This is a genomic window from Litchfieldia salsa, assembly GCF_900104555.1.
Classification (GTDB): Bacteria; Bacillota; Bacilli; order Bacillales; family Bacillaceae_L; genus Litchfieldia; species Litchfieldia salsa.
In genome coordinates this window covers 115,344-173,014 of record NZ_FNJU01000007.1, presented here as the reverse complement: position 1 = coordinate 173,014, position 57,671 = coordinate 115,344, and the positions used below count along the sequence as shown (strand labels likewise).

66 protein-coding genes, 2 pseudogenes and 1 riboswitch (2 of these 69 cut by a window edge) are annotated in these 57,671 nt (G+C 34.0%); of the genes and pseudogenes, 56 read left to right on the top strand and 12 right to left on the bottom strand.

The genetic code is table 11. The annotated features are described in order from the left end of the window. The 7 genes and pseudogenes from BLQ56_RS14800 to BLQ56_RS14770 form a co-directional block, all read left to right on the top strand. Positions 1-169, top strand: partial view of an SDR family oxidoreductase gene (locus tag BLQ56_RS14800; protein ID WP_090855888.1) — the end only. It extends 698 nt beyond the left edge of the window; only the last 169 of its 867 coding nucleotides appear in the window; the start codon falls outside the window, past its left edge; its stop codon occupies positions 167-169. A 696-nt stretch (positions 170-865) separates the two neighbouring features. Continuing rightward, positions 866-1,070: riboswitch (cobalamin riboswitch) on the top strand. A gap of 163 nt (positions 1,071-1,233) precedes the next feature. Further along, on the top strand, positions 1,234-3,522 hold the full coding sequence (gene metE / locus BLQ56_RS14795) for a 5-methyltetrahydropteroyltriglutamate--homocysteine S-methyltransferase (protein WP_090855885.1): 2,289 nt from the start codon (positions 1,234-1,236) through the stop codon (positions 3,520-3,522). A gap of 698 nt (positions 3,523-4,220) precedes the next feature. Beyond that, positions 4,221-6,116 carry a PrkA family serine protein kinase gene (locus BLQ56_RS14790; protein ID WP_090855882.1) on the top strand — a complete coding sequence of 632 codons (1,896 nt, stop codon included), beginning with the start codon at positions 4,221-4,223 and terminating at the stop codon, positions 6,114-6,116. 99 nt (positions 6,117-6,215) lie between these two features. Continuing rightward, positions 6,216-6,383, top strand: coding sequence for a hypothetical protein (locus BLQ56_RS23590; protein WP_175490317.1), 168 nt, complete (start codon positions 6,216-6,218; stop codon positions 6,381-6,383). 494 nt (positions 6,384-6,877) lie between these two features. Beyond that, entirely contained in the window at positions 6,878-7,699 is an 822-nt protein-coding gene (locus BLQ56_RS14780; RefSeq protein WP_238457275.1) for an alpha/beta fold hydrolase, read from the top strand. Then, positions 7,696-9,144, top strand: a complete 1,449-nt coding sequence (locus BLQ56_RS14775) for a PAS domain-containing sensor histidine kinase (protein WP_090855876.1) — start codon at positions 7,696-7,698, stop codon at positions 9,142-9,144. Before BLQ56_RS14780 ends, BLQ56_RS14775 begins: the two co-directional genes overlap by 4 nt. Before the next feature lie 112 nt (positions 9,145-9,256). Beyond that, positions 9,257-9,610 (top strand): annotated as a pseudogene (locus BLQ56_RS14770) (stage V sporulation protein R); the annotation flags it as partial. A 376-nt stretch (positions 9,611-9,986) separates the two neighbouring features. Here BLQ56_RS14770 and BLQ56_RS14765 read toward each other — a convergent pair. The 3 genes from BLQ56_RS14765 to BLQ56_RS14755 form a co-directional block, all read right to left on the bottom strand. Then, positions 9,987-10,415: a hypothetical protein gene (locus tag BLQ56_RS14765; protein WP_090855874.1), complete on the bottom strand. Its 429-nt coding sequence runs from the start codon at positions 10,413-10,415 to the stop codon at positions 9,987-9,989. A gap of 209 nt (positions 10,416-10,624) precedes the next feature. Beyond that, on the bottom strand, positions 10,625-12,103 hold the full coding sequence (locus tag BLQ56_RS14760) for a gluconokinase (protein WP_139163106.1): 1,479 nt from the start codon (positions 12,101-12,103) through the stop codon (positions 10,625-10,627). A 33-nt stretch (positions 12,104-12,136) separates the two neighbouring features. Continuing rightward, on the bottom strand, positions 12,137-12,991 hold the full coding sequence (locus tag BLQ56_RS14755; RefSeq protein WP_090855871.1) for a MurR/RpiR family transcriptional regulator: 855 nt from the start codon (positions 12,989-12,991) through the stop codon (positions 12,137-12,139). A gap of 235 nt (positions 12,992-13,226) precedes the next feature. Here BLQ56_RS14755 and gnd point away from each other — a divergent pair, with 235 nt between their 5' ends. The 13 genes from gnd (at position 13,227) to BLQ56_RS14690 (ending at position 24,264) form a co-directional block, all read left to right on the top strand. Then, the gene (gnd, locus tag BLQ56_RS14750) at positions 13,227-14,123 is read left to right on the top strand and encodes a phosphogluconate dehydrogenase (NAD(+)-dependent, decarboxylating) (protein WP_090855868.1); all 897 of its coding nucleotides are present in this window, start codon (positions 13,227-13,229) and stop codon (positions 14,121-14,123) included. A gap of 38 nt (positions 14,124-14,161) precedes the next feature. Further along, positions 14,162-15,220 carry a TRAP transporter substrate-binding protein gene (locus tag BLQ56_RS14745; RefSeq protein WP_090855865.1) on the top strand — a complete coding sequence of 353 codons (1,059 nt, stop codon included), beginning with the start codon at positions 14,162-14,164 and terminating at the stop codon, positions 15,218-15,220. A gap of 83 nt (positions 15,221-15,303) precedes the next feature. Then, positions 15,304-15,834: a TRAP transporter small permease gene (locus tag BLQ56_RS14740; protein WP_090855863.1), complete on the top strand. Its 531-nt coding sequence runs from the start codon at positions 15,304-15,306 to the stop codon at positions 15,832-15,834. Between the two features lie 18 nt (positions 15,835-15,852). Further along, on the top strand, positions 15,853-17,133 hold the full coding sequence (locus BLQ56_RS14735; RefSeq protein WP_090855860.1) for a TRAP transporter large permease: 1,281 nt from the start codon (positions 15,853-15,855) through the stop codon (positions 17,131-17,133). 23 nt (positions 17,134-17,156) lie between these two features. Then, a complete protein-coding gene (locus tag BLQ56_RS14730) occupies positions 17,157-18,122 on the top strand; it encodes a sugar kinase (RefSeq protein ID WP_090855857.1) in 966 nt (321 codons plus the stop codon). Between the two features lie 18 nt (positions 18,123-18,140). Continuing rightward, complete coding sequence (locus tag BLQ56_RS14725; RefSeq protein WP_090855854.1) at positions 18,141-18,785, top strand: bifunctional 4-hydroxy-2-oxoglutarate aldolase/2-dehydro-3-deoxy-phosphogluconate aldolase; 645 nt, start codon at positions 18,141-18,143, stop codon at positions 18,783-18,785. Between the two features lie 24 nt (positions 18,786-18,809). Continuing rightward, positions 18,810-19,958 carry a galactonate dehydratase gene (gene dgoD / locus BLQ56_RS14720; protein WP_090855851.1) on the top strand — a complete coding sequence of 383 codons (1,149 nt, stop codon included), beginning with the start codon at positions 18,810-18,812 and terminating at the stop codon, positions 19,956-19,958. Between the two features lie 6 nt (positions 19,959-19,964). Beyond that, positions 19,965-20,861: an AEC family transporter gene (locus BLQ56_RS14715; protein ID WP_090855848.1), complete on the top strand. Its 897-nt coding sequence runs from the start codon at positions 19,965-19,967 to the stop codon at positions 20,859-20,861. An 18-nt stretch (positions 20,862-20,879) separates the two neighbouring features. Beyond that, positions 20,880-21,872: a C-terminal binding protein gene (locus BLQ56_RS14710; RefSeq protein WP_090855844.1), complete on the top strand. Its 993-nt coding sequence runs from the start codon at positions 20,880-20,882 to the stop codon at positions 21,870-21,872. Between the two features lie 71 nt (positions 21,873-21,943). Further along, a complete protein-coding gene (locus BLQ56_RS14705; protein ID WP_090855841.1) occupies positions 21,944-22,204 on the top strand; it encodes an HPr family phosphocarrier protein in 261 nt (86 codons plus the stop codon). 399 nt (positions 22,205-22,603) lie between these two features. Then, positions 22,604-22,873: a hypothetical protein gene (locus tag BLQ56_RS14700; RefSeq protein WP_090855838.1), complete on the top strand. Its 270-nt coding sequence runs from the start codon at positions 22,604-22,606 to the stop codon at positions 22,871-22,873. Between the two features lie 364 nt (positions 22,874-23,237). Beyond that, entirely contained in the window at positions 23,238-23,825 is a 588-nt protein-coding gene (locus tag BLQ56_RS14695; protein WP_175490316.1) for a TetR/AcrR family transcriptional regulator, read from the top strand. A 16-nt stretch (positions 23,826-23,841) separates the two neighbouring features. Next, positions 23,842-24,264: a DUF3995 domain-containing protein gene (locus BLQ56_RS14690; protein WP_090855832.1), complete on the top strand. Its 423-nt coding sequence runs from the start codon at positions 23,842-23,844 to the stop codon at positions 24,262-24,264. Between the two features lie 351 nt (positions 24,265-24,615). On the opposite strand, the gene BLQ56_RS24220 is transcribed toward BLQ56_RS14690, so the two are convergent. Further along, positions 24,616-25,116, bottom strand: coding sequence for a CBO0543 family protein (locus tag BLQ56_RS24220; RefSeq protein WP_090855829.1), 501 nt, complete (start codon positions 25,114-25,116; stop codon positions 24,616-24,618). A 552-nt stretch (positions 25,117-25,668) separates the two neighbouring features. Here BLQ56_RS24220 and yhbH point away from each other — a divergent pair. Continuing rightward, positions 25,669-26,859, top strand: coding sequence for a sporulation protein YhbH (gene yhbH, locus BLQ56_RS14680; protein WP_175490315.1), 1,191 nt, complete (start codon positions 25,669-25,671; stop codon positions 26,857-26,859). A 301-nt stretch (positions 26,860-27,160) separates the two neighbouring features. Here the strand turns inward: yhbH and BLQ56_RS14675 are convergent, their stop codons facing one another. From BLQ56_RS14675 to BLQ56_RS14650, 6 genes are all read right to left on the bottom strand, one after another. Then, a complete protein-coding gene (locus tag BLQ56_RS14675) occupies positions 27,161-28,129 on the bottom strand; it encodes a hypothetical protein (protein ID WP_090855824.1) in 969 nt (322 codons plus the stop codon). A gap of 286 nt (positions 28,130-28,415) precedes the next feature. Then, positions 28,416-29,960: a recombinase family protein gene (locus tag BLQ56_RS14670; protein WP_238457274.1), complete on the bottom strand. Its 1,545-nt coding sequence runs from the start codon at positions 29,958-29,960 to the stop codon at positions 28,416-28,418. A gap of 47 nt (positions 29,961-30,007) precedes the next feature. Next, entirely contained in the window at positions 30,008-30,499 is a 492-nt protein-coding gene (locus BLQ56_RS14665) for an ImmA/IrrE family metallo-endopeptidase (protein WP_238457273.1), read from the bottom strand. Between the two features lie 191 nt (positions 30,500-30,690). Further along, entirely contained in the window at positions 30,691-31,326 is a 636-nt protein-coding gene (locus BLQ56_RS14660) for a hypothetical protein (RefSeq protein ID WP_090855822.1), read from the bottom strand. Continuing rightward, the gene (locus tag BLQ56_RS14655) at positions 31,307-31,969 is read right to left on the bottom strand and encodes a hypothetical protein (protein WP_090855820.1); all 663 of its coding nucleotides are present in this window, start codon (positions 31,967-31,969) and stop codon (positions 31,307-31,309) included. The genes BLQ56_RS14660 and BLQ56_RS14655 overlap by 20 nt, the downstream gene beginning before the upstream one ends. Further along, positions 31,935-33,128: a hypothetical protein gene (locus BLQ56_RS14650; protein ID WP_090855817.1), complete on the bottom strand. Its 1,194-nt coding sequence runs from the start codon at positions 33,126-33,128 to the stop codon at positions 31,935-31,937. Before BLQ56_RS14650 ends, BLQ56_RS14655 begins: the two co-directional genes overlap by 35 nt. 591 nt (positions 33,129-33,719) lie before the next feature. Between BLQ56_RS14650 and BLQ56_RS14645 the strand changes: the two genes are divergently transcribed. Beyond that, complete coding sequence (locus tag BLQ56_RS14645; RefSeq protein WP_090855814.1) at positions 33,720-34,880, top strand: hypothetical protein; 1,161 nt, start codon at positions 33,720-33,722, stop codon at positions 34,878-34,880. A gap of 275 nt (positions 34,881-35,155) precedes the next feature. Here BLQ56_RS14645 and BLQ56_RS14640 read toward each other — a convergent pair whose 3' ends face one another. Then, positions 35,156-35,818 carry a restriction endonuclease gene (locus tag BLQ56_RS14640; protein ID WP_090855811.1) on the bottom strand — a complete coding sequence of 221 codons (663 nt, stop codon included), beginning with the start codon at positions 35,816-35,818 and terminating at the stop codon, positions 35,156-35,158. Further along, positions 35,811-36,143, bottom strand: a complete 333-nt coding sequence (locus BLQ56_RS14635; RefSeq protein WP_090855808.1) for a helix-turn-helix domain-containing protein — start codon at positions 36,141-36,143, stop codon at positions 35,811-35,813. Before BLQ56_RS14635 ends, BLQ56_RS14640 begins: the two co-directional genes overlap by 8 nt. 160 nt (positions 36,144-36,303) lie before the next feature. On the opposite strand from BLQ56_RS14635, the gene BLQ56_RS14630 reads away from it, so the two are divergent. From BLQ56_RS14630 to BLQ56_RS14495, 34 genes and pseudogenes are all read left to right on the top strand, one after another. After that, positions 36,304-36,540: a helix-turn-helix domain-containing protein gene (locus BLQ56_RS14630; protein WP_090855805.1), complete on the top strand. Its 237-nt coding sequence runs from the start codon at positions 36,304-36,306 to the stop codon at positions 36,538-36,540. Between the two features lie 32 nt (positions 36,541-36,572). After that, positions 36,573-36,881: a hypothetical protein gene (locus BLQ56_RS14625; RefSeq protein WP_090855802.1), complete on the top strand. Its 309-nt coding sequence runs from the start codon at positions 36,573-36,575 to the stop codon at positions 36,879-36,881. A 16-nt stretch (positions 36,882-36,897) separates the two neighbouring features. After that, the gene (locus BLQ56_RS14620; RefSeq protein WP_090855799.1) at positions 36,898-37,149 is read left to right on the top strand and encodes a hypothetical protein; all 252 of its coding nucleotides are present in this window, start codon (positions 36,898-36,900) and stop codon (positions 37,147-37,149) included. Positions 37,150-37,189: 40 nt separating this feature from the next. Then, positions 37,190-37,450 carry a hypothetical protein gene (locus BLQ56_RS14615; RefSeq protein ID WP_238457279.1) on the top strand — a complete coding sequence of 87 codons (261 nt, stop codon included), beginning with the start codon at positions 37,190-37,192 and terminating at the stop codon, positions 37,448-37,450. A 205-nt stretch (positions 37,451-37,655) separates the two neighbouring features. Further along, positions 37,656-40,007: a phage/plasmid primase, P4 family gene (locus BLQ56_RS14610; protein ID WP_090855796.1), complete on the top strand. Its 2,352-nt coding sequence runs from the start codon at positions 37,656-37,658 to the stop codon at positions 40,005-40,007. Further along, positions 40,007-40,429 (top strand): TubC N-terminal docking domain-related protein, encoded by a 423-nt coding sequence (locus tag BLQ56_RS14605; RefSeq protein ID WP_090855794.1) that lies wholly within the window; start codon positions 40,007-40,009, stop codon positions 40,427-40,429. Before BLQ56_RS14610 ends, BLQ56_RS14605 begins: the two co-directional genes overlap by 1 nt. Before the next feature lie 4 nt (positions 40,430-40,433). Then, positions 40,434-40,586 (top strand): hypothetical protein, encoded by a 153-nt coding sequence (locus tag BLQ56_RS23585; RefSeq protein ID WP_175490314.1) that lies wholly within the window; start codon positions 40,434-40,436, stop codon positions 40,584-40,586. Positions 40,587-40,599: 13 nt separating this feature from the next. Beyond that, positions 40,600-40,902 carry a hypothetical protein gene (locus tag BLQ56_RS14600; RefSeq protein WP_090855791.1) on the top strand — a complete coding sequence of 101 codons (303 nt, stop codon included), beginning with the start codon at positions 40,600-40,602 and terminating at the stop codon, positions 40,900-40,902. Between the two features lie 221 nt (positions 40,903-41,123). Beyond that, positions 41,124-41,396, top strand: a complete 273-nt coding sequence (locus BLQ56_RS14595; RefSeq protein WP_090855790.1) for a hypothetical protein — start codon at positions 41,124-41,126, stop codon at positions 41,394-41,396. 2 nt (positions 41,397-41,398) lie between these two features. Then, on the top strand, positions 41,399-41,527 hold the full coding sequence (locus BLQ56_RS24095; RefSeq protein WP_274380236.1) for a hypothetical protein: 129 nt from the start codon (positions 41,399-41,401) through the stop codon (positions 41,525-41,527). Continuing rightward, positions 41,524-41,673, top strand: coding sequence for a hypothetical protein (locus BLQ56_RS23580; protein ID WP_175490310.1), 150 nt, complete (start codon positions 41,524-41,526; stop codon positions 41,671-41,673). The genes BLQ56_RS24095 and BLQ56_RS23580 overlap by 4 nt, the downstream gene beginning before the upstream one ends. A gap of 12 nt (positions 41,674-41,685) precedes the next feature. Continuing rightward, a complete protein-coding gene (locus BLQ56_RS14590; protein WP_090855789.1) occupies positions 41,686-41,847 on the top strand; it encodes a PTS ascorbate transporter subunit IIC in 162 nt (53 codons plus the stop codon). A gap of 2 nt (positions 41,848-41,849) precedes the next feature. Then, positions 41,850-42,059, top strand: a complete 210-nt coding sequence (locus BLQ56_RS14585) for a hypothetical protein (RefSeq protein WP_238457272.1) — start codon at positions 41,850-41,852, stop codon at positions 42,057-42,059. A 55-nt stretch (positions 42,060-42,114) separates the two neighbouring features. Then, positions 42,115-42,303, top strand: a complete 189-nt coding sequence (locus BLQ56_RS14580) for a hypothetical protein (protein WP_090855783.1) — start codon at positions 42,115-42,117, stop codon at positions 42,301-42,303. A gap of 41 nt (positions 42,304-42,344) precedes the next feature. Then, complete coding sequence (locus BLQ56_RS14575; RefSeq protein ID WP_090855780.1) at positions 42,345-42,545, top strand: hypothetical protein; 201 nt, start codon at positions 42,345-42,347, stop codon at positions 42,543-42,545. 95 nt (positions 42,546-42,640) lie between these two features. Beyond that, a complete protein-coding gene (locus BLQ56_RS14570) occupies positions 42,641-43,741 on the top strand; it encodes a hypothetical protein (RefSeq protein WP_090855777.1) in 1,101 nt (366 codons plus the stop codon). Between the two features lie 32 nt (positions 43,742-43,773). Beyond that, positions 43,774-44,979: a fibronectin type III domain-containing protein gene (locus tag BLQ56_RS14565; RefSeq protein WP_090855774.1), complete on the top strand. Its 1,206-nt coding sequence runs from the start codon at positions 43,774-43,776 to the stop codon at positions 44,977-44,979. Beyond that, positions 44,976-45,122 carry a hypothetical protein gene (locus BLQ56_RS23575; RefSeq protein WP_175490313.1) on the top strand — a complete coding sequence of 49 codons (147 nt, stop codon included), beginning with the start codon at positions 44,976-44,978 and terminating at the stop codon, positions 45,120-45,122. The genes BLQ56_RS14565 and BLQ56_RS23575 overlap by 4 nt, the downstream gene beginning before the upstream one ends. A gap of 7 nt (positions 45,123-45,129) precedes the next feature. Further along, positions 45,130-45,678 carry a hypothetical protein gene (locus BLQ56_RS14560; protein WP_090855772.1) on the top strand — a complete coding sequence of 183 codons (549 nt, stop codon included), beginning with the start codon at positions 45,130-45,132 and terminating at the stop codon, positions 45,676-45,678. A gap of 64 nt (positions 45,679-45,742) precedes the next feature. After that, on the top strand, positions 45,743-45,955 hold the full coding sequence (locus BLQ56_RS14555) for a hypothetical protein (protein WP_338011852.1): 213 nt from the start codon (positions 45,743-45,745) through the stop codon (positions 45,953-45,955). Continuing rightward, complete coding sequence (locus tag BLQ56_RS23570; protein WP_175490309.1) at positions 45,946-46,101, top strand: hypothetical protein; 156 nt, start codon at positions 45,946-45,948, stop codon at positions 46,099-46,101. Before BLQ56_RS14555 ends, BLQ56_RS23570 begins: the two co-directional genes overlap by 10 nt. Before the next feature lie 15 nt (positions 46,102-46,116). Further along, positions 46,117-46,506 (top strand): hypothetical protein, encoded by a 390-nt coding sequence (locus BLQ56_RS14550; protein WP_090855769.1) that lies wholly within the window; start codon positions 46,117-46,119, stop codon positions 46,504-46,506. Positions 46,507-46,564: 58 nt separating this feature from the next. Further along, a complete protein-coding gene (locus BLQ56_RS14545; RefSeq protein ID WP_090855766.1) occupies positions 46,565-46,906 on the top strand; it encodes a hypothetical protein in 342 nt (113 codons plus the stop codon). Next, positions 46,906-47,538: an ATPase gene (locus BLQ56_RS14540; protein WP_090855763.1), complete on the top strand. Its 633-nt coding sequence runs from the start codon at positions 46,906-46,908 to the stop codon at positions 47,536-47,538. The genes BLQ56_RS14545 and BLQ56_RS14540 overlap by 1 nt, the downstream gene beginning before the upstream one ends. Continuing rightward, a complete protein-coding gene (locus tag BLQ56_RS14535; RefSeq protein ID WP_090855760.1) occupies positions 47,535-47,876 on the top strand; it encodes a hypothetical protein in 342 nt (113 codons plus the stop codon). The genes BLQ56_RS14540 and BLQ56_RS14535 overlap by 4 nt, the downstream gene beginning before the upstream one ends. Positions 47,877-47,893: 17 nt before the next feature. After that, positions 47,894-48,262, top strand: coding sequence for a hypothetical protein (locus tag BLQ56_RS14530; RefSeq protein ID WP_090855757.1), 369 nt, complete (start codon positions 47,894-47,896; stop codon positions 48,260-48,262). A 23-nt stretch (positions 48,263-48,285) separates the two neighbouring features. Continuing rightward, positions 48,286-48,528: a hypothetical protein gene (locus BLQ56_RS14525; protein ID WP_090855755.1), complete on the top strand. Its 243-nt coding sequence runs from the start codon at positions 48,286-48,288 to the stop codon at positions 48,526-48,528. 220 nt (positions 48,529-48,748) lie between these two features. Then, complete coding sequence (locus tag BLQ56_RS14520; RefSeq protein WP_090855752.1) at positions 48,749-49,759, top strand: hypothetical protein; 1,011 nt, start codon at positions 48,749-48,751, stop codon at positions 49,757-49,759. Between the two features lie 360 nt (positions 49,760-50,119). Continuing rightward, entirely contained in the window at positions 50,120-51,130 is a 1,011-nt protein-coding gene (locus tag BLQ56_RS14515) for a dsDNA nuclease domain-containing protein (RefSeq protein ID WP_090855749.1), read from the top strand. Further along, positions 51,130-52,806, top strand: coding sequence for a coiled-coil domain-containing protein (locus BLQ56_RS14510; protein ID WP_090855746.1), 1,677 nt, complete (start codon positions 51,130-51,132; stop codon positions 52,804-52,806). The genes BLQ56_RS14515 and BLQ56_RS14510 overlap by 1 nt, the downstream gene beginning before the upstream one ends. Before the next feature lie 434 nt (positions 52,807-53,240). Continuing rightward, positions 53,241-53,396: pseudogene (locus BLQ56_RS23895) on the top strand (sporulation protein YhbH); the annotation flags it as partial. 406 nt (positions 53,397-53,802) lie between these two features. Next, positions 53,803-54,525 carry a LytR/AlgR family response regulator transcription factor gene (locus tag BLQ56_RS14505; RefSeq protein WP_090855743.1) on the top strand — a complete coding sequence of 241 codons (723 nt, stop codon included), beginning with the start codon at positions 53,803-53,805 and terminating at the stop codon, positions 54,523-54,525. A 155-nt stretch (positions 54,526-54,680) separates the two neighbouring features. After that, positions 54,681-55,826 (top strand): ATP-binding protein, encoded by a 1,146-nt coding sequence (locus BLQ56_RS14500; protein WP_238457278.1) that lies wholly within the window; start codon positions 54,681-54,683, stop codon positions 55,824-55,826. A 293-nt stretch (positions 55,827-56,119) separates the two neighbouring features. After that, positions 56,120-57,671, top strand: the 5' end (the start) of a protein-coding gene (locus BLQ56_RS14495; RefSeq protein ID WP_090855737.1) for a beta-glucosidase. It continues 1,574 nt past the right edge of the window; 1,552 of the gene's 3,126 nt are visible here — the first part of the coding sequence; its start codon is at positions 56,120-56,122; its stop codon lies off the right edge, out of view.

The following is a 57,671-nucleotide window of genomic DNA, read 5'->3' as shown; positions in this document are numbered from 1 at the left end:
AAGCTTCTCTGCAGAGGATGTGATGACATTTGGTGCAGATACAGAATTAAATCGTGCTGGGCAACCTTATGAGCTTGCTCCTGCATATGTATACTTAGCTTCTGAAGATTCAAGCTATGTAACTGGTCAAATTATTCATATTAACGGTGGAGATTATAGATCTAGCTGAACTAAGTTTTTGTGTCTAGCTCCAGCACATACCCCCTATGATCATAAGTCAATTTTAGTCGAAAAAGATGCTGATTCCTGCTTCTGGGACAGTGAGAGTTCAATCTTATCGGTAAGGGATCAGGTCAGAGACTTTGATTTAAAAAATAGAAGGAGAATTTTCCCTTAATTAGAATATATCTCTGAAAATAGCCTAAATAGAAGGAGAAATTCCTCTTATTTAACTCGAAAACTTGAAAGTAGGTAATTTTGCTTTGGATAGGGGGAAAAACTCCCCTTATATAACCCCAAACGAGCTCCAATTTGAATTTAACGGAACAATCTCCTCTTATTTTTTCTATCGCTGTTACTCAATTAAGGAAATGAATTTATTTAAAGGAAAAAGTTTTGGTATCTAGCTCCAGCGCCTAGCCCCTCGGGAGCATAAGTCAAATCGCTCCAGAAATCAAGATTTCCTGCGTAATTCGTCTTATGCCTGTCGGGGCTGAACAAGGCGCTTGCGCTTTTCTTTGTGTCTAGCTCCAGGCGCCATCGCCCCTGAGGTCATAAGTCAATCCATCTAGAAGGAAAAAAACCAACCTTCAAGCTGGCTTGCCTTATGCCTGTCGCCGATAAGAGGGCGCCTTGCGCTTTTCGCATTAATCAGAAAATTCTTGCTTAAATAAGGTAAATGCTTTATCGTTAAACACATAAATTTAATAATTGTCAATCAATAGGTGTTAAAAGTAATGTCTAAAGAAAACTAACTTTTAACTTAAAAGGGAAGTTCGGTGAAAATCCGACACGGTCGCGCCACTGTTATGGGGAGCTTCTTATCAAAGTCCACTGTTTCATCAAGAAATGGGAAGGGATATGAAGTGAAGAACCTGAGTCAGGAGACCTGCCTATTGTACGCACTTATTACCTACGCGAAATAGGGAGGAGTGGTGGTCATATGTTGGAAAAATGGATTCATTTCAACTCTAGTTAACTATGCCTATCAATCGTCTCTCTTTTGTCTAAGAGGGGCTTTTTTATTGGGTAGCATTTGTTAACAAATTTAAATGAGAATAGGGGAGAAATGAAATGAGTGTAAAAAGTGCAAATATTGGTTATCCAAGAATTGGCGAAAACCGTGAATGGAAAAAGGTGTTGGAATTATTCTGGTCAGACCAACTAAGTGAAGAACAATTTGAGACTGAAATGAGAGAACTACGACTGTCACATCTTCGTAAACAGAAGGAGCAAAAGATAGATCTTATCCCTATAGGGGATTTTAGTTACTATGATCATGTACTAGATACAGCAGTTATGTTTGGACTTATTCCTGAACGTTTTAAAAAAGAAGAGAATCAGGTTTCCCTTCGGACCTATTTTGAGATAGCTAGAGGGAGTAAAGGGAAAGTAGCGTCAGAAATGACAAAGTGGTTTAATACGAATTATCATTATATTGTTCCTGAACTTAAAAATGCGAATCCTAAACTAAGTGAAAACCGTTTACTAAAGCTATATCTTGAAGCGAAAGAACAGCTTGGAATTAATGGGAAACCAGTTATACTTGGTCCAATCACTTTGTTGTCCTTAAGTAAAGGAATTGATGACCAAAAGAGAGCGGAACTACTAACATCTTTGATTCCTTTATATATTCATGTTTTTAAGGAGCTGAAGGATGCAGGGGCCGAATGGATTCAAATTGATGAGCCAATCTTAGTCAAAGATGTAAAAGGCGAGACCATCAATGAGTTAAAGCAAGTCTACACCGAGTTTAATCGTGAAGTTCCAGATGTGAACTTCGTCTTACAAACTTATTATGAGAGTATCGAATTATACGAAACGATTATTCAATTGCCGATCCAAGGAATCGGGCTTGATTTTGTTCATGATGAAGGAGTAAACCTTGAACATCTTAAGAATCATGGATTTCCGTCTGAAAAGTTTCTTTTTGCAGGTGTTGTAGACGGCCGCAATATATGGAAGTCAGACTTAGTGAATCAATCATTTCTACTGAAAGAAGTATTAAATGTTGTTCAACTAGACCGACTTATTATTCAGCCTTCTTGTAGCTTGTTACATGTTCCGGTTTCAGTTGAGAAGGAGAAAGAGTTACCTACTCAAATTAAGGATGCACTAGCCTTTGCAGATGAGAAACTAACGGAAGTAACAATGCTCACTGAATTTTATAATAACAATTTGAGTATTGCAGAGCTCGAACAATATGGTCATGCAAGGAATCTGCTGCAACATTCTGAGTATAGAAATGTACAAGAAGTGAAAGAAGCAATGGAGAATATTAAGGGATATTCTACAGAAAGAAGTAATACTCTAAATAGAAAAAAGGTACAAGCTGAGCGTTTTCACTTACCGGTATTGCCAACGACAACCATTGGTAGTTTTCCTCAATCGAAGGAAGTGAGGAAACAACGTCTAAAATGGAGAAAAGGTGAGCTTTCTGATCAAGAATATGAGATCTATATTCAAAATGAAATAAAGAGATGGATTGATATCCAAGAGGAGCTTGGGTTAGATGTTCTTGTCCACGGGGAATTTGAACGTACAGATATGGTTGAATTCTTTGGAGAGAAGCTAGAGGGAGTAATCATGACGAAATTTGGTTGGGTTCAATCATATGGTTCTCGTTGTGTGAAGCCTCCCGTTATTTTCGGGGATGTACACTGCCTTGGAGAAATGACAGTTAAGGAAACTGTGTTTGCCCAAACTCTTACGGATAAACCAGTGAAGGGGATGCTAACTGGCCCAGTCACAATTGTAAATTGGTCTTTTGTACGTGACGATATTAGCCGTACAGAAGTACTAAACCAAATTGCTTTAGCCATTCGGAAAGAAGTAGAACTGCTTGAAGAACATGAGATTAACATGATTCAAGTAGATGAGGCTGCATTACGTGAGGGGTTACCTTTGAAAGAAGAAAAAACAGAAGGATACTTAAACGCAGCTGTTCATGCATTCAAATTAGCCACATCTTCTGTGAAAGAAGAGACACAAATTCATACACATATGTGTTATTCGAATTTTGATGATATCATCCATGCAATTGATGCACTTGATGCAGATGTCATCTCTATTGAAACATCAAGAAGTCACGGGGAACTCATTTCTTCTTTTGAAAAGCATCATTATAATAAAGGAATCGGGTTAGGGGTATATGATATCCATAGTCCTCGAGTACCAACATTAGAGGAGCTAACACAGAATATCGAACGAGCACTTGAAGTATTGGATTATCATGCATTTTGGGTAAATCCTGATTGTGGTTTAAAAACAAGAGGTGAAACAGAAACCGTTGAGGCGTTAAAAGTGATGGTTGAAGCAGCTAAAGCTTTCCGTAGCAAGCTTTCAATTGTTGAGTCGGTTTAGGGAAGTACAAGAAAAAGTCAGTTCCGTTTTAGACAATGGAACTGACTTTTTTTATAAGGTAAGAAAGTATAAGAGATTGTATTTTAGATTTGCTATCTAGCCCCAGGAGCCATCAGGCTCGGGGGCATAAGCCGATCCCATACGATAAAAAGTTCTGATTGGCGCATCTGGGACAGTGCGAGTTTATTCTTATCGGTAAGGGGCTTAGGTCAAACACTTTGATCTAATAGATAGAAGGAAAAATGCCCCTTAATTAGAAAATATCTCTGAAAGTAATATAAATAGAAGGAGAAATTCCTCTTATTTGCTCGGAAAACTTTAAAGTAGCTAATTTTGCTTTGGATAAGCGGAAAAACTCCCCTTATTTAACCAAAAAAGAGCTCCAATCTGAATATAACGGGAAAATCTACTCTTATTTTTCTATTGCTGTCACTAGCTCCAGCTTAGCTTTCGAGGTAAGAATCGCTTCAAAGGTTTCACTCCTAGATCTCTTTAATCTCTATTTCTATCGGAAAAAATTCTTAAAACTTTACTGGTAAATTCTAAGTTTTAAGATTTTTAGTGGCTTGTATAGCAAAAAAGTTTAGAGGTGCTATCTTTTTCTTTGAAATTTTCACGAATGTTGGAGGACATCCTGGCATAAATTGTATTAACACGCAGAGTATAACCATCACCATTTACCACCTGAGGAGGCCCATATGGATATATTAAAAAAGATCGAGAAGTATCGTGAAGAAGAGCATCGCCTGAAGTGGGAAGGTACCTTCGCCGATTATCTGGAAATTGTTAAGGAGAAACCGTGGGTTGCACAATCGGCTCATTCAAGAGTTTACAATATGATTAAGGATGCCGGTATTGAAGAGGTCAATGGGAAAAGAAAATATAAATTCTTTGATCATCAGCTATTCGGCTTAGAAGGTGCACTAGAAAGACTAGTTGAAGAATATTTTCACCCAGCCGCGAAACGTTTAGATGTTAGAAAAAGAATTTTGTTATTGATGGGGCCAGTCAGTGGAGGGAAATCAACGTTGGTAACAATGTTGAAAAGAGGTATGGAAGCATACACCCTTACAGATCGTGGTGCCGTATTTGCGATTAAAGGCTGCCCAATGCATGAAGATCCTTTACATTTAATCCCACACCACCTGCGTGATGATTTTTATGAAGAATATGGGATTCGAATTGAAGGGAATCTTTCACCGTTAAATATGATGAGACTTCAAAAAGAGTATGGTGGCAGAATTGAAGATGTGGTTGTTGAACGGATCTTTTTATCCGAAGATAAGCGTGTGGGGATTGGTACATTCAGTCCATCTGATCCAAAGTCACAGGATATTGCTGACTTAACTGGTAGTATCGACTTTTCGACGATTGCAGAGTATGGTTCAGAATCTGACCCTCGTGCATATCGATTTGATGGGGAATTAAATAAAGCAAATCGTGGAATGATGGAATTCCAGGAAATGCTGAAGTGTGATGAAAAGTTCTTGTGGCATCTATTATCGCTAACACAGGAAGGGAATTTTAAAGCAGGAAGATTTGCTTTGATTTCCGCAGATGAACTAATTGTTGCTCATACAAATGAAACGGAATACCGCTCATTTATTGCAAATAAGAAGAACGAGGCGCTACATTCTCGAATTATTGTTATGCCTGTGCCTTATAACCTAAGGGTTTCAGAAGAAGAGCATATTTATGAAAAAATGATTAAAGAAAGCGATGTAAATGATGTTCATATTGCCCCACATACATTAAAAGTGGCAGCGATGTTTACAATCTTGACTCGCTTAAAAGCACCTAAAAAAGGTGATATTGATTTAATCAAGAAAATGCGTCTATATGATGGTGAAAGTGTAGAAGGCTTCAATTCTGTCGATGTTGAGGAACTGAAGAAGGAATATACAGATGAAGGTATGAGTGGAATTGATCCACGTTATGTGATCAATCGTATTTCTTCAACGATTATTCGAAAGGAGAATCCTTCTTTAAATGCTTTAGATGTTCTACGAGCATTGAAAGATGGATTGGATCATCATTCATCCATCTCTAATGAAGATAGAGAAAGATATTTGAATTTCATTTCTTTAGCGAGAAAAGAGTATGATGATATTGCGAAGAAGGAAGTTCAAAAAGCATTTGTGTATTCATATGAAGAGTCTGCTAAAACATTAATGGAGAACTACCTAGACAATGTTGAAGCATACTGCAATAAAAATAAAATGCGTGATCCATTAACTGGAGAGGAAATGAATCCAGATGAAAAATTAATGAGATCAATTGAAGAGCAAATTGGAATTTCTGAAAATGCGAAAAAGGCATTCCGTGAAGAAATTTTAATTCGAATTTCTGCTTATGCACGTAAAGGGAAGCGATTTGACTATAATTCTCATGAGAGATTAAGAGAAGCGATTCAAAAGAAGCTGTTTGCTGATTTAAAAGATGTAGTTAAAATTACGACTTCATCAAAAACACCTGATGAACAGCAACTCAAAAAGGTGAACGAGGTTGTTGCTAGACTGATAGATGAACATGGCTATAATTCAACATCTGCAAATGATTTATTACGCTATGTAGGAAGTTTGTTAAATAGATAATAATTTAAGCTAGCTATCAATCAGATTCCTTTATGGGGTCTGTTTTTTTATTTGTTTAATATTCTGGATTAAGGGGTAAATAAAACCTGAGGTGATTATATGTCTGTTAAAGACAAAGCAAAAAATAGTTCAATGACGAGAAATGAAGAGGAAATGAAAGAGCATGGTAAGGTGATGGAACATCTTCCTACAAATAAAGAAGTCAGAAAGGACGGAGAAATTCCTGATCCAAAACAAGAGAAAAAGCCGAAGAATGAAAAGTCATAGAAAAACATGGTGAGTGCTATCAAATAGGTGGCATTCACCATGTTTTTTAATTTATAAGAAAATAGACGAATTCAATTTTGGTTTTTAACTCAAGCGCTTAACACCTTGATAGCTTTAGTCCCGACCGCATGTTATATCCATAGCTTTCACCTACTCATTCCCCGCTGGTGCTGCTTTTTCTTAAAGAGCTTATACAACTCATTACCGAGTTATACAAAATAAGTGATGAAGTGAAAGACTACCTGTCTAGCAAATTATTAGGTGAGGAAGAGGTTATCACTTTATTTGAAAAAGCTAAACCTTCACATTTTAACCTCGTAACGAAGCGCGGAAATTCGCCGCAGAATGATGAGTGGATATTACTACTAAACTAATTGACTTGGATTCGAATTACTCTGATAATATATAAATATACCTTTAAAATACTACTTCAAATTCAGGTTAATATTTTTTTCGTTGTGTTACCCATTCTATTTATGAAGGAGGCTCTCTATGTGAGACGTAACATCGATATTATAAAGCGAAACGACGTGAAGATAACAGGAACTGGTGATAAGCCCATTATCTTTGCTCCAGGCTTCGGTTGTGACCAGAGGATGTGGAGGTATGTTACTCCGGCTTTCAAAAAAGATTACCGCATTATTACCTTCGATTACGTAGGTGCAGGAAATACCGATCTACGGTTCTATGACCCTACAAGATACAGTCAACTCTCGGGTTATGCCCAAGACGTAATAGATGTTTTAGATACTCTCCAATTACAAGAAGCTATTTTTGTAGGACACTCCGTCAGCAGTATGATCGGACTGATTGCTTCTATACAGGACCCCAAGTATTTTGAACGTCTAATTATGATCGGACCTTCCCCGTGTTATATTAATGATCCTCCTGACTACGCTGGCGGTTTTGAAATAAGCGCCCTCGAAGGTCTCGTTGATTTGATGGAGAAAAATTATATCCAGTGGGCAAACCAATTCGCACCTATGATCATGAAAAATGCGGATCGCCCCAATTTGTCCGAAGAATTGGAGGAAAGTTTCTGTTCGACTGATCCGAATATCGCCGTCAACTTTGCAAGGGCGACCTTCTTCTCCGATAACCGTAAGGATCTTTCGAAAGCGACTGTTCCGTCGCTTGTTTTGCAATGCGCTGATGATGCGATCGCCCCCACAAAAGTAGGCGAATATATACATCGCCATATGCCAGGCAGCGAAATTCAATTTATGAAAGCAACGGGGCACTGTCCTCATTTGAGTCATCCTGAGGAAACAGCAGAACTGATTAAAGACTACCTTTCAAAGTTGCAAATTATATGAACGTAGATATAAATCAGATGCCATGTGGTTATTTATCACTTTCCACAGACGGAATCATTCAGTCGATTAATGATAAACTCTTGGAGTGGATCATTGCAGAGCGCTGCAATACTGTGGGTCGGCAAGTAGATGCAATTCTAACGGAGTCAAGCAAGATTTTTTACCAAGTTTATATTTATCCTATGATGATGATGCATGGCAAAGTAGAGGAGATGTACTTCTCTTTGAAATCCGGCGACGGGTCTGAAGTGCCAGTCCTTTTAAATGGAATATGCTGCGAACGGGACGGAGTGATTATCTTTGATTGTATCCTTATCAGAACAGTGAAAAGACACAAACTAGAACATGAACTCCTTCTTGCGAAGAAAGCGGCGCAACAGGCCAAGCAATCGATCGTTGAATCTGCAATTGACGCCATTGTTTTGGCAAATCAAAGAATGGAAATTATAGCGTGGAACAAAGCGGCAGAGGAGCTCTTCGGCTATTACGAACAAGAAGCTATCGGGCAAGATATGGAGATTATTGTTCCTGAGCATCTCATAGAAACGTACCGTCGAGGTGTGGAGCGTCTCTGTGCCACAGGAAAAACAATGGCGATCGGACGAATGGTTGAATTGAGTGGACTTCGAAAAGACGGCACGGAGTTCCCTGCTGAAATTTCTCTTAACTGTTGGCAAACGAATGGCGAATATTACTGGAGCGCGATCATACGCGATATCACAGAAAGGAAAAAGACCCAGGAGCTTCTTTTGAATTCGGAAAAACTGAGCTTAGCGGGTCAGCTTGCTGCGAGCATCGCCCATGAAATTCGCAATCCTTTAACGTCTATCAAGGGATTTCATCAATTGATGGAATCAGAGGGTAACGGAAATCCTTACTATTTTGAAATTTTGACAGATGAAATGAATCGAATTGAACTCATTTTAAACGAGTTATTGCTCCTTGCAAAACCGCAAGCTAAGCAATTAAAGCAAGTGGATTTAAGAGCCTTGCTTGAACAGGTTTGCATACTTATGGAATCACAGATGCATTTACATAATATCGAAGTAGAAGTGAAGTGCGAACAAAATGTCCCGACTTTCATTCAATGCAATGAAAATCAAATGAAGCAAATATTTATCAATTTTCTTAAAAACGCGATAGAAGCGATGCCATATGGTGGTCAAATAATAATAATGGCTAACAACATCGATGAGGATAGTGTTCTCTTACGCATTATTGACCAGGGTGAAGGCATTCATGAAGACAAACTTGAGAGAATTGGGGAACCATTTTATACAACAAAAGAAAGGGGAACAGGGTTAGGGCTTATGGTTTGTCGTAAAATCATTGAAGATCATCAAGGATCGTTAAATATCACAAGTAGATTGAACAAAGGAACCACGGTTGAGGTACTCTTGCCATTGGGGGAAAAGCCGCAAAACTATGTTCCATCGGGGCACTAGTTGCTTGGTGGAATCTCGGAAAACTATTCATATAATGCAAAAAAAATAACGAGCAAAGAGTATGCCTAATTATGTGGTGTATTAATAAGCATGTGAAAAGAACATCTTTAAGTACCTTACAAAAGATTTAGTAATGCGTGAGGATATGTACTTATTCCAGAAGCAAGGACGTGACTATAAGATTGTTGATAAAGGATGGGAGCAAGTACGTGATCAGCTAGTGAGCATGCGGGTCAATGGGGGATTCCCATATATCACAGTCAATGATGGAGACTATATGAAGGCAGGGGAGCTATACTTAAAGCATTGGTATGAGGGCATTGAACTTGATTTGAAATATCTTGAGAAAGTCATGCCATACCTTCACCAACTTTGGGGTAGACCAGTTCATATGGAATCGATGATTGAGAATAAGAGTGTTGTGTTTACGTATGATGGGAAGAGTGTGACAAGGAAATATGTTTGACTCATGGGGCCACTGAGGAATCAGTGGCTTTTATATCAAGATAAGAATGTATAAAAATTTAATCTAGTTTTAGTCTAGCTCCAAGCACGATCGGCTTGGGGGCATAAGCCGATCGCTTCGGAAGGCAAAAAGCGCCTTCTAAGATGAATTCAAAGAATTCATCTTAGTCAGCTGCCTGTCTTATGCCTGTCGTCGATAGGTGGGCGCCGAAGCACTTTTCTTGTATTATGTATCATCCCGTAACCGATAATCTTGTTCAGTTAAAAAGGAGTGACAACCCCAAAATAATCTCAATTCCTTTAGGCATTAGGTAAAATTTAATTTATTTAATAAAATCCTACTTTAAATACATATTCTTAAAAGAATATCCTATTAATCAGTATTCTTTTATGGATACTTCAATTGTATAACGTGGTAATGCGGCTAATAGTTGGCTACGTAAACTTTCTTCGGCCTCTATTTGTTGCCGTGGAGTTGATTTCTCTTCCTGATAAACGATTACCTCTATATGATTACCATTGAGACGAACATTATTTGTTTTATATTGATCAAACATTGAAATTACTTCATGGGCCTTCCTAACATCACTTTTGTAATGATTAGAGTCAGTGATACTAACTAAATTTGGGATTCCATCATCTGTTACAACATTGGTGAATTCTCCGGAACGACGGTTGGTTTCAAGTGTTGATATCCTCCCGTGTAGGCTAACCTTCTGATCATTGTAAGTAACGAAGTTGTCATCTGAGTTACAACCAACCAAAACCATTATTACTATATAAAAAAGAGCAAATAGTTTATTCATAACACACCTCCATTTTTAATATGTCCGTTCTTGATAATGTTATTATTTTTATTTTTTCACTTCTAGAGTATAAGATGGACAATTAATCATTAGAGTTTCTGTTTTAAACAAGAAAAACCCTGGGAGCACCAAGGTTTAACTTAATCAATATGAGTTTCTGTTATTACTGTTCTTCACTTTCACTTAAATTGTGTTAGGGGAGAAAAAAGTCATTTGCTTTTGAAATTGTTTAAAGTTATTGAAAAATCTTTATACATTTTAAACATTTCCTGATATTTTTCATTACCTTTTTTATCAGGAAGGTAACTACCTTGCATTGGAATATGTTGTTTGATTTGTTCTAGACTATTTACTTCTCCAATTCCATAAAGTGATAACCAAGCAGCTCCCCAAGCTGAACTTTGATGGCTTACTGGTACTTGAACTTCCTGATTAAAGACATCAGCTAATATTTGAAGCCAAAGGGAAGAACGCGCAAATCCACCACTTGCTAGTATTTTTTGTGGTGAACCAGCTAACCTTTCTAATGCTTGTCCAACATGATATATACTAAAAATAACGCCTTCCAATCCTGCCCTTATCATATGTTCCTTTTTATGTCTGAGAGATAGTCCAATGAAACTTCCGCGTATGTCAGAATTCCATAGTGGAGCTCTTTCACCATTTAGATATGGTAAAAAAAGAAGATTTTCTGAGCCAGGTAGAACGTCTTTTGCTAAAGCAATTAACTCCTCGTAACTACCTTCATGACCAATCGTGTCTCTTAGCCACCTTAAAACGATTCCACCGTTATTTGTAGGTCCACCAATAAGTGATAGAGAATCTGTAATGGCATAGCAGAAAGTTTGCTGTAATTTATCTGTCTTTGGAGTAGGAACAATTTGCCTTATTGCCCCACTTGTACCAATTGTTATTGCAACTTCTCCGGGAGAGATTGCACCTATACCTATATTTGCAAGTGGCCCATCACTAGCACCGATAACAAAAGGAATATCATTACGAATACCAATTTCTTTTGCGATATGACTCTTTAAACCTGTAATTACCTCAGTTGGTTTTACTGGTTTAAAAAGTTGTTCTTTGGTAATCCCTGCAATGGTTAAGGCAGTTGAATTCCAATCAAGTGTATGCAAATCAAAGAGACCAGAAGCGGAAGCTATGGAATAGTCAACTAGTTCTGCCCCGAACCAACGATATAGAATAAATTCTTTAATAGATATAAATTTGGATGCTTGTTTGTATGGGTTATAATTGTTCTCTTTCATCCAGACCAATTTAGTTAAAGGTGACATTGGATGTATTGGAGTACCTGTCTGTTGATAGATCAAATGACCATAGTTATCTTTTATTTCTCTTGCTTGTTTTGTACTTCTCCCATCAGCCCATGTAATTGAGTTAGAGAGGGGATTCCCATTCTTATCAATGCATATTAAAGAATGCATAGCGCTAGATATTCCAAATGAAAGAATGTCAGAAGGTTTAATTGAACCTCCCAAAACAAGATTTTTGATTACTTGTAAAGTGGATTGTTCAATTACTATTGGATCTTGCTCTGCCCACCCGGGTTGAGGTGTCAAAAGTGGGTATTCTACTTCTGCCTCGTAGTGGACCATTCCATGTTTATTAAAAGCTACTGCTTTAACACTTGTTGTACCTATATCTAATCCTATTACAATATCTTTTGCCATAGTTATAATTTCTCCTAAATAAACTCTTGTTATTTATATCCGTTTAATTGAAATAGCATTTCTCATCTTCTGAAGGGAAGTTTTCATTTGATCTTTAAGGTTTATACTAACATTCACAAAAAGAGCATCGATGATACTCAGCTGAGCAAGACGAGAAGCTAGTGCCTCTGAGCGATACTCTGTTTCCTGTGACACAGTGTATAGAGGGATATCCACCCTTTTGCTGAGAGGGGTTTTAGCATAATGAGTAATTCCAATTGTGGTGGCTCCATTTTTTTTTGCAACCTCAAGGGCTTCCAATATGTCTTTGCTCGTTCCAGAATGAGAAATAAGTACAACTACATCTTCCCTTGTTAATTGAGAAGCACTCATTACCTGAAGATGAGAATCAGTATAACAAATTGAAGATAAGCCACTTCTTAAGAATTTATGATGTGCATCCTGTGCTATAGCTCCTGATCCACCACTTCCATAAAATTCAATTCTTCTAGCATTTGTTAAAGCCTTTACAGCTGAACTAAAATGTTGTCCTTCAATAATCTGAAGGGTTTCTTCTAATGTCCTTATATTCGATTTAAATACTTTCTCCAACACTGTTTTCTCATCGTCTTCTTCCAAAATAGTTTCATGGATATCTTCGATTGGGGAAACTAGTTCAGATGCTAATGCTATTTTCATTGCTTGATAACCTTTAAATCCAATCCTTTTACAAAAACGAAATACAGTGGAGTCAGCAATATCTAGATCCTCAGCAACTTGGCTAATTGAGGAGTGAATAATTTTGTTCGGGTTTTCTAATATATAATTAGCTACAATTTTTTCTTTCTCACTAAATTGCGAATATAGAGAGCGGATTCGAGAAAAGCAATAAAGCGCATGGCTGGTCATGAGAATAATCCCCCTTTTTTAATTTATACATACATAAAAGCGTTTAAAAACGTAAAAATAAAAGAGTCACTAATAGTATAATAATACACGATAAAAATAATGAAAAATATTTTTTTGAAAAAGTATAAAAGAAAAAAATTTTTATTTTTATGGTTGAAAAGAAAAAAAAATAATTATATAATCAGTTTTGCGGAATAAATTTTCATAACTAGGAGTGAAAGGGGATACAATTTATATGAAGTTAGCAATGATTGGCCTTGGTAAAATGGGTTATAACCTATCCCAGAATTTACTAGATCATGGCCATGAATTAGTTGCATATGATATTTCTGAAGATAATGTAAAGAATATATGTTCAGAAGGAGCAATTGCAGCATACTCCCTAGAAGAAGTGGTTAAACAATTAGAGTCTCCAAGGATTGTTTGGATGATGGTACCCGCCGGGCAAATAACTGAAAACGTTCTCTCTTCGTTAGGAGAAATGTTAGAAACTGGGGATATTGTCATAGATGGTGGAAATTCAAACTATAAAGATTCTATCCGGCGAGGGAATGAACTACAAGAGAAAGGGATTCACTTTTTGGATTGTGGGACAAGCGGTGGTGTAGATGGAGCTAGAAATGGTGCCTGTTTGATGATTGGTGGAGATAACGAAATCTTTAATAAGATTGAACCAATATTTAAAGATGTTACCGTTGAAAATGGATATTTTTATTCAGGAAAGCTAGGTAGTGGCCATTATTTAAAAATGATTCATAATGGAATCGAATATGGAATGATGCAATCTATTGCAGAAGGATTCGATATTCTGGAAAAAAGCGAATTTAGTTTTGATTATGAAGGTGTTGCAAGGGTGTGGAACAATGGCTCAGTAATTCGGTCATGGCTAATGGAGCTTACAGAAACTGCCTTTTCAAAGGATCCTAAGCTTGACGGGATTCGCGGAATTATGAATTCTTCGGGTGAAGGAAAATGGACTGTTGAAACAGCTTTAGATCTACAGGTTCCTGCTCCGGTCATTACTCTATCTCTATTAATGAGATATCGATCCCTTGAGGATGACACATTTACAGGTAAAGTAGTTGCAGCGTTACGAAATGAGTTTGGTGGACACGAGGTTATAAGTAAATAACATATAGTCAAAAAAAATCATTTAGGAGGACTTTTCAAATGAAAAAGTTTTTAAGTGTTATACTTACTGTATTTTTGCTACTTGCTTTAGTGGCATGTGGTGGTGGAAACAATGAAGCAAATGAAGGCGCTGACAACGGAGATGAAAAGGAAAATAAGGAATCTGTTGAAGCAAAAACAATCCGTGCAGGTATTGGATTAAACGATGCTCATCCACAATATAAAGGGTTATTAAAATTCAAAGAAATTGTAGAAGAAAGAACAAACGGGGAAATCCTTGTTGAGACATATCATAGTGGTCAGCTTGGTGATGATCGTACAATGACGGAGGCTCTTCAATTAGGATCTCAAGAGGTAACTGTTCCATCCACAGCTCCATTAGCAAACTTTATTCCAGAGTATAGTGTGTTTGATTTCCCATTCTTATTTCCAAGTGAAGAAGTAGCTGATAAGGTGTTAGATGGAGAAGTTGGACAAAAGTTTTTAGAAAAATTAGAGTCGCAGGACTTAGTTGGTTTAGCATACTGGGAAAATGGTTTCCGACAAGTAACTAATAGCGAACGTGCTATTACTACTGCAGCAGATTTTAAAGGATTAAAATTACGTACGATGGAAAATGAAGTACACCTTGAAGCATTCCGTGCATTAGGTGCCAACCCAACACCAATGGCATTTACAGAGCTATTTACGGCATTGCAACAAGGTACAGTTGATGGACAAGAAAATCCTTATGCTACCATTTATTTACAGAAGTTCTTTGAAGTCCAAAAACATGTTTCAAATACAAATCATATTTATAGCCCATTTGTATTCTTAATGAGTAAATCATTCTATGATGGTCTAACAGACGAGCAAAAAGAAATTGTTAAAGAAGCTGCATTAGAAGCTGGTAAATATGAGCGTCAATTAAATCGTGAAGCAAATACTCAATATTTACAAGATCTTCAAAAAGAGGGCATGACATATACTGAAATTTCTCCAGAAGAACACGCAAAGATGAAGGAACTAGTTCAACCAGTAATTGATAAGTATGCTGATAAAATTGGTAAAGACATCGTTCAAGAAGTATATGATGCAATTGAAGAAGCATCTAAGTAATTCCTAACAGAAAAGACTTTGGGATTATACGCTCTCAAAGTCTTTTTTAAATAAGTATATTTTCTTTTATAAAGGAGAACAAAATGAAAATTATAAGATGGCTTGATCGACATATTGAAGAGACATTATTAGTGATCTTTTCTTCTATCATGGTTTCTGTCATTTTTATTCAAGTTATTGCGAGACTTTTAGATAATTCATTATCGTGGTCTGAGGAGTTAGCACGATATTGCTTTATTTGGATGGTATATATCGGTATTAGCTATGGAGTAAAAAAACAAAGGCACATAAAGGTAGATGTTGTATTGGTACTACTAAAAGAAAAGGGAAGACTTATTTTAACTATTATAGCGAACATTCTTTTCATTGTTTTTGCCTTATTTATTATTCGTTATGGATTTGATATCGCAAATAAATTATTGGGATTTGGTCAAAAATCCCCAGCATTACAAATTCCAATGGGGCTAGTTTATATGGCGACGCCAATTGGGATAGGGTTAACTCTAATTCGTCTTATTCAAAATTTAATTAAATATATAAAAGCTTTACTTGGTAAGGGCGAAGTAGAAGAACGTACTGAAGCTGAAAGAATTCAGGAAGATGTTCTTGAATAATTTAGGAGGGTAAAACATATGACTGCTGCCGTTTTATTTGGTAGTTTTGCTATACTTTTATTTTTAAGTGTACCAATTGGAATTTCAATTGGTCTTGCTACTTTAATTACAATTTTCTATTCAGGTTCATTACCTGTCGAGTTTCTTGCTAAAGAATTAATTACATCTGTAGATTCTTTCCCTCTAATGGCAGTTCCATTTTTTATCCTTGCTGGCGAAATTATGGGTAAGGGTGGAATATCTGAGAGACTTTTTAAAGTAGCTAATTCTATAGTTGGTAACAAAACAGGTGGATTTGCTATTGCAACGATTATTACTTGTATGTTCTTTGCGGCTATTTCTGGATCAGGTCCAGCAACAGTAGCAGCGATTGGTGGAATAATGATTCCAGCAATGGTTCGTAATGGATATGATAAAAAGTTTGCAACGGTTACAGTTGCAGCTGCAGGTTCAATTGGAGTTATTATTCCTCCAAGTATTCCGATGGTTATCTATGGTGTGGTTGGTAACGCATCTATTGGTGATTTATTTATAGCTGGTATCGTTCCTGGGATCCTTGTTGGTTTGTCGATGATTATATGGGCATACTATTATTCAAAGAAAAAAGGATACAAGGGACTAGACGAACCTACGTCAATAATAAAAATCTTGCAAGCAGTTTGGGATGCTAAATGGGCATTATTAATACCAATCATTATATTAGGTGGGATATATGGTGGAATATTTACACCAACAGAAGCAGCAGTTATCGCAGTCGTTTATGGGTTATTTGCTGGTTTAGTTCTGTATCGAGAATTAAGTATTAAGGATATCCCAAAAATATTAGCAGATTCGGCACTAACAACAGCTACTGTGCTTATTATTGTTGGAACAGCTACAGCATTTGGTCGTTTCTTAACAATTGAACAAATTCCAACTAAAGTTGCAAATGGAATGCTTTCAATATCGGATAATCCACTTGTTATTATCCTATTGATTACTCTTTTACTCCTAATCGTTGGTACCTTTATGGATACCTTAGCTGCGATCATTATATTAACGCCGATATTATTGCCAATTGGTTTGCAATTAGGTTACGATCCGATTCATTTTGGGATTATTATGATCGTTAACCTTGCTATTGGGTTTATTACACCACCGCTAGGGGTTAACTTGTTTGTGGCTTCTGGGATATCTGGCTTATCTATTGAAACTTTGTCGAAGGCAGTCATACCATTTTTCTTTGCAATGCTTATAACACTGCTATTTGTGACATTTATCCCACAGATTTCAATGTTCCTGGTTAATTTAGGGGGCTAATAATAGATAAAGAAGGGTTTTAAATGAATAAATTTGATGTTTTTACGTTTGGAGAGACTATGGTTCTTTTCCAAGCGGAACAAATGTTACCTTTAGAATATATTCATCATTTCCCAAAGCAAATTGGTGGCGCTGAATCGAATGTTGCGATCGGGTTAGCTAGACTTGGCCATTCTGTTAGTTGGTTTAGTAAACTTGGAAACGATCCATTTGGAAGATATATTCACAAATATATTCGTGGGGAAGGTGTTGACACATCTTCCTGTCTTTTTACAGATGAAGCAACTACTGGAATTTTCTTTAAAGAGAAATTATCCCCAGAGGAAGTTAATGTTTACTATTATCGGAAAAACTCAGCAGCTAGCTTAATGGAGCCAAGCGATTTGAATGAAGAATACATAAAACAGGCTAAGCTCCTCCACATTACAGGGATTACCCCGGCTCTGAGTGAATCTTGCTATCAAACGGTTCTAAGAGCAATTGAAATTGCGAAAAGTGAAAAAATAAAAATAGTATTTGACCCTAATTTGAGACTAAAGCTATGGTCTGTGGAGAAAGCAAAACAAGTGTTTAACGAAATAGCCACACATGCTGACATGATTTTACCAGGTTTAGATGAGGGTCAGTTTATGACAGGAAAAACAGAAGTGGAAGAGATAGCCGAAGCCCTCATGGGAAAAGAAGATAAAACGATCATTATTAAATTGGGTGCAAAAGGGGCTTACCTACATACAAAGAATGAAAAGCAATATATAGAAGGTTTTCCTGTAAAGCAAATAGTCGATCCAGTTGGAGCAGGTGATGGATTTGCTGCAGGGATTATAAGTGGGATCTTACTTGAGGAACCTTTACCTTTAGTTGTTAAGAAAGCAAATGCAATAGGTGCAATGGTTGTTGGTGTTAATGGTGATATAGAAGGCTTACCAACGCTGCCCAAGGTAGAAAGATTCATGAATCCAAGTGGAGACAGTAGAGATGTTAATCGATGAATAGAGGAGGTAAAACGGGTGAAAAAATGGGAAGATTTAATTCGTTTAAAAGAATCAGGACTAGTGGCTGTTATTAGGAAACCTAAAGCTTCTCAAATTCATGCAATTGCAGAAGCACTTGTAAAGGGAGGCGTCGGAGCCCTTGAAATAACAGTAGATACTCCTGGGGCAATTCCTATGATTACTAGTCTGAAGGAGACATTTGAAGATAGAGTCCTTGTTGGAGCAGGAACGGTTTTAGATGCAGAATCGGCTAAAGCCGCAATTGATGCAGGAGCAGACTTTATCTTTTCGCCTATTCTGGATGTTGAAACTATTCAACTAACCAATCGATATGGAAAGATCTCAATCCCGGGGGTAATGACTCCAACAGAAGTGGTGCAAGCATATTCAGCTGGAGCTGATTTGTTAAAGGTCTTTCCAGGTGACTCCCTTGGAATCGATTATATTAAGAATCTGCGAGGACCACTTCCTCATATTCCAATGATGCCTACTGGTGGAGTAAGTCTAAACAATGTGGAAGCTTTTATTAAAAGTGGGGCAGTTGCTGTTGGAGCTGGTGGTACTTTAGTAGATAAGAAAGCAATTGATGAAGAACGTTATGAAGTATTAACAGATATTGCTCGTGAATTCATTAAGAGAATTAAAAACGCTAGAGGATAAATTGTAGTATAGGGGGATAAGAGGGTGAAAATTACCAAATTTGAAACATTTATTGTTCCACCTCGTTGGTTATTCCTAAAAATTGAAACAGATGAGGGGATTGTCGGCTGGGGAGAACCCGTCATAGAGGGACGTGCAGCAACGGTTAAGGCAGCAGTGGAAGAATTGAGTGAATACCTAATTGGAAAGGACCCATTAAGAATTGAAGATCATTGGCAGGTTATGTATAGAGCCGGCTTTTATAGAGGTGGTCCAATTCTTATGAGTGCTATTTCCGGAATTGATCAAGCTCTTTGGGATATAAAAGGGAAGTATTTAAATGCACCTGTTTATGAATTAATGGGAGGAGCTTGTCGTGATTCAGTAAGGGTGTATTCTTGGATTGGCGGAGATCGACCTAGTGATGTAGGGAAGGCTGCAAAAGAAGCGGTTGAAGCAGGGTTTACAGCAGTAAAAATGAATGGCACAGAAGAATTACAATACATTGATTCGTATCAAAAAATTGATGAGGCTGTAGAAAGAATTGCTGCGGTTAGAGAAGCTGTTGGAGACTATATAGGAATTGGAATCGATTTCCATGGTCGAGTCCATAAACCTATGGCAAAAATCCTTGCAAAAGAACTTGAGCAATTTAGGCCCATGTTTATTGAAGAGCCTGTATTACCAGAAAATAATGAGGCCCTTCGTGAAATCGCTCATGCAACAAACATACCGATTGCAACTGGAGAGCGAATGTTTTCAAAGTGGGATTTTAAAAAGTTACTCGAAGATGGTTATGTTGATATTATTCAACCAGACTTATCGCATGCAGGGGGGATAACGGAGTGTAAAAAAATATTTGCGATGGCAGAAGCTTATGATGTTGCCGTTGCCCCACATTGTCCACTAGGTCCTATTGCGTTAGCATCTTGTTTACAGGTCGATGGAACCTCACATAATGTATTTATTCAAGAACAAAGCTTAGGTATTCACTACAATCAAGGTAGTGATCTACTAGATTATTTAAATGATAAAAAAGTCTTTGAATACAAAGATGGTTATGTAGATTTACTCAAGGGTCCAGGTTTAGGAATTTCAATGAATGAAGAGTTCGTAAATGAACAAGCAAAAGAAGGCCATAATTGGAAAAATCCCGTATGGCGACATAAAGATGGAACAGTTGCTGAGTGGTAATAAGGAATGACTATTTTTTTTCAAGTCGTTTTACCCGTATTATTAATTTTTCTTTCAGGTTATGGGATTCAAAAATGGAAGAAACTAAATATAAAAGCACTTTCAACTGTGGCAATTTATATCTTCACTCCGATGCTGGTTTTCCAAACATTCTATCCAGCAGAATTAAATAAACAATATGGAATTATGGTGATTTTTTCTATATTATTACTTATTGCTATGATTCTTGTTAACAAAATCTATTGTCGAATTAAAAACTATGAGCCATCAGTTGAAAGTGGGTTAGTATTATCAACGGCATTTATGAATTCAGGTAATTACGGGGCACCCATCATCTTATTTGCTTATGGACAGATTGGCTTTGCATATTCTGTTACATTTTTAGTGCTACAGGCAATCATTATGAACTTTTTTGGGATTTATTATGCTGCCAGAGGCAAGGCGGGGATAAAATATGCTATCAAGTCTGTGTTTGAAATGCCTCCAACATATGCAGTTATCATTGCCCTTATATTAAATATATTCGAGGTAAACGTCCCTACAAACATCCTTTCTGCTATTGATTTGCTTGCACCAGCCACAATCCCATTAGTAATGGTTATATTAGGAATGCAGCTAGCAGAAATAAAACTTGGTCATATGGAATGGGATAAAATCTCATTCGGGGTATTGACGAGGTTGTTTTTATCACCGTTAGTGGCTTGGGGAATTGTTTCATTGTTTCCTATGGAGCCATTATTAAGGAATGTTCTCATTTTATCAGCTGCTATGCCATCAGCAGCAACGACTGTTATGTATGCTGTTCAATACGACTGTGAACCTGATTTAGTTTCAAGTATTACTTTGATTACAACATTAGTGAGTATAGTTACGATAACCTTACTTTTATTCATTTTAGGCTAGCTTAAAGAGGTGAATTAATTGAAAACATATAAAGTAGTTGTAACGGACTATGAATACAACACATTTGAACCGGAGGAAAAGGTTCTAGCTCAATTAGGAATACAGCTTATCCTAACACAATGTCAAACTGAGGAAGAGGTAATTAATTCTTGTCATGATGCGGATGCATTAATTAATCAATATGCGCCAATTACAAGGAATGTTATTGAGAACCTAAAGCAGTGTAAAGTGATTTCCAGATATGGTGTTGGATATAATACAATCGATGTGGATGCGGCAACTGAAAAAGGGATTATTGTCGGGAATGTAACCGATTATTGCCTTGATGAGGTATCTGACCACGCAATGGCCCTTCTGTTATCGTGTGCAAGGAAGACTGTCCTTTTAAATAATGAAGTAAAAAGTGGCAATTGGGATTATAAAGTCAGTATACCTATTTTTCGATTGAGAGGAAGAACGTTAGGTTTAGTTGGATTAGGAAATATACCACAGTCTGTTGCTAAAAAGGCACAGGCGTTTGGTTTGAAAGTTATTGCGTTCGATCCTTTTATCCCTAAGGAAATTGCAAAACAATTAAATGTAGAGCTAGTAACCCTTGAAGAACTATGCGAGCAATCAGATTATTTATCTGTACATGCTCCATTAAATGAACATACAAAAGGTATGATTAGTTACCAACAATTTAAGAAAATGAAAAAAGAGGCTTTTATTATTAATACATCTCGTGGCCCGGTAATTGAAGAAGGTGCCTTAATAGAAGCGTTACAAACAGGTAGAATTGCTGGAGCAGGCTTAGATGTTGTTGAAATCGAACCGATTGATAAAAGTAATCCTCTATTCACAATGGATAATGTTATATTAAACCCTCATGTGGCATGGTATTCGGAAGAATCGGAGATGGAACTAAAACGAAAAACTGCTGAAAATGTCTTAGATGTATTAAAAGGGTATTACCCTAGCTACTTAGTTAATAAGAATGTGAAGGAAAAGGTAAGATTAAAAGATCAGTAATTAGGGCATAAAGTCAAAGTTATATAAAAGCAGTTGACATGAAGTAACTAATTATAAAGGGAGTTCATACAATGGGAAATTCAATAAGTAAGAACATTATCGTTAATATTTCGGAAAACATGACGATCGTTGATTTAAGCAATCTCACCCAAAAATTCCATTCAGATATCTTTTTAACAAAGACAGTGAACGGAGTTATCCATGATATAAATCTGAAGAGCTTTTTAGGACTAATTACTTTACAGTTGAAGAATGGAGATTCCATACTGGTCAGGGTTGAAGGTGACGACTGTGACAAGGCTATAGATGAGTTATTAAAGGTATTAACTTGATTTTTATTAAATAAGAAAATATAAGTACACAAAATCACTTTAAGCCCTAAGAAAATAGGGCTTCTTTTGAAGCCTTTTATTGTTTTAACTGTATTTTTAGCGAAAGTTATTTAATTACAACTATTTGCAGAGCCAACAGTATTTTTTATACAAAAATAAAATATCTGAAAAAGTAGGGAAAGTAATTGTAAAAAAACACGAATTATAGTGGTTTTTACACTATCTTTAGAAATAGACATCTATATCCTACGTTGCTATTATTAACTTATCACACGTGGATAATTATCATAGTAATATGTTGATTATTTAATTATAAAATGCTTCTTCATTACCTACCAAAAATCTTTAAGCTCCAAACTATTACAACCTATAAAGAGGTAACTATAGGAGGCTATATAAATGGAAGAAATTAAACACTTATTATCTATGGCATTGAAGTCAAACAAAGAAGTAATTAATGGCCAAGAATTCAGTATTGAGGCACAATTAAATGGATTAGATGATTATATTAATCTTTATGCTAAAGATGTTGTAGTGGCTGTATATGATGCAAATGACCAAGATTTGAATATACTCAACCATGACTATAGGAAAGTAGTTATATTTTTTGGTGAATGTCTGGAAGAAGAGGGAATGGCAGTATATATAGATGAGGGCTTAATGGATTGATGATTTTGGATAATGAGATCTTAAGTTTTATAACAACCTTCAGCAATCAAAGCGCAAATGTTTAATTAAGATTGTTAGTTTCATTAATGTGTGTTTTGACTATTACTGCGCTGTAAAGATCGTATTAGCAGCCAGCTTTTTGAAGTAATCCACTTAAACAAATAAGTAGGTATGCTTAAGAAGAGTGATACAGCTTAACTTATACAGAGACTTAGAAGGAGAGCAACTTTCTTTTAGGGAATGCTCTTTTTTTGCTTAGAAAAATCATTTCGAAATACTGATTGTTAAAATATGGTTTTAATGTCAAAATGACCATAGTCAAAATATGACTATGGTCATTTTGATTGGAGGAAGTAGAAATTCGATGTTACGAGAAGAACGAAAAAAAGAATTAAAAAAACAAATATTTTTTAAGTCAATCGAACTATTTAAGGAGTATGGGTATGACAATGTTACTGTTGAAAAAATTACATCATCTTGTGGAATTGCAAAGGGTACATTCTTTAATTATTTTCCAAAGAAGGAACACGTTTTACTGTATCTAGGGAATTCGCAAAATGATTATCTTCAAGAGATTGCACAAAAACATAAGGATGTAAAAATTAAACAACAACTTCTACTCATTTTTAAGGAACTCTTATCCGTATACTTGGAAAATTCAGATCTTTTAAAACTTACGTTGTCAGAAACCATTCGATCTGCTCTAAATGATGAATCAAGAAACATATACTTATTTAAAGAAACCGTGACAACGTTGATTGAAGAAGCAAAAACAAATAAAACAATAAATACCCGTTTTGATTCAAAAACGATTGCTTCTGTTCTTGTAGGAATCTATTTTAATACACTAATTATTTGGTCTATAAGTAATGATGAGAGTGTGGATATTATCTCTATTTTTGAAAGGCAATATGAAGTGGTTTGGGAAGGTGTTGAACAACAACTAAATTAAGAGTGGAGGTATTGAGATGCAACAACTATTCATTTACTTGTCGGTTATAATCTTAGGTTTAGTAAGCGTGTTACATTTTTATTGGCTATTTGGTGGTACATGGGGATTCCAATCTTCTTTACCTGAAAAAGTAGAGGGTGGAACAGTATTTACTCCGAGAGGCATTGAAACTTTAATTGTTGCAGTTGGGTTAATTGGTGCGGCTTTTATATTATTAGCTCAAAACAATTTAATTCCCTTTTTTTTACCCAATTCCTTTACGAAATGGTCAAGTATCATACTTACTGTCATTTTTTTACTTAGAGCAATTGGAGACTTCAAATATTTGGGGTTCTCAAAGAGAATCAAAAATACTAATTTCTCTAAGTACGATACAAAACTTTACACTCCTCTGTGCTTATTTTTAGGATTAATATTTATGACTTCATGGTTATTTTAAAGATGGGGTACTTACTGGTCAATTAAAGTTGGAACATTGGAATGTTCAAAATAAATGTGAAGTGTAAAGGTAGTGAAAGGATAATTATTACTTATAACTACCACCAGTCACTTGTTTATCATGCTTTAAAGTTAAAACTAGCATTACAATACTAAAAATTGATGAAAGTATTGTACTGGCTATGTGTAAGGTGATTAGAAAATCTAACTTATTTTTCATAACAGCACTCCTTAAATATGTTTGAGTTAGTTTTTACTAAAAATTAACTTTTGATACGAAAGACGGAGTTCAAGTAAGGTACAGTAAATGATACTTAAAAAAGATAGCCGATATTCCTTTAATTGAAGATACTTAGAGTTTTTGATTATCAAATTTATCTTTAAAAAACCATATGTAATAAATTCTAGACAAATAATTCGTTAACCAAATTGTTAGGAAACTCCAATACCAGGTCCATCTATTGTATTTTATTAAATCAGTATATTTGAAAGCATAGGCTTCGAATACAGTAATAATTGATGAGTAGAAAGAATAATAAAGCAGTTTAATGAAAATAGCCTTATTATGTGGATAGTATAAATTAAAAAAAGAGCATAAAGCAGGATATACAAAATATTCAAAAGTAAAACTAGACTTGTTCGATTTCTTAAAGAAAAGTCTATATGGGTAGGATATTAACTTTTTTTCAACTACCAATAGTCCAAACAGCCATGTAATTATTTGTTTGAATGAGAAGGTCAAATGGGCTTCCCTAATCCTGTTTCGAGGTACAAACTTTATTAATAATATTATTGTGACAACCCAAGAAGAAATTTCTATTGTTTTTTCAAGAGTATGGCTTTTTTTGCGCATTTATTTCACCTCTAAAAAATAGGTTGTCTTAAAATTTAAATTATATGTGTTGTAAATCTAGATAATCTTAATGAGCAGTTCAATATACTACTCAATAGAAAAGCATAGACAAAATGACCATTAAGTACGTCAAAAAAGAAGCAGCAGTCAAGGTCATCTACTTGATTTGCTGTTTCTTTTGTATTCTAGAAAAGTACTTACAATAAAAAACGCAGTCCCCTCCGACGTATTCTTAGCCCCTACCTTTTTTCTGTGCTAAGAATGGCGCTTGCTATAAGATTCGAACTCAGTTTTAGTGTCTAGCTCCACGTGTCATCGACCCTGACATCATAAGCCGCGCCGCCCTTAAAGGTCACGTACATGTCCATTTTTAGCTTGTACAAGCCTAATTTTCGAAATTATTTGTCAATAATCCCTCGTTATTGCATAGGATAGAGTAATCCACTTTATTAAGAAAAAGATGGACCCATTAAAAACCCGTCAACATAATGTATGTAATCGTATGAAAATGTGTGCATGAAAAATGAAAAAAATGTTAAGGAGGGGATTTACGTGTCAAAAGGTAATGCGAGGAACTTTGTCATTTCCCAAGAAGATTGGTCCCTCCACCGAAAAGGCCATGATGACCAAATCAGACATCAAGACAAGGTCCAAGAAGCGATTAAGAATAATTTACCTGACTTAATCACTGAAGAAAATATTGTCATGTCTAACGGTAGAGAGGTTGTCAAAATTCCAATAAGGTCTTTAGATGAGTATAAAATTAGATATAACTATGACAAAAACAAACATGTAGGCCAAGGTGATGGAGAAAGCCAGGTTGGAGATGTGATCGCAAGAGATGGTACTCCAAGTCCAGGACAAAAAGGTCCGGGAAAAGGGCAAGGTGCCGGAGATCAAGCTGGAGAAGATTATTATGAAGCTGAAGTATCAATGATGGAATTAGAGGAAGCACTATTTAAGGAGCTTGAGCTACCAAATCTTCAGCAAAAAGAACGGGACCAGAATGTAGTCGAGGATATCGAATTTAATGATATTCGTAAAACTGGTTTAATGGGGAATATTGATAAGAAACGAACGATGATGTCGGCGTATAAAAGAAATGCAATGACAGGTAAACCAGGGTTTCATCCAATTTATCAAGAGGATTTAAAGTTCAAAACATGGAATGAAGTAGTGAAACCGGACTCAAAGGCTGTTGTGTTAGCGATGATGGATACGAGTGGTTCGATGGGAATTTGGGAGAAGTATATGGCAAGAAGCTTCTTTTTCTGGATGACTCGATTTTTACGAACAAAATATGAAACGGTAGAAATAGAATTTATTGCACATCATACTGAAGCCAAAGTCGTTTCAGAGGAAGACTTTTTCTCTAAAGGAGAAAGTGGTGGTACAATTTGTTCATCCGTCTATCGAAAAGCATTAGAACTAATCGATGAAAAGTATCAGCCATCAAGATTCAACATCTATCCATTTCATTTTTCAGATGGTGATAACTTAACTTCAGATAACGCACGCTGTGTTAAATTAGTGTCAGAATTAATGAAGGTATCCAATATGTTTGGTTATGGAGAAGTAAATCAATACAACCGCCCGTCATCTATCCAAAGTGCATACAAGAATATAGATAACGAGAAATTTAGAAGTTATGTGTTACGGACTAAGGGAGATGTGTTTAATTGTTTAAGAACCTTTTTTAGTAACAAGGAGAAAAAAGTGAAGTTAAATTTTGCAAATGTTTAAAATTAAGAAGCTATGATGAATTTTAAGTGTCCGATAATGGGGGAGAATATAAAATAACATGTATAATATCATTCTAGTTCACAGTATGATTAGAATCATAAATACAGTACAAGTAGCAAACAAAAACGCTTGGATACTAAAAAAATCCAAGCGTTCTATATTTTATTGTCTTATTTAATTAAAGCACCCTTATAGTTGAACAAGGATAAAAACAACCGCCTAAAAAAAGACGGTTGTTTAAAACAGGAACAAACTTAAGCAGACATTAGAGGTAAATGAACTTGTTATTGATATAAATTATTTACTCTTTACCAAAGTAAGGTAAGGCCCATGAATTTGAAACACCATCAGCAGTCATCATAGTTCTAATTTTGTAACTTGGAGGTTTAACTAATTTCTTCTTAAAACTTTTATAAGCAGAGCTTCGCAGTTCTATTACATTTGAGTTTGAATCAATTTTTATTTGTGGTATTTCTTTGTCATACTCATCTGGAAAGTATACATTCGGAAGGCTTTCACAATCTTCAAGTATTTTTAGAACTTTATCGTCGTGGTTATAACTGCACATAGTAGGTGTTAAAGTAATATTATATTTTGTCTTCATGATTCTGTATATAACATTTTCCAATAATTTAGAGATTATATAAAAGTCAACTATTCTCTCTTTAATATCTTTATTATAAGAAATAGAAGTATAAAGATTGTTATGTTTTGGATGTATTTCTAATTCAGGTATAATAACACCTTTTTCATTTACTCCTTCAATATAAAAGCCCCTTATTTTCCCAGAAATTGTTGAAGCTTCAATGTGACAGTATCTAGCATGATTATGCTTAATTTTGTTTACAATCTTGGCCAAAATATCTCTATAAACAAATAAATCTTTTTGGTAATCTTCTATTATTTTTTTTATGTTATTATCAACTGCTTTTAACCAGCTATGTGCAAAAGGAATATTCTTTTTAACACTACTAGCAGGGAAAAAACACTTTATCATTAAATAGCCATCATCAATATACGCCATTAATGAATCAAGTAATTCTCCGTGTTCAGTAGCAATTTCATCAATTTTAGAATCTTTGTTTTTCAGTAAAGCTAGAACGTTTTCAAAGGCATTAAATACACGAGCTGTGGAAACAGAATATATACCTAGAGGTGGTCTTAATCTATGTTCTTTATTATATAAGACATTTTCCGGAACATTATTTAATAAATTATACAAATTAGTATTATAATTTCCCTTTTGAGATTTATTAATTATTATATTCATACCAACCCCACCCTATCCTATTTAACATTACAATTATTCCAACTTTTAGTTTAGTACAAGTTACATAATTTTACTAGTGTTAGTCAGGACAAGGCATTCCTCATTACATTTGAATTTTCTATAACTTTTAAAATGATAAATTCATATCTTCTTCAACTAAACTTCTATATCAACATATCAATCAAATAACATTTTATAATTAATTAGTAATTAGCACGTTGACAATGGCATTGATAATATGTCATTTGGTGTTTTTCAAGCACTTAGAAGAATTTCCAGCATTTTTTTAAATGTGTGGGTAAAGTTGAATAATAAACTGATCTCTTTTTTTCCAATCATTCTTTCTTAAAAAAGTTGCCTTAGTGATAACAGATTTTAAGAGCATATTTTTCATTTCAATATCATCAGTTAGGTGATAGGACTCTAGAACGGTTTTAATTTTTGGCACGAATTCATTTTGTGTCTTTTCAATTTGCGCTTCTAACTCTATTTCATTGGATAGTAGTTTTATAGATTCATTCAGTTCCTTAATACGATCTGTTAAAATCTTTTGTCTTTCTATAAAAACATCAACTGTATAAACTCCACGTTCTAATAAATCGTGGAGGTTGTTTTTTTGTCCGATAATTTCTTCAATTTCTTTCTCTTTTTTTTCTAATGCCTTCCGTTTTAATGGAGTATCCGAATCTATTTCTTTATTATGTTCTTTTAATGGCAACTCAAAGGATTCAACAATCTCTGCTAAACTTTGAAGTACTTTCTCTTCAATTATGTTTAAGGAAGCTCCTCTTTGGATTCCTTTGCAAGCTATATTAGAACATCTTATTTGGTCATTTGGTCTATCCTTTCTTGGATAATTTGCCATAGCTTTACCACATATTTCACATTTTAAAATACCTGCTAGGGGATTTGATAGTTTCTTACCTTTAATAGTGTGAGGTTTCCAACGTTGTTTATAAGCCATGTTAGCTGCTTTGAATAGCTCTTCTGATACGATGGGTTCATGTGCATTTGATTTGATTAGCCATGATTCTTTTGGTTGTTTCTTTCTGATGTATTTCCCGTTTCTTTTTACCGATTTAAATTTTCCCCATATAATTGATCCAAGATATACTTCATTTTGAATCATTTCTGCAATTGTTGTAGGTTCCCAGGTAACACCGGTAGGAGGGGAAATAGACAGCTTGTTTAGTTCTTCAGCAACAGTACGTCTTCCGTAGGTTCCTGACATCATTTCGAAGATTTTTTTTACGATCCAACTTGTTTCAGGATCTGGATATAATTTTAATTTTTCATCTCTTAAATATCCATATGGAGGTTTACGAGAAATAGATTTGCCTTCTTTCACTGAATCCCTTCGCCCATTTTGTAGTCGCTTTGTTATAGATTTAAGTTCCTGTCGAGCAACTAATGATTTTACCCCGAAGACCAGCTCCCAACTTTCATCTTCTGGGTCATAGATTTCATTTGGTGTAATGATTTTTGTCCCCGAGTACCTAAATGCTCGATCCAATAAGCCCTGATCTAACATGTCACCACGACCCAGACGATCAAGATCAATTACAAGGACTGCATCAATCTCGCTTGCTTCAACCCTTCTTAAAAGCTTTTGTATTTTTGGTCTTTCAGTAATAAATTCTCCTGAAACAACTTCCTCATGTATTTCTAATATATTGTGATTCTCTCGTTTAGCCACTTCCAGAAGACGTTTTCTGTGTCTTTCAAGAGTGTCGTATGTTTGACCTTGTCCTTCTGCTTTTTTCTCTTCTTCAATATCTTTTCGGCTTTTTCTAATATATAGGTCCAAGTCCAATCCATAAAGTCTAGTCAAAAAAATCACCTACCTTGTACTTAATATTTTATAAAATAGTTAACTAATTATGTATAAAATACAGGCTTTTTAGTTTTTTTGTTTCGGTGAATTCCTTCTAATCGTTCTCTGCATAAATCCTCTGATACTTTGAATGTATCAGCCATGTTTTGGACAACATAGGGGCTTCTTAAATCAATTGTATTAAGCATATCAAAGGGGATAGCTGCGTAACGAGTAAATCTCTTAGAATCAAATTCTTGAAGCTCCCTAAATGATTTCGGCATCATTATTTGATATCCACAGTGTCGTAGGATATGGCATAATTCATGAAAAAAATGCTCACGCTGTTCAAACTTCGTTAATCGACTATCAATATTGATTAGTTTGAAATTCTCTTCCTTATGAGCAAAGGATCTCTTTTCAGTATAAGTCAAATAAATTCTAAATGATCTTGCAATAGCTATTTCATTGATTTCCTCAGGTTGTTTCATTCCAATCTTTAGATAATAACGGGAAATCCATTTCTCGACTTCAAAAGGTCTATAGATATAAGACAAAATACTCACCTCAAGATAATTATACAAACATATGTTCTATTTTACAATAAAAAGAAAAAGTCCAAATAGTGGACTTTCTTTAATGTTTTCTTTTGATTCTAAGACAATATAACGATCTACTATAATTTCAAAGGGATAAAGCAGTGCAAAGAGATTCGACAATTCATCTTTTAAAAAAATTGATTCATAGTTCACTCATCATATTTATCCATTAAGGAGATATATTCATTTGTCAAAAATAAAATTCTTTCAAGTGAATATGAAATATAATCTGGTATTTTTTGATTGGTTATGTAAATAGTTGTTTTCTTAATTTGATCAAGCAGTTCTACTGATTTATAAAGTTCTATATATTTCATATCTACTAGATTAGTACGAAGTTGAAGTAATAAATCTACTTCAATTTGATTATTAAAAACAGTAAGGCCTTCGGTGATTTCTTTATTATCATTTGCCATTTCTTGTGCCAGACCTAAAAAATCACCACTTAACTCAGCTAACATACCGTTTATTCTTTTTACTGCAGGAAGATTGACTATTAATTCGTTCAATATACGACTAGCAATCATCTTCTGAGACTTCTCTTCTTTCTCTTCTTCTCTTCGATGCTGAGCGTTAATTTGATACATTGCAACTGAATAAGCAATTGTTCCCCCAATTAAGCTACCTATAACAGCCCCAATAATTGCATTTAAAGCACTCCAAAAGATATCCCATGGTTTATCAAATTTTTCTGACAAAAAAGTAACAGAAAATAAAAAAGTGCTGAACAATCCAACACTAAAACCAAAAGATATACCTGTCCAATTAACTAGTTTTTGTTTCATAGTTCCCCCATTTAAGAAATGCATCTTTAAATTTTTGTATTACAGGTGAAATAGGATTACCACCGGCATCTATATTTTGCTCGAATACTGTTTGTAGTTCAATGCCGTCATTTGGTGTATCCCCTTCACCCGTTGCTTTTACTACTTTATGAGATGGTGAAGGGGATTCGAACTTTAAATGGGGGGGCAAGTCCTTTAAAGCATCGTAAGCTGAATTAGGATCTATTCTTTCCATAATCTTTATGTCTTGTGGAATACTAATAGTATCCTTCAGTTTAAAAATCACCTTAATATACTTTTGTACTGTTTGTAAGTCATATGGTCTGCCACATTCCTCACACTGTAGATTATTGATATTCTCTTCGGTCATATAAATTCTGCTATCGTGACAAGAAGTTCTGGAGCATTCGAAATAGTAAATAACATCAAGCAGGCCTTCGTCTCCAGTTATATACATGAAAAATTTTACACTTTCAACAACACTAATGTCTTTATCTAGCGCAAATTGATAGGGACTTATAAACCTGTTTCCTTTTGATACCTGGGCCCTTAAAAACAAGTCTACGCCTCGAATTGATAATTCAGGATACAGATCTTGGAGGTTATTTTTATTGAAAATATCCGTTAATCTTTTGTAATACATAGTCCTCCTTCTCCTTTCTATCCCCAGTCCTCATATTATAATAATAATGAATTATTAGGCTATCATGTCTAGCCTCAAGTCTTGCTTGTAAAAACTTTGGTTCATCAGTTTGAGTCGGGTCATTTAAATACCAGTGAAAACCAGCTTCTTGCATCTCGTCATTCTTAAATATAAGCTCTTTTAAGTGCCAATATACCTTAGAACCATAAATAGGACTTTTATCATCTGTCCTGGATGCAGCTCTTGTAAGTTGACCTTCACGAAATACAAATCTAAATACCCATCCATTTTTAAACAAAGTATCGGCACATGTTTGTGAAATATCTTGGTAAATCACAGATTTTATCTGTTGTACATAATCTTCGTGAGAAGGTAGTTTTTTTCCTTTTAGGAAATCCCTTATATCTTTATCAGTATTGGCAGGAACTTGTTGATTTAGTATATCTTCTGCTTCAGAACTTAAATCTTTAAACAAAGTTGAAATAATTTTTTTAGGGATAGTTTCATTAAAACCGACAATATTAAATTTGAGAGCTTCAAAAAATCTTCCCTCACTTCGAAGGCCGTTTAATATATCCTTTAGCTTAGAAATTACATCTAATGGATCGAATGGGTAATTATCCAACAGGTTTTGATTAAATCTAAAATAAACAAAATTTCTTTCTAAATCAATTGTTACTCCACTAAAAAAAGTGTAGTTCTCTTTATTTGATTCAACGACACCAATTTTAAACAAAAAATTAATTACTTTAACCTTATTATCTATTATTTCTAAGCGAGATGTACATAATGAAAAATTTTCATTTTCTAATTTATTTACAAGGGGATTGTTAAATTTAAATTTTGGTTCACTTTTCAATAAGGCGGTGATGCTTTCAGGATTATTTTTAAAGGCATTATTTGAGTCATTGAGTTGGTATAAATAGTGCCAGTTATTAACTGAATAAAATAATTCATTATATAAAAAACCATCTAACTCTTCTTTAGAAAAGGAGGCACCTGATTTTAGTTCTTCTTCTAAAATCCTAGAAATAGGTATATATCTTTCCTCACCAGGGTTGGGAATAATCCTTTTTGACCGCAATTTCACTTTATGATAACTAAAAAAGTTTTCAAAGTCTTGTTTATATATATTACGAAGTGTATTTCTGTTTAACATAATATCGCTCCTAATTTGTCTTAGCTGCAATTAGCTAATATAACATTTTTAGTGTATTCATTTCTAAATATAGGTTTAAGAGGTACTTCTTAGAAAAATCAGCTTGACCAATCTGTGATATGCTCCCTTAACTACTTCATACGATTTGGATAATTGTACTACTTATATTATACAAATTGTACAGAGCTTCTATAAAAAACTTCTAATATTTAAAATAGCATTTTCCCTCATAGAATTAAAAAAGTCTTTGAGGCAATTGGAAAACTTGAAAAGTAGTTAAGTTACTTTTTTACTATCATTCATCTATAGTGAGTTTAATAGTAATAAAAAAAATTATTTCATTTATACATGAGGAAATTTTCTTGAATTTGTTATGAATCAAAATTAAACTCATAAAAATAAAAAATACTTTATCCTTTATAAATTGACAACATAAAACATTAATATGTATATTTTACCATAATTTTTTTAAAACGGCCCTTTAGTTGAAGAGGAAATCTTAAAGTATATAGAACATCTCTTTTTAATAAACACTTACTTAAACTATGGTAATGTAACTATATAGTGAATATTACGTTAAAAGGTGATAATATGACTAGAAAATTGACGATTGAAGATGTTCAAAAAGTGGCTATATCTAGGGGTGGTAAATGTTTGTCCATTGAGTATATAAACAGCCGAACTCACTTGCAATTTCGTTGTTCAGAAGGACACACTTTTCCCAAAACCCCAGCTAAATTAAATACTGGTCAATGGTGTCCAGTATGTGTAGGTAATAAAAAGAAAACGATTTGGGATATGCACTCTATAGCAAATAAACATGGTGGAGTCTGTTTATCTGTCGAATATGTTAATAATAACTCTGATCTTAAATGGAAATGTAAAGTTGGTCATACATTTGATGGGTCATATATTTCAGTTCAAAATTCTATTAAAAATGGAGGATTCTGTTCAAAATGTAATATCATCCGAAGAACAGATAAGCGAAAGTTGAAAATTGAGGATTTACAAGATCTTGCTAGATTGAAAGCAGGTGAATTGATATCTGATTCATATATAAATGCTCATACTGAATTATCCTGGAAATGTGTAGATGGTCATACCTTTTACATGAATGCAAACGATGTAAAGAATGGACATTGGTGCAGGGAATGTAGTAAAACTTTCAATCTTGGAGAAGAGAAATGTCGGTATGTTCTTGAACATTTTACTAACAAGGTTTTTAAAAGTAGCAAACAGGTAATAGAAGGTTTTGAATTAGATGGATATAATCAGGAGTTAAAACTTGCCTTTGAATACAATGGAATCCAGCATTATAAAACTAATGGATTTTTCATTAAAACAAAAGAAGAGTTGGATAAAAGGAAAAAAGATGACAAACATAAAGAACATCTGTGTCTTGAAAAAGAAATTCACTTAATTAAAGTTCCCTATTCTATAAATACTGATAAAGATATCCTTTCATTTCTAAAAAATGAACTCGAACAACAAGGGATTGATATCATAAATGACATTTCAACTATATCATCTCCCAACTTTTATAAAAACTATATGTCAGCTTTGAAAGAATTAAGAGAAATTGCCAACGAAAGGGGAGGAAGTTGTATTGCCACAGAATATAGAGGCAGTAAGGGGAAAATTGAATTTGTATGTTCCAATGGACACCTTTTTACCAAAAGACCAAACGATTTAAAGAATGGTCAGTGGTGTGGAGATTGTTACCTAGAAAGTAGAAGTCACAGATTTAACTAAAAAAAGATATTAGAGAAACGATATCAAGACGTGAAATTAAAAGGTAGATAAATTAAAGGACATTACATATTTGTATATGACTATATGTAATGTCCTTTTTCTTCAACGAACTTATTATTGGTTGTTGCTCCAATCACATTCTTCTTGAATGTCCATTATCCATGATATAAAATCTTTTTTACTATTTCTGTACTGTCCATGTAGTAAGTCTTACTTTTCCCAAATTCGTTCTAGTCACCCTTATTCTTGTAAAAGTAAGACACCTCTCCTTATTCCTACAAGATTAGTTTGCTCTTCTTTGCTTCTTCATTACGCCAGTTCCCTATTTTATCTTGGATGTGTAGACCATTCCATAATTCCATATTTACACTTTCAGCAAACTCCATGGCTTTAGCGGTATAATTACTAGTTGTAATAAACATAGTACCAGGACATTTATAGAATCGTTTTCCACCTTCTAGCTTTATTAAATCTTTGTTACCAATATTCTCCTTATATCTTTTACATTGTACAGCAATCTTTAGTCCGTCTTTAGGATCTTTTATTACTAAATCAACACCGTGGTCTCCAGTTTTTGCAGTCGTTTCAGGTTTAAAACCTTTATCCTTAAAATACAAATATACTAATCTTTCAAATTCTTCACCTGATAAACTTTCAATTTTAGCAGTAAGAAGATCTATTTCTGATAGCATTTTCTTAGTTTCATTCTTAGAGGATTTAGATGCAGTTTTTAGTGTTTTACTTTGAGTTTTTTTCTTTTTAGTATTTTTTATTGGAATCATTCTACCGATTATTTGATAAGAAAAAAGAGTTCCTCCTATAATGACACCAACAAGCCAATAAAAGCTTAAATCCAATTTAAATACGATAACTAACCCAATTATAATAATTAAGCCATTAATTATACTTAATAGGTTTTCCCTATCTCTTTTATTCATCTTGTATTCCTTTTTCCTGTTTAGCTTTCCATTTTACAAAGTCAATATGACGTTTAATATCATCAATTTCTTCCTCTGATAATCCTTCCATGTCAAAGAAAAAAAGATTATCCTTTTCTTTTTTTGTTTCTTTTCCCTTTAATAAATAATCAGTAGATACTTCATATATTTCAGCAAGTTTAACCAGTGTTTCGTAATCAGGTCTTCTTGCTCCTGATTCATAACTAGATAAAGTATTATTTTTTACACCGATTTTTTTTGCAATATCATTTTGTTGAAAACCACTTTTATCTCTGCAAAGTTTTAATCTTTCCCATAATTCCATGTAATCAACCTCCAGTGTTATAAATATTTTATCATTTATTCTCTTATTGAGAAATTTAGTTCACAAAAAGAGAATTTAATACTTGATTTTCACAAAGTGAGAATATATACTAGTGATTAAGTAGTTCACATATTGAGAATTAGAAAGGCGGTGTTCTTAGTTGAAGAAAATTGGTGAACAAATTAAAGCAATAAGAAATAACAAAGGTTTAACACAATCATTTGTAGCAAAACAATTAGGTTATAAATCTCCTTCAATGCTTAGTGAGATAGAATCAGGTAAAAAAGGTTTGGATGCTAATAAAGTTCCATTAGTTGCAAAAATCTTAGGTGTAGAAATAGAAGAACTTTTTTTTGAAGAAAATATTCTCGATACGAGAATATTGGAACCGGCATGAAAGGTAGTAATTAATTCAAAGGAGGATATTTAATGGCAACAACTATCCCCAATCATTTGTTAAACGATCGTTACTGGAAAGGACTTCTATTTCTATTTAATGAGCATCCAAAGTTGAAAAAGTGTTTTACTACTAAATATTTCGATTTAAAGAATGGAAATATAAAGGTCACTTCTTTAAAACGATTAAGTGATCCTTGGTCAAGAAGTGAGAAGGTAATGCTTAATCTAGCTCTTCATTTATTTAATGAGCGCTACAAATTTAATTTATCTGACCTTGATTCTTTGGATTCAAAAAATATGAATCTAGCATTTAAAGCAATGAAAATGAGATTTTTGTAGAAAGGAGGTTTTCTAGATGTCGGTATTTGTAGGGGTTGTCCCATCCTCTCCTGTGCATATACATGCACAAAGGGGGAATGTAATTTTGAAACCTAAAGAATATACATTTGGAAACACGACAGTTATTGTTCATTCCAAGTTAGCTCATATGAATAGAGAAGAACAACGGAATTGGTTTCAACAAGAATGGGAAAATGGAAACCCAGTCTTAAAACACATCGTTGAAGCAGCTTATAACTGTCAATTACATCCTAAAAAAAGTTCTTAATAAATATACTATACAACAGAATAGGAGAATAAATGTGGATATGAATCGAAATAGTTCACTAATTGTTAAAGAAGAAAAACTATTAAACAATGGTTTAAAAACAATAAATTATTTATATTCTTCATTTTTAAATAAAGATTTAGAGTCAGCGAGATTAGAAGTTCAAGAGATTCTTCACGTTATAGAAATGTTAGATCAAATTGAAGTAAGAAATGTTCGGAGAAAGAAGTTTGAAGAATTAGTATATACCATGAAAAGAAAAGGGATAAAGATTGACTTTGCTAAAGGAATAATTTCATGATTCTTCTTTATCCATATATGCGAAAAATGTTGTAGATTCATGGTTCTTTTGATCAGAAAGGGGAAGAACATGACGATTTCAGAAATGAGTGAGTTTAGACAAAAAAACAGCAAGTGCGCCAACACTTACTGAAAGACTAAAAAATAATTTTTCTTACGTTTATTTTACCTAGACCTATTCAAAAATGCAAGAAAGGAAAGAGCCTATGACAGTACAAGCATTAAAACTAAATGAGGAAATAGATCTACAAAGGCTATTTCCTTCTTCACAAAACCTAAAAATTATTAAACTAATAGGTTATTCCTATATGAATAATGAACAAGATCCTAACGAAGCTTATAGTAAAGCAAAGCGCCCAATCATGAAAGGATGGCAGAATCTTAAAATACCTGGGATGAATCAGACAGAAAAAAGTTCTTGGATAAATAAAAAGGGTTGGACAGGCCTTGTTATTCCAGAGGGCTATGATGTGGTGGATATAGATGAAATGGAAGAGGGAGAAAGAATTTTCTCAGCACTCCTACAAGAAAATTTTCAATTTCATGCTATTAAAACAGTAAGAGGATATCAATTTTTCTTTAAATCCTCCAATCAAATCAAGGGGCAGGATGCCACTGTATTAATGGCTGCAGGAATAGTCGGTGATTATCGTTTATCTGGAAGAGGACAAATTGTATTACCATCTGAAAACACTGGTGGAAGGGAATGGGTACATTTAGCTGATGGTGACTTATCGGAAATGCCTATTTATTTTGAACGGTTGAAAAAGGTAGGGAAGAACGAAAGACCGTTTCCTATCCCCTTGTCGGAAGGGGGAAGGAATAATACATTATATGCACATTGTTGCAGATTAGTTGAATTTGGCTATTCATATGACCAAGTATGGATGATTACCAGTTTTCTAAATCGCCATCTATTTTTACCTCCATTAGATCAAAGAGAGTATCACTCTACAGTACAAAGTGCATTAAAACATAAACCAAGCGGTAAAGAATATGGATCTACTCCACCACCTAGGAATGCAACTGTTACACATACAGAAGAAAGACAGAAGAGATTTAATCTTACAGAAATGGGAAATGCAGAGCGACTTGTAGTAAAAAATGGTGAAAACTTACGTTACTGTATCGAATTTGAAGAATGGCTATTATGGAACGGAAAGACGTGGATTGATGATAAGAAGAAACAAATTGAGAGAGTTGCGATCAAAACGTTTAGAGAAATGTATATTGAAGCAGCAAACGAAGATGATGTGGATCGTCGAAACAAATTAACTAAATGGGCCCAATCAAGTGAAAAAAGTTCAGTTTTTCTAAATAGTATAAATCGTGCAGAAGCAATGCTACCAGTCACCCAAGCTGAGCTTAATACAGACATCTATAAAATAAATTGCTTAAACGGTGTTGTAGACCTTAAAACAGGGGAACTACTCTCGCATGACCGTAATTATATGATGACAAAAAATACACATATTGAATATCAACTTAATGCAAAGTGTCCAACATGGATTTCATTTTTAGAGAGCATTATGAAGGATGAAAAGGGAGCTATAAAACAAGATTTAATTGAATTTTTACAGAAAGCAATAGGCTATACATTAACTGGTGATACAAGTGAACAAGTAGCTTTCTTCTTATTTGGAACAGGTAGGAACGGGAAAAGTACATTTATCAATATTGTAAAAGAAATATTAGGTGATTATGGTAAGCAGACTAATTCAGACACCTTTACTTCAAAAATTAATGAAGGTGGAATTAATAACGATATTGCTCGGCTACATGGATCTCGTTTTGTGTCAGCGGTTGAATCAGAGGATGGTCAGAAGCTATCTGAATCATTAATTAAGCAGCTCACCGGTGGAGAACCAATTACAGCGCGCTTTTTACGAAAAGAGTTCTTTGAGTTCAATCCAGAATTCAAGATTTTCTTCACCACTAACCATAAACCTATTGTAAAAGGTGATGATGAAGGGATCTGGAGAAGAATTAGACTGATTCCCTTTACTTATACAGTGCCGAAAGAAGAAGTGGACAAGCAGCTTCCAGAGAAGTTAAGAGCAGAGCTTCCTGGTATTTTGAAGTGGGCTGTAGAAGGGTGTTTAAAGTGGCAAGATGAAGGACTTGGAGAGCCTGCTGATGTTAAAGCGGCAACTGATGAATATAAGGAAGAGATGGATCTACTTTCAAACTTTGTGGAAGATTGCTGCGTTGTAATGCCTGCTGCTAAGGTTCCAGTGAATGTGATTCACAAGGAATACTTGAAATGGGCAGATGAAAACGGAGACTATCCAATGAAACAGCGTGCTTTCAGCAATCGACTTCAAATGAAAGGCTTTAATAAAAAGAAAAGCACAGGTAATAAAACATACTTTTTCGGGATTGGTCTTGCTGGTGATATTAAGGATGAGTTACCTAATAGTTACTCAGTTACCCAAAGTGACCGTTTTTCTAGTAACCCCCCTATAGAGAAAAACTTTGAGCCTAATACTAGAAGTGGGTCACTTATGGTAACTATGGTAACTAAAAGTAACTCGAAGGTAATTGAAGAGGAAATATAATGATTAGTCAACTCCTTAATGAAATGTATCACTTAAATATTCAATTAAACATAAAAGATGAAAAAATAAGTCTGATTTATGAAGATGGTGTATTAACAAATGATCTTAAACAAAAAATTAAGTTCAATAAAAAATATTTAATGAAAAGACTAGTAGAAAATGAGATTGCTATAAAAAAAGGTTTTCAAATTTATAATCACGGAGATTTGTATGAATACAGGTATGGATTAGGGGCATTTATCTACATTGAACGAGACTTGGAAGGCAAATCCTCCGCATGGATAGCAAACTATGCTAAGAACGAAAACAAGCCTTATAAAGTCACAATGATCTCTTCCAATACTACTTTTGATGCAGCATTTAATAAAGCTGCTGGATTTATAGATTGGTTAAATAAGAAAAATGGAAGAAGGGTAGGGTGATTAGATGAATCATATAGCGTTGCTACTATTTGAAATAAAAGGAATTGTAGACTCTATAAGTGATATTCAAGAGTATGAAGAATCAATTCCTAGTTCACTAGTTGAAAGATTGCAAGAAAGAGTAAATGAAGCAGTTGGTAAATTGAAAGAGTCATAAATTGGAGGTTGCTATGGGGTATTTATCACAAGTTAAATCTAATGGTAAGCAATATATTTACTTAACAGAGTATATAGGCAACCAGAAGTATTCAACTAAGAAAGAACATCATGTGTATGCATTTGGAGAGGTTAGGATGGCTCTAATAAGAATGAGAAGATGGAGAAGAAAGTTTAGTTCGGAGTTTCCAGAAGAATTAAAAAGCTTAGGTTATAATGCGGACGATCTAAAGGTATGGATTGAGACGATTCAAACAGGCAAAACTTCGAATGGGAGAAAATTTGGAGTAACAATAAAAAAGCGTGCTGTATTTTAAAGATATAAATATATCTATATAACAACTATGCGAACCTAGTACTCAACATAAAAGTGAGAGAGCAAACTGTAATAAGGTTTGTTCTTTTTATTATATTTAAAATCCCTATTATCTTAAATTACTCAGGTAATCTCCATCTTTCCCTATGTATCCCAAAAACTATTTTGGGATATTTTTCTCTTTGAAAAGCTAGTATATTCGAACTAAGGAAGGTGAGTTCATTGGAAGAGGAGCAACCGACAACCGAGAGTACGACAGAACAAACAGACTCTACAAGTGAGAGTACAACTAGTTCTGATCCAATTCCCACAGAGGAAACACCACCGGTTGATGTGGTTATGGACCTTCAAAGAACACAAGAAACCATAATTATATCGAGTGAGGGGAAGGTTCACGTAATCCATGAAATAACTTTAGGGGATGTAATTACTTCTATATTGCTAGTTTGCATTTTGTTATTTCTTATGATGGATAGGTTTATAAGGAGGTTTTAACAATGTATGAGGTGCTAGAAGCTACACCGAAAGAAATAGCCGTCGTTTACATTGTTGTTATTTCAGCTTGTTTACTTATTTATCCAATTACACATCTTGTAATAAATGCAGTGAAAGGAATTAAAAGGTGAAGAACATGGAGATCGGTGGATTAGTTCTGGATGCTTTAAAAATTGTATTCGGTAACGTGGATGTGATGTTCATTATTCTTTCATTTTCTATAGGACTAGCACTTGCATTAACAACTCTTGCAATCTACCAATACATGAAGGAGTAGGGGGTCGGATAAGTGGATTCATTAAGTAACGTATTCGATTGGTCGTTCTTTTGGGGTGTTTATGGATTCATGCTAAAAATCGCCTCGCCTTTTGTGATGTTGATAGTCGCAATAATCGCAGTTGGTTTATTAATTGGTGGTATTATCTCAGCAATTAGACAAAGGAACGCTTAATTATGCCAGAGTATACAACGTTTTTAAATGATGCTCGAACGGCTCAATTTTGGTTATGGGTTAAATGGCTAATGTTTTTTGTCGCACCGGTCATAATGATTTTTATTGCCACTGATGTAGTGGGGATGACTCTTAAGATGATTCGAAAAATCGTTGGTTCCAGTGAGAAAAAACGAGATGATGATGACGATTACGATGTTTATCGGTACTAGGTTTTTACTAGCATAAAGCTAGAAACATACAAAAAAATAATAGGGGGATTTATAAATGACAACAACAACATCAACAGTAGACTTCACAGGAGTATCATTACCATTTTCACCAACAGATTTATTAAACAGTTCAGTAGGTCTTTTAGGAGTAGTTGGAGGATTCGTATTACTAGGTCTTGCAATCTATTTCGTACCAAAATTAATTTCAGTTATTCGTTCAGCTGCTGGAACTCGTGGCAAGTAATTTATAAAAAACTAAAACTTTAAAACAGGAGGAACACAATTATGTCAAATTTAGCATTAGGTGTAGCAATCGACTTTACAGGAGTATCATTACCATTTTCACCAACAGATTTATTAAACAGTTCAGTTGGTCTTTTAGGAGTAGTTGGAGGATTCGTATTACTAGGTCTTGCAATCTATTTCGTACCAAAACTAATTTCAGTTATTCGTGCAGCTGCCGGAACTCGTGGCAAGAACGCATAATTAATAAGGGAAAAGGGGTTAATACCCCTTTTTTTATCTATTAAAGTGAGTGACTTTTTAATATTTTAATAAAAAACTATTAAAGGATTGTTTTGATGAAAAAAGTATCTCTTTTTTTAATCATTTTTATGATTGTTTGGACAACTAGTGTTTCAGCAACTTCTGTCACTAGTGTTACTTATGATTCGGTGAACGATAGGATTCGACTTGAAGTAGCTAGTTCAGGTTATAACAAGTACAAAATTATTCAATATAACACAAGTGATCAATTAATTAGTACAAATACTTATGATAACACACAGGATGTTTTGTATATCCTATGCAATGGTAGAGCAGATTTTGAGTTCTATAGTTTGGATGGTTCGATAACTTCCACGGATTCAGCTACGTTTACGGGGATTAAAAGCGAGGCTTCTGCTTGTTTTCCTAGTGGAGACACTTCCGAATCCACTAGTGGTTGTATAGGTTGTGATGTGTTTAATTGTCCGGGTTGGGATGAATACATGAGTAAGGTTAATCAAATTATAGGAGCTATCCCACCACCACCAGATTGGAACGCTATTTCAGTAACTATGAGTGATGCGATTGTTCCGAGGTTGGTAAACGATATAGATAGCATGCTAGGTAGGGCGCCATCTACACCTAACGTTCCTTCTCAAATTTCAACACCTAGCAAACCGACAACTCCTTCTAATCCAGTAGCACCATCACAACCAGAGGTGATTGTTGATACACCAGAGGAACCAACGATGAATACCGTTCCGAATTTAAAAGAAAGTGGTTTTGATAAAACGAAAATTGAAAGTGAAGCACCCGTTATTGAATTTAGAGAGGATCCTACAGGAGGATTTGAAATTAATGATCCTTTAACTAGTTTGCCAGAACTACCGACAAATGATTTTCCAGTTCCAAATAGTACGGATGCCGGAGTTTGGGAAGAACACAAACCAATACCTCCGACACTTGAAACTCCATTACCTAAAGAAGTCGAAGAAGTTCCGGTTGTTGGTCCGAGTCCAACACCTTCGACAGAAACAATATCACCACCAACTCCAACAACTGAAACTACCACTACTCCAAGTATAGAACCTGTACAAGATACCTATTCACCACCAAGTCCAAGTGGTGGTGCTGACTGGAGTACAGGAGGGGGAGGATACAAGAATCATCCAGATGACCCAGATGGTTCAGGATAATAAAGGGTTTGATTATTTTAGGAAGGTGTTATATGAATCAAAAAAAGATTATCATTCTTTCGACTATTGCGATTATATTATTTGTCTTTGTATCACCATTAACAAATGCAAGTGCAGAATTACAGATTTCTGACTATGATGGCAACTTATTAATTGGTTCATCCTTTGGTAGTGTTACTAATGTGCCGAATCCCGAAAATACAATTGATAATGACTTATCAACTTATGCAAAATTTGATACTTGGGTTTCTGAGCCACAACAAATCCAGTATGTATTCGATAGCCCTGTAACAGTAAAAAGTTATCGTTTCAAAGCTGATGCGAAATTTTACGGTAATACTGAGATACTTTGGTTATTTGATGAGAATGGAAATAAATTAAAAACCATTCAGTATTTAGATGTTTCTGGAAATGAAGTTGTTTTTGATGTTCCAACAGAAAATGTTAAGTCGGCTATTCTTTACTTTCGAGCATATCAAACTACGGCTAATGCTTATGAATTAGGATTATTCGGCTTGGAGATACCTGATACGATTCCACCTTCTGAAATAACTGATTTATCTATAACTTCTACTACATCAAGCGTGGAGGCATCATACATTTTACCAAGCGATGAAGATTTTAGTCATTTGGAAATTTACCGAGATAACCAATTATTAAAGTCAGATTATACCTCTAACACTTTTCAAGATGTAAACCTAGAAGGAAGTAGAGAGTACACATATAAAATCATTTCGGTTGATGTAAATGGAAATAAATCTAAAGGTAAAGAAAGTAAGATAACAACAAAAACCCCTGAAACACCTAAATTAGAAGGTGATTCTATTACCAAAGATGAAGAAGGGGATTTTTTAATTAGTTGGGATAGTCCAACAACAGGAACTATCAGTTTATCAATCGGAGGTAAAGAATACGCAAATATCCCAGCTGAAACTGGTAGTTTTACCATACCGAAAGAAGATATGGAGTATACAACACTAGGATTTCCAGACGTGAAAATATTAGCCGTTTCGGATGATGGTTTAGCAAGTGAAGAACAATCACCAGAAGGTGTAAAGGAATTAAATAAAGTGCAAATAGGTTTTGGGGCAAAAGATGTACTAATAATTTCTATGAAACTTCTTGGTTTAGTTGCACCGATTTTACTTTTTAGCCTTGCTTTATGGTATCCAAAACCTCTAATGAACTTAGTAAAAAAAGCAACATCATTCTTTAAGAAAAGGAGTTACAAAGTATGAATAGTGAAATCACGTCAGCGATATTAGAAATAACTTTCTCTAGATTACTAGTTTTTATTGTTCCCTTTCTCTTTTTGTTAATGATCACTTTATTTTCTGAAGAAATGATTGATCTAATTTACAAGTCGGTAAAACGTAGGTAGTGAGTTTATGGGGATAATCACAGATGCTTTTGGAAAGCTTTTTAGTGTCATATGGTCAGTAATAAGTTGGATAGGGACAACCATATGGAATGGTATTAAATGGGTTGGGGACGTCATATGGGATGCTATCAAATGGATTGGTGGTGTCCTATGGGATGTTATCAAATGGATTGGTGATCTATTAGCAAAACTCTTTCAGAACCTAATAGATTTACTAATTAGTTTCTTTGAAGTCATTTATGCCTTAATAGATGGACTTTTGTATTTGCTATACAATATCGGTCTTATTGCAGTAAAGATCTTTTTAATATTCTTTGAAATGGCGAAATTACTGGTTTCACTAATTGTTGGACTCTTTAAAACACTAGCGAGTTTGAACTACACACAGAGAACGTCCTCGAATACTGGTTATTCGGAGATACTAGGAAATATATTTGAAGCAGCTCAACCACTTCAAATAAATGTTATAGCTTATATATTAATGTTCATTCTTTGGATAGGAACGGCAGTGGCAGCAATGAAACTTCTATCATCAGTACGAGTTGGAGGGGATTGATATTAAAGAATTAATAAGAAGTTGGATAGATTCTATATTCAGTCCTTTCCATAGTTTTTTAGATATGGCAATCGAAAATTTAAGGAATGTCAGCTTAACAATGGCGCAAGGTTTAGATGTAGGGAAATACTTATCAATATTCGGAGATATGCCCGGACCATGGCAACTAGTTGTTGTTTCAATATTAGGCTCTACATTCTTATTGGGTGCACTACTGATATTTAGATCACAATTAAGATTGTATTATGCAATGAAAGAGGGTGTTAAGTGGTGGTAGATGCAATGATTTATATGTATCTAGTCGGTTTTGGTTGTTCGTTAGGAATAGCGACAACATTCTTTATATCTCTTAAATTGTACAACCGGACAGGAAATAAGGAAATGAAACTAACTAAGAAGAGCAAGAGAGTAATAGGAGCATAAAGGAGCGAAAAGTATATGTTAAGAAAAAAATCTAAAGATGAGTTTTTCCCTGAAACGAATGATCTATTGATTGTTTTTGATGAAGATAAGAGAACGAGTGATATCAAACAAATTAGTGAATTTAAAGATGGTGAAGTGCTAGTAATAGGTCATTACAACGTACCATATGAAGATTGTGTAATCACAAACAGTGACGAGGGTAGAAACTTCTTCTATCGAGCACCTACACAATCAATTACAGAAACAAAAAGACTTGCAAAGCTAGAGCAAAGCATCATTTTAAGTCAAATAACAAGTTATAGAGAACCAGAAGATAAATCAAGTATAGATATGACTAAAATTTTGTTATTCGGCTTAGTATTTTTCGCCTTTATCATTCTAGGTATTTCTAGTTGCGGTAACTAATGTCGCTAGAGGCTTCTACAACGAAATTAACTTTAAATAGTAAGGTGGTATTTAACAGATGCAACAGAATAACGCTGAAAAATTACAAAATGTTATTAGTGATGATCTATTTCCTCAAATGCAACACATATCGGACGTTAAGCAAGTTTTAGAACAAATGAAAGGCAATGCACAAGAATTACAAGAGCCTCAAATTAAAGCGCTGATTCTTCTTGAATCCTTGGGAAAAAACAAGTACTTACATGGAGATACAAACCCATACAAACCTTTAATTGATTTTGTAAGAGAAGGGAAAGTTCTTGTTGCAGACCCTGAATATTACATCAAAACGATTGAGGCACTTATACCGAAACCACCTAAACCCGTCGTATTAGCAGAAAAAGAAAGAGGTAGAAGATAATGGCTCACCACTTTTTTATACAAGGTCCACTTGGTTCAGGGAAAACATTCTTGATGTCATTATTCGCTCACCATTGGCGAGAAAAAGTAAGGGCAAGGGGTGGAGAAATACAATTATTCTCGAACTATGGTTTATTAGATTCTTCACCAATGACACATTATACAGATTGGTACGACGTAGCAAAGGCACAAGGGAGTATATGTTGTTGGGATGAATCACAAATGGCTTTCAGTAATCGTAGATGGTCAACTTATGGAGCTGGAATTGCTACAGAAGTCATGATGTTTACAAGGAAAATGAAGAGTGTTCAAATCTATTGTTCTCCATCAATAAACAACGTCGATACAAGAATAAGACAAATAGTAGAAGTATTAGTTAATGTGAGGAAAATAGGCAATAAGGGGTTTTCAATTCACTTCACAGACTATCAAACAGGGGAATTCATGCACAAGCAATTTTTACCCATGTTTAAAGCGCAACAAGTATTTAAAAAGAACTTATATGACACATACGCAATGGTTCAAGGTTTCCCACTACCTAAAACAGAGCGAGAAGGTAGCGAGTTCTTTAATAAACTAGAAGAAATACACAACGAATACCGAGCGCCTAGAAAGAAGTTGATTGTATCATGATGAAACTTTCAGTTGTTCCAGATAATTTTAAAGATAGAGATCCACGAAATTTACTTTACCACTTTCCATCCATGCCCGTAGTTAAATACGCAAAAATCATGCAAGAGTATTGTTTTTTCAAACAATTAAAAGTAGCCGAAGAAATGGCTCATAAACTTGGCTTTATCCTAGTTCCTTTTGATTGCATGAATTGGCAGAGAAAAAAGAACTTCAGTTCAGATCGTAAAGTGAAAATAGGTAGGAATTCGTATTTCATGATGAAGCTGAACGAATTAACCAAGTCCGAAAATGCTAAATTACGTAGTTACGTTGATGAATTAAGAGAAAAGGCTATATAAGAAAGGGGAATGAAATTATGCACTTAGAACTAAACGCAATTGAAATAGGAGCGTTAACATATCACTTAAACATCATGAGAATCCCAGTGAAAAAAGGGTTCAAAAAAACATACGGTTCGAAAGAGGGCAAGGTTGTATTTGAACGTTATGACTCAGTAAGCGAAAAAGTAATTAACTTGCTAGCTGGTATAGATAAAGGGAAAGAAGAACTAGAATCAATCACTTATGAATTAGAGTTAGATGATGAGCAGGTGGACACTTTAAAAGCATTTTTGGATTGGTATTCAAAATCACTCCTGGAACAAACCGTAAACACAGGGGTTAAGATACCGGAATTAACCTTATTGGTAGATTTAACGGTGAAAATAAAAACAGTAGCAGCTTAATAGCTAGTTAGGAGATCGCAACCATGTATGATAAATCTTTATTTGTTTTAGGTAAGGTGATAGACGATTTAAGAGCAATCCCGGACTATAATGATCAGGTTCTAAAAGTAATTAGAAGTGAGTATGTCAAAAAGAATATTAACCTTCGTTGTTATGAACACCTTGTAAACCTCTTGACATGCTCTAATTTAAGAGCAAATGAAATGAAGAGAGATATAAACGATTATATCGACAGAAACTTCCAAAAGGGGGGAGTTTCGATATAAAAGTATGAGGAGAGATTAATCATGAATTAAATTAATATGAAGAATAAGTAATACTTTATTTTATAAGAAAAAGTTAGTGTACTTTTATTCTTAGGTAAAATGATACCAAGAACTTTTTGTCAACAATCTGAGATATAAGTATAAAGTTTAGATTTTTATAACAGTAATTTCTTGATATCATCATAGTTTATAGTAATCTTTTAATGAGAGGTGAACTTCTATGGTGAACAATATAGAATATAAGATGAGTGAGCAGTTATTTCTTGATGTTTGGAATAAATGGGATGCCCCAGAAGAATTATCTAATAGCGTTGATATAAGCAATTTCTTAAATGAATTAATTAAAGAAAGCGATGGATTAGTCATTCTTGACCATTTTTCTTATATTAATTTTGATTATATAGAATATATAAAACATCAAAATCAATATACCTTACTTTACTGGAAAGATTATGATGTTCTAAGGAAAAAGTTTGTAGATAAGTCTATATCTCAAGAAGAAATTGAAGAATGGTTGATTGATGGAAACGTTACTTATTTATATATGCTATTACATATAAATAAATTAAAATTTGTTAAAGTTAACAACAATCATTTGTGCATTTTGTTTTTATTACATTTAATCCCTAACAAAAAAGTAAAACATTTCTTAATGGGACCAAATGATGAATTGATACTTGAAGATGATAATAAGGAAGATTTATATAAGGAGTTTGATTTTATTGAAGGACCAAAGGAAGAGTATCGAAGACATTTATGCTTAGTGAATAATTTACCTTACTATACTTGTCTTATTCAACCGAAAGAATATAACTTAGATACAATTTATTCTCGTCGTATATTACTTAATGAAACTATTCAAGAAATAGAAAACAGAATGAAAAGAGTCCTTAATTCATTAAGTGGGATTGATGATTTTGAATATGATGAATTATATGCACAAGGAAATACTATTAGACGAATATTAGAATATTCTTTAAAGTTTTTTTGCTTGTATAAAGGAATTGAAATTAAGCTAGATGATAAGTATGGACACATTAGTTTAGGAGATTTAAAGAAAGAAATAAAGAGGGGCAATCTTGGATTTAACATCAAACCACAGTTGATAAATACAGCAAATGAAATGTCCCATGATTCTGGTGTTATTTTTAGTAAAGATGAAATAATTAATTTTTGGGAAGATGTGATGAAAGTATTAAAAAGTGTGGAATTGGAGATATTAAAGAATTAGTTCTTTGATAATACTACGTAAAAACATATCTATATATATAACAGTTAAAGTAGATTAATACAAAGTTGTTTTGACTCTGAAGTAATGTTCGATAATATATGAAAAAATAGATTAATTGTATAATCCAAAAAACTTTGTCAAAATCCTATATTTATATGTAGGATTTTTTTGTTGGTCAAAAAAAAACCATATAGCCATATGGATAAAGAATTTTTTAGATATTTTCTGCCAATATTGTTATTTTATTTCATTTTATATACTAATATATATGTTTTATTTACATTTTTCGACATTTTTCTTATAGGACTTCAACTAAAATAGGTACACTAGGGATTATCATAAAACAGGGAGTATGATGAGATGGATGAAGGAAAAGATGTAATTACATTCGATAATGGTGGAGCAGAAGCTATAAAGGGATTTAATTTTCAGAAAGCAAATTTAATATTACTAGCTATTAATAACTATAAAAAAAGCGAATTTAAACTATACATTGAAGCTGAAGATGACATTGTTGTTAAATATCAAAATTATAGAGCGATTATTCAAGTGAAAAAACAGAAACATACATTTAAATCAATTACTAAGCAAGAAAAAAGAGTAAAGAAAGATTCTGAAGGTATGAAGTTTACTGAAACCCTTCCTTCTATTTTAGAAAAAAACTTAAAATCAGGTACAGAGGAAGATGTTTTTAAAATCTTTGTAAAGGATATTGGTGGGACTGATAAAAAGGAATTAAATTTAAAAAAACCAGGTTCAATTTGTTCCGAACTTTATGAATTAAATCCTGAAGCGAAAAAAAAGATTATTAATGTTTTGCCAGAAGAATTGGTAAATAAAATTGAAAATTTTTACTTTTTTATATCACCTATACATGAAAATCTGAAAGAAGCTGAAAAATATCTAATAGGTTCCTTAAATGAAATTGGTGTATCAGTTGACGACAATAGGGGTAGAGCAATTCTTGCTGAGTTGTCATTAACAATAGACCAAAAAGCACAAGAGATAATTCATGACGAACTTCATAAGGAAATAAAATCAATGGATGGAGTCTACCTTTCAAAATTATTTGTTTCTAGTAAAGCATTAAATGAATTTGACAACATCTTAGACTCTTTAGAATACAATGCATTATTTAGAAAACTAGTGAAAAGTGAAAGACTAAAAATTGAGTTAAATAAAACAAGTTTAAAAGAGGATATGAAGAAAACTTTAATTGAGTATTTAGAACAAAATGTAAATCTTGAAAACGACTCAAATAAAAAAATTGTAGACTATCTAATAGATAGGTATAAAAAGGATGACTCAAATATAAGTTCTTTAGTGTCTGTCGCCATAGAAAGCATATGTGAGTTAGGGGATGAATTATAATGCTTATACATAATATCATTATATATGATTACATAAATCAAAGGATAAATAAATTTGATTTTGATTTTCATGTAAATATATTGGTAAGTGAAACAAACACGGTAGGGAAGTCGAGTTTGATTAAATCTATTTATCATTGTTTAGGTTATAATATTAAAATTTGGCCGAGTAATTGGAATGTTAATAATATGATCTTTCAAATGGAAGTATCCCAAGATGATAGAAAGCATCTAATCACTCGTCATAAGAATTTATTTTACATTGATAACAGAAAAGAAATACTTACTGAAAAAGAGTTTGCTTTATGGCTTCAAGGTTTATTATCAATTTATATTAAACTAAAAGATAAAAAAAACAAAAATTTATCTGATGTTTATGCTAGCGAAATTCTTCTTCCTTTTTATGTGGACCAAGATAAATCATGGAATGGATTTGTGTATTCTAAATCATCGGATTCCTTTGGAAGATACACCAATACTGTAAAAAGTATATTTGATTTTTACTTTGAAATTGCTAACAAAAAATTGATTGATCTTGAGATTGAAAAAAGCAACTATGAAATGGAACTAGGCAATACTATAAAGAAAGTAGAAGCACTTATTCTTTTAGAGGGTGAACATTCAGAATTATCATTGCCAGTAAATATTGATAATTATATTGATAAAATTAAACAAATAGATGACTTACATATTAACAATTATTTAAGGAAGATCAATTCATTAAATAGGAATGTTTCTGAAATAGATAATAGTATAATTGAGATTGAAACAAAAATTAATCTGCTGGATAGAGAAATTTCAGAATTAAATAAGCTTAAAACAAACTATAATAAAAAATTTAACGAGATTAAGCATACATGTATTCACTGCAATTCTAAATTAACTCAGGAACAGTCCCTTACGAGACTCAAAATAAGAAATAATAATTATGAAATATTAGAGCAAATAGATAAAAGTAAACAATTAAAATATGAATATGAAGATGAAAGAAAAGAAATACAAATTGAAAAGGAAAAACTTCTAAAAAAGGTTTCAGAAATTGAAAAAATAATAGAAAATAATAAAGAATACCAAGAGTTGGATTCTTATATAGAAGATAGAGTTAATCAAGGAATAACTAATAACTTTTTTACAATTGAACAAAAACTCTTAAATGAAGAGAAAGAAAAAGTTAGTTCAATCAGAGTAGTAAAAAAAGAAATATCAAAAGAAAGAAAACTTGGAACTCAAAAAAGATCTGAAATCAAGAAGAAATATGAAGATTTGATAAATGAATATGAAAGACATTTTAAAGGTCTCAAGTTAGATGATAGTGGTTTTTATAGTTTTAAAGAGGTTACTGGTAGTGGCATTGATGCAAATAAAAAAATGTTAGCTTTATACACTATATATGCGAATTTAATAAGTGAATATTCAAGTGTGAGGGTACCTTTTGCAATGGATTCTTTCATAAAAAATGAAACTGCTACTGAATTGAAAGAACAGATGTTTAGCTTTTTATCTAATTACTACTTGTCAATCAATGGCCAGATCTTTTTTTCAATAATAAGTGAAAATCTTAAATACTTGGACCAAAATTGTGATTATAATTTCATCAATTTAGAGAAACCAATCTTGGCAAAAATAAATGAGGATAATAAAGCTTTAGTTGAAGCGTTTGAAATAATAAATATCTAATACGAACTTTGAAATCATTCAAACAGCATTTCGTATAATTGTATGTTCAATTAATTAATATCATTATCTGTAGTACTTCCAAATTGGTGTGCTGTTTAAAAAACTCTATTAGATTAATAACTTGGTTAGACTTTCTAAACTTTGTTGTCGACACTTAAAAGAACACGAAAAGCAAGAGGACTCCCCCTATATGGGAGTCCTTGAGAATATGAAATGAATTTTGGTTGAAGGAGACTTTTACTAAAAAGAGGGGGGATAAAAAGATGTTATGGAAGTACCTACTAAAACATAAGATTACTTGATTTAGAAAAGAATATATTAATAATTCTTGCTTTAATTCTCGGTTTTGAAATTAATCTTAAAGTATAAACTCAACAATCATTTCCGCAAAAACTCGATATTAATGAGTTTGTAGCTGTGTATATGATGGTTAGTTAAACCAATACAACCGCCACTCGACTCTAATGTCTGCGTATAAAAACATTTCAGATGAGAAGTTCCGTTATTATATCCTCAAGCAAAAAGCCGATGTGTTCCATTCGATGAAAAGTTTCTTTAAGAAAGATGAAGAGAATAAGAAGTATGCGTAAATTACGCCGGCCTTTGCCTAGTTTGACTATAATAGAAGGTTACCCTAGCTAAGGCTAGGGTTCTAGAATTATACAGTTTGGTTATAAAACTCTTCCTTATGTTGGATATATTTTGGTCTCCAACCAAAATAGTAGCATACGGAGGATTTTTTTTTATTTTGTACATAGCTTTCCAGTTCCTTAGAAAGAACCTTAAATTAACGTGTTTTTAAATATTTTTCTTATTATAGAAACGATACTGCTGATAAAAATTTGTTTGTATTTTTTAATTATTAATAATAAAATGTCATGTTATAATATCTTTCAACATAACCTGTAACCTTCAAAAACACCAATGGGAAGTATTTGGATTTTTGCTGTATTCATATAGGAAAAATACAGGATGAAGAACGGAGGGGGAATTAGGTTGATCAGAATTGCTATTGTAGAAGATGATGAGAAGGAAGCAAGTATACTAGAAAAATTTATAAATCAATATGGAGAAACAAGTAAGGTATCATTTCATATAGAATTGATTAAGGATGCAATTCATCTGTTGGATCATTATAACCCTGTGTATGACATTATCTTTATGGATATCGAGATGCCTCATTTAAATGGAATGGAGGCCGCTGTAAGGTTAAGGGAACTAGATAATGTAGTGACTTTGATTTTTGTAACGAATATGGCTAAGTATGCGGTAAAAGGCTATGAAGTAGATGCCCTTGATTTTATTGTGAAACCTGTTAGATATTCAACATTTTCTATGAAGTTTAAGAAAGCGCTAGCAAAGATATCATCCAATAAAGATATTAATATTGTGGTCTCAAGAAAAGGGGGCATCGTCTGTTTAACTTCCAGGCAGATGATTTATATTGAAGTAGTGGGACATAGACTCATTTATCATCTAAGTGATCATACAGTGGAAGGTTTTGGCTCGTTATCTGATTTGGAAAAGCAATTACAAACATGTAACTTTTTGAGATGTAATTCCTGTTATCTAATTAATCCTCAATATATTTCGCATGTTCAAGGTTATACAGTGACCATGACGAATGGGGATGAATTACAAATCAGCCGTCCGAGAAAGAAGCAGTTTATGGCACAGTTAGCAGATCTACTTGGAGAAGGGAAAGACATGAAACTATGAAAATACTGGAAAGTCTCTATGAATTTCGTTTTATCATAGAATTATTTATGCTGAGTTTTTTATTTACTACTTCTTTTCAAAGAAGGAAACATTTTGCTTGGAGGTACCTTCTTCTTATATTCTTATGTCTGGGTATGGTGGCTATATTTTTGTATATGAGAGAAGACTATCTGATGTTTAGCGTACCATTGACCATAACTCGCTACATCGTATTATTTTTTGCAGTGATGGCAGGTATCATGTTTTGTTACAATGTACGAGTTCTTACTAGTATTTTTTGTGTGACAGCTGTTTACGCTATTCAGCATTTAATCTATGATTTCCACCAAATTGTTATGGCAATCTTTGATCTAAGACAATATAGTCTCCAAAATAATACCAGTTATATCTTATATGTTATATCTTATTTTTTAATAGTAAGTATTTTGTATGTATTGATTTATTATTTCTATATTAAGAAATTTATAAAGCCTGAAGAAAAGCACTTTCAAAATAGGATTGTATTAGTATTGTGTATTTTTGTGAACTTATATGCTACAGTATTTTCCATTATATTTCGAATTACTCAGGAGAACGCTCAATTTGAAATTTTTCTAATTTGTGTGCTTCTTGATATTATGTGTTGCCTTTTTACAATGTACCTATTGTTTTACATTTTCAATACCAGTGTATTACAGGATGAATTAAACATCATTAAATCAATTTTAAAAAAGGACAAAGACCAATTTAAAGTTTCACAGGCAAATATTGAGTTGATTAATATAAAATGTCATGATTTAAAGCACCAATTGACTCATTTATCGAGCAAAATAAACAAGTCTGAATTAGAGGAATTAAATAAAGTGATATCCATCTATGATATCCCTATGACTGGAAATCCGGTACTAGATGTAGTGATTGCTGAGAAAAAATTGCAATGTGAGCGGGAAGAAATTGAATTTACATGTATGGTTGATGGTGAAAAGTTAGGTTTTATGAAAGAAACAGATATCTATTCGCTATTCGGAAATGCATTGGATAATGCGATTAATTCAGTAAGGAAAATTAATGAAAAAGATCAACGTGTCGTTAGTTTAATTATTAAGGATACCATGGGACTTATTTCGATTCACTTTGAAAATTACTTTCAAGGAGAGCTACTCTTTGAAAATGGACTTCCTGTTACAACAAACAAAGATAAGGACTATCATGGATTCGGTATGAAGAGTATGAAATATCTAGTAGAAAAGTACGGAGGAGAGCTGTCAATAAAGATAGATGAAAATGTATTTAATGTTAATATTGTTTTTCAAAGTCAATAAAATTTCAGTTTAGGTAATGAAAATTACAGTTTAGGAAAGATGTATTGTTTACTAAAATGTAACCACTTACAATTGGATTAGTTCTCCACGAATGGAGGCTAATCCTTTTTGGGTTTAATCCGCGGAAATCCATTATAAGGGGTGTTAGTGAGAAGTAGAATGAAATTGGAAACGCATACTTGAGTTTGGATTTTGGTATATTTATTTGTTATACAAACTTGCATTAGAATAACAAAATATTAAAAGCAATATTCTAGCTAGCTTTTTAAGCTTAGCACTTGAGGAGGATGAAGATGTTTAAACGATCCAAAGTGTGGCGTGGTTTGGCTTTAGTGTTTGTTCTGATTTTTGCAATATCCGCCGTAACAGGGATGACGTTGGAAACGTACCGTTCGGCAGTTGATGCATTTTTTGGAACTACCAGCAGTAAAACTGTAACAGAAGAAGTTGAAAATGAAGAAGACACATGGACCTACAAGTCGAAGTTTAAAACGGCCGAAGAGGCCTTTGAAGGGTTGAAGGAGTTTGCGATCAAAGAATCCCAGGAAACAGTTGCTCTTTTGAAAAACGAGAGTAGTGCGCTTCCGATAGCTGGTTCCTCAAAAGTCACCCTATTTGGTGTCCGTAGTTATGCCCCGGTTTACGGAAGTAATGGGGGAAGCATTACTGACGGATACGCAACAGTAGAGATATTTGATGCATTTGCAGAAAGAGGATTTGAGCTCAATCCTTCTATGCTTGCTACCTATGAATCATATTTTAAAGATAAGGAATGGACCACACCGCGTTATGGCAGTGGTATTATCCCGGAATATGCGGAAATAACTGCTTACAATGATCCTCGCGAGCTGTCTCTGGATGAACTTCGGGATCTGAATCCTAACTTTGACCAGGACTACGCCGCATATAACGATGCAGCAATCGTTGTGGTGGGCCGCCCTGGCGGAGAAAATGGCGACGGTTACTATCCCGGCGAGGCAGGTCTTGCCGATGGGGTAACTACCGTGACTGGCAACATTCTCAGTATAAGTGATGAAGAAATGGAAATTATCGAAGAGGCCAAGGCGAACTTTGATAAAGTCATTGTGCTTGTTAACTCTGTCAACCAGATGGAAATCGCAAACCTGGAGAATGATCCCGAAATCGATGCAATAGTCTGGATTGGCTTCCCAGGAGCATATGGTTTCTACGGTGTTGCCGATGTGCTTAATGGTACCGTTTCTCCATCTGCTTATCTTGGTGACATTTATGCAAAGAATACTGCATTGGCACCTTCCATGAAGAACTATGGAAATATTCCATGGAAAAATGCATCTGATTTTCCTGCAGAGGCTAACGTAAACTCGTACTTGATTCAGGCAGAGGGAATTTATACAGGTTATCGCTATTATGAAACCCGTTATGCAGATATTGTACTTGGTAATGGTGGAACAAAAGCATCTGCGGGGACTTATGCCAATGATGATGGTACCGTTGCAATTGAGGATGGTACTTGGAACTATGAAAATGAGGTAGTCTACCCGTTTGGTTATGGTCTGTCCTATACCACTTTCGAACAGACCCTTAACGAAGTGAGCATCCTTGGTACCAAGGAAACAGCTTCAGTTACAGTGACTACGACTAATACAGGTGAGGTCGCAGGAAAGTCTGTTGTTCAAGTTTATGCACAGGTTCCATATACGGATTATGATAAGCAGTATCATATTGAAAAATCAGCCGTTCAGCTTATGGACTTTGAAAAAACAAAAACACTGGAGCCTGGGGAATCAGAGACCATCACAATGGAAATAGATCTTGGAAATCTTGCAAGCTATGATTCTGAAAACGCAAAAACCTTTATCGTTG

Coding starts and splice junctions, on each gene's coding strand:
- metE (WP_090855885.1), top strand. CDS start 1,234: ATGAGTGTAAAAAGTGCAAATATTGGTTATCCAAGAATTGGCGAAAAC.
- BLQ56_RS14790 (WP_090855882.1), top strand. CDS start 4,221: ATGGATATATTAAAAAAGATCGAGAAGTATCGTGAAGAAGAGCATCGC.
- BLQ56_RS23590 (WP_175490317.1), top strand. CDS start 6,216: ATGTCTGTTAAAGACAAAGCAAAAAATAGTTCAATGACGAGAAATGAA.
- BLQ56_RS14775 (WP_090855876.1), top strand. CDS start 7,696: ATGAACGTAGATATAAATCAGATGCCATGTGGTTATTTATCACTTTCC.
- BLQ56_RS14765 (WP_090855874.1), bottom strand. CDS start 10,415: ATGAATAAACTATTTGCTCTTTTTTATATAGTAATAATGGTTTTGGTT.
- BLQ56_RS14760 (WP_139163106.1), bottom strand. CDS start 12,103: ATGGCAAAAGATATTGTAATAGGATTAGATATAGGTACAACAAGTGTT.
- BLQ56_RS14755 (WP_090855871.1), bottom strand. CDS start 12,991: ATGACCAGCCATGCGCTTTATTGCTTTTCTCGAATCCGCTCTCTATAT.
- gnd (WP_090855868.1), top strand. CDS start 13,227: ATGAAGTTAGCAATGATTGGCCTTGGTAAAATGGGTTATAACCTATCC.
- BLQ56_RS14745 (WP_090855865.1), top strand. CDS start 14,162: ATGAAAAAGTTTTTAAGTGTTATACTTACTGTATTTTTGCTACTTGCT.
- BLQ56_RS14740 (WP_090855863.1), top strand. CDS start 15,304: ATGAAAATTATAAGATGGCTTGATCGACATATTGAAGAGACATTATTA.
- BLQ56_RS14735 (WP_090855860.1), top strand. CDS start 15,853: ATGACTGCTGCCGTTTTATTTGGTAGTTTTGCTATACTTTTATTTTTA.
- BLQ56_RS14730 (WP_090855857.1), top strand. CDS start 17,157: ATGAATAAATTTGATGTTTTTACGTTTGGAGAGACTATGGTTCTTTTC.
- BLQ56_RS14715 (WP_090855848.1), top strand. CDS start 19,965: ATGACTATTTTTTTTCAAGTCGTTTTACCCGTATTATTAATTTTTCTT.
- BLQ56_RS14705 (WP_090855841.1), top strand. CDS start 21,944: ATGGGAAATTCAATAAGTAAGAACATTATCGTTAATATTTCGGAAAAC.
- BLQ56_RS14700 (WP_090855838.1), top strand. CDS start 22,604: ATGGAAGAAATTAAACACTTATTATCTATGGCATTGAAGTCAAACAAA.
- BLQ56_RS14695 (WP_175490316.1), top strand. CDS start 23,238: ATGTTACGAGAAGAACGAAAAAAAGAATTAAAAAAACAAATATTTTTT.
- BLQ56_RS14690 (WP_090855832.1), top strand. CDS start 23,842: ATGCAACAACTATTCATTTACTTGTCGGTTATAATCTTAGGTTTAGTA.
- BLQ56_RS24220 (WP_090855829.1), bottom strand. CDS start 25,116: ATGCGCAAAAAAAGCCATACTCTTGAAAAAACAATAGAAATTTCTTCT.
- BLQ56_RS14675 (WP_090855824.1), bottom strand. CDS start 28,129: ATGAATATAATAATTAATAAATCTCAAAAGGGAAATTATAATACTAAT.
- BLQ56_RS14660 (WP_090855822.1), bottom strand. CDS start 31,326: ATGAAACAAAAACTAGTTAATTGGACAGGTATATCTTTTGGTTTTAGT.
- BLQ56_RS14655 (WP_090855820.1), bottom strand. CDS start 31,969: ATGTATTACAAAAGATTAACGGATATTTTCAATAAAAATAACCTCCAA.
- BLQ56_RS14650 (WP_090855817.1), bottom strand. CDS start 33,128: ATGTTAAACAGAAATACACTTCGTAATATATATAAACAAGACTTTGAA.
- BLQ56_RS14645 (WP_090855814.1), top strand. CDS start 33,720: ATGACTAGAAAATTGACGATTGAAGATGTTCAAAAAGTGGCTATATCT.
- BLQ56_RS14640 (WP_090855811.1), bottom strand. CDS start 35,818: ATGAATAAAAGAGATAGGGAAAACCTATTAAGTATAATTAATGGCTTA.
- BLQ56_RS14635 (WP_090855808.1), bottom strand. CDS start 36,143: ATGGAATTATGGGAAAGATTAAAACTTTGCAGAGATAAAAGTGGTTTT.
- BLQ56_RS14625 (WP_090855802.1), top strand. CDS start 36,573: ATGGCAACAACTATCCCCAATCATTTGTTAAACGATCGTTACTGGAAA.
- BLQ56_RS14620 (WP_090855799.1), top strand. CDS start 36,898: ATGTCGGTATTTGTAGGGGTTGTCCCATCCTCTCCTGTGCATATACAT.
- BLQ56_RS14615 (WP_238457279.1), top strand. CDS start 37,190: ATGAATCGAAATAGTTCACTAATTGTTAAAGAAGAAAAACTATTAAAC.
- BLQ56_RS14610 (WP_090855796.1), top strand. CDS start 37,656: ATGACAGTACAAGCATTAAAACTAAATGAGGAAATAGATCTACAAAGG.
- BLQ56_RS14605 (WP_090855794.1), top strand. CDS start 40,007: ATGATTAGTCAACTCCTTAATGAAATGTATCACTTAAATATTCAATTA.
- BLQ56_RS23585 (WP_175490314.1), top strand. CDS start 40,434: ATGAATCATATAGCGTTGCTACTATTTGAAATAAAAGGAATTGTAGAC.
- BLQ56_RS14600 (WP_090855791.1), top strand. CDS start 40,600: ATGGGGTATTTATCACAAGTTAAATCTAATGGTAAGCAATATATTTAC.
- BLQ56_RS24095 (WP_274380236.1), top strand. CDS start 41,399: ATGTATGAGGTGCTAGAAGCTACACCGAAAGAAATAGCCGTCGTTTAC.
- BLQ56_RS14585 (WP_238457272.1), top strand. CDS start 41,850: ATGCCAGAGTATACAACGTTTTTAAATGATGCTCGAACGGCTCAATTT.
- BLQ56_RS14580 (WP_090855783.1), top strand. CDS start 42,115: ATGACAACAACAACATCAACAGTAGACTTCACAGGAGTATCATTACCA.
- BLQ56_RS14575 (WP_090855780.1), top strand. CDS start 42,345: ATGTCAAATTTAGCATTAGGTGTAGCAATCGACTTTACAGGAGTATCA.
- BLQ56_RS14570 (WP_090855777.1), top strand. CDS start 42,641: ATGAAAAAAGTATCTCTTTTTTTAATCATTTTTATGATTGTTTGGACA.
- BLQ56_RS14565 (WP_090855774.1), top strand. CDS start 43,774: ATGAATCAAAAAAAGATTATCATTCTTTCGACTATTGCGATTATATTA.
- BLQ56_RS23575 (WP_175490313.1), top strand. CDS start 44,976: ATGAATAGTGAAATCACGTCAGCGATATTAGAAATAACTTTCTCTAGA.
- BLQ56_RS14560 (WP_090855772.1), top strand. CDS start 45,130: ATGGGGATAATCACAGATGCTTTTGGAAAGCTTTTTAGTGTCATATGG.
- BLQ56_RS14555 (WP_338011852.1), top strand. CDS start 45,743: ATGGCAATCGAAAATTTAAGGAATGTCAGCTTAACAATGGCGCAAGGT.
- BLQ56_RS14550 (WP_090855769.1), top strand. CDS start 46,117: ATGTTAAGAAAAAAATCTAAAGATGAGTTTTTCCCTGAAACGAATGAT.
- BLQ56_RS14545 (WP_090855766.1), top strand. CDS start 46,565: ATGCAACAGAATAACGCTGAAAAATTACAAAATGTTATTAGTGATGAT.
- BLQ56_RS14540 (WP_090855763.1), top strand. CDS start 46,906: ATGGCTCACCACTTTTTTATACAAGGTCCACTTGGTTCAGGGAAAACA.
- BLQ56_RS14535 (WP_090855760.1), top strand. CDS start 47,535: ATGATGAAACTTTCAGTTGTTCCAGATAATTTTAAAGATAGAGATCCA.
- BLQ56_RS14530 (WP_090855757.1), top strand. CDS start 47,894: ATGCACTTAGAACTAAACGCAATTGAAATAGGAGCGTTAACATATCAC.
- BLQ56_RS14525 (WP_090855755.1), top strand. CDS start 48,286: ATGTATGATAAATCTTTATTTGTTTTAGGTAAGGTGATAGACGATTTA.
- BLQ56_RS14520 (WP_090855752.1), top strand. CDS start 48,749: ATGGTGAACAATATAGAATATAAGATGAGTGAGCAGTTATTTCTTGAT.
- BLQ56_RS14515 (WP_090855749.1), top strand. CDS start 50,120: ATGGATGAAGGAAAAGATGTAATTACATTCGATAATGGTGGAGCAGAA.
- BLQ56_RS14510 (WP_090855746.1), top strand. CDS start 51,130: ATGCTTATACATAATATCATTATATATGATTACATAAATCAAAGGATA.
- BLQ56_RS14500 (WP_238457278.1), top strand. CDS start 54,681: ATGAGAGAAGACTATCTGATGTTTAGCGTACCATTGACCATAACTCGC.